General features: G+C 67.6%; 53 protein-coding genes and 1 tRNA gene (1 of these 54 cut by a window edge). 27 read left to right on the forward strand and 27 right to left on the reverse strand.

Annotation, left to right across the window (positions count from 1 at the left end; genetic code table 11):
* Positions 1–122, reverse strand: a 122-nt coding sequence (locus KVT39_RS38675) for a helix-turn-helix domain-containing protein (protein WP_217590072.1), incomplete at its 3' end; no start/stop codon positions are given.
* A gap of 101 nt (positions 123–223) precedes the next feature.
* Positions 224–1372 (reverse strand): galactonate dehydratase, encoded by a 1149-nt coding sequence (gene dgoD, locus KVT39_RS18925; protein WP_021160175.1) that lies wholly within the window; start codon positions 1370–1372, stop codon positions 224–226.
* 155 nt (positions 1373–1527) lie between these two features.
* Here dgoD and KVT39_RS18930 point away from each other — a divergent pair, with 155 nt between their 5' ends.
* A complete protein-coding gene (locus KVT39_RS18930; protein ID WP_034178948.1) occupies positions 1528–2211 on the forward strand; it encodes a FadR/GntR family transcriptional regulator in 684 nt (227 codons plus the stop codon).
* A gap of 18 nt (positions 2212–2229) precedes the next feature.
* Here KVT39_RS18930 and KVT39_RS18935 read toward each other — a convergent pair whose 3' ends face one another.
* Entirely contained in the window at positions 2230–2478 is a 249-nt protein-coding gene (locus KVT39_RS18935) for a DUF1272 domain-containing protein (protein WP_034178947.1), read from the reverse strand.
* A gap of 153 nt (positions 2479–2631) precedes the next feature.
* On the opposite strand from KVT39_RS18935, the gene KVT39_RS18940 reads away from it, so the two are divergent.
* The gene (locus KVT39_RS18940) at positions 2632–2979 is read left to right on the forward strand and encodes a GFA family protein (protein ID WP_034179419.1); all 348 of its coding nucleotides are present in this window, start codon (positions 2632–2634) and stop codon (positions 2977–2979) included.
* A 34-nt stretch (positions 2980–3013) separates the two neighbouring features.
* On the opposite strand, the gene KVT39_RS18945 is transcribed toward KVT39_RS18940, so the two are convergent.
* Together KVT39_RS18945 and KVT39_RS18950 are read right to left on the reverse strand one after the other, a co-directional pair.
* Positions 3014–6121: a transglycosylase domain-containing protein gene (locus KVT39_RS18945; RefSeq protein WP_034178946.1), complete on the reverse strand. Its 3108-nt coding sequence runs from the start codon at positions 6119–6121 to the stop codon at positions 3014–3016.
* A gap of 196 nt (positions 6122–6317) precedes the next feature.
* Positions 6318–7205, reverse strand: a complete 888-nt coding sequence (locus KVT39_RS18950) for a LysR family transcriptional regulator (protein ID WP_034178945.1) — start codon at positions 7203–7205, stop codon at positions 6318–6320.
* Between the two features lie 456 nt (positions 7206–7661).
* Here KVT39_RS18950 and KVT39_RS18955 point away from each other — a divergent pair, with 456 nt between their 5' ends.
* Positions 7662–7946 (forward strand): PAAR domain-containing protein, encoded by a 285-nt coding sequence (locus KVT39_RS18955; RefSeq protein ID WP_034179418.1) that lies wholly within the window; start codon positions 7662–7664, stop codon positions 7944–7946.
* 36 nt (positions 7947–7982) lie between these two features.
* On the opposite strand, the gene KVT39_RS18960 is transcribed toward KVT39_RS18955, so the two are convergent.
* Both KVT39_RS18960 and KVT39_RS18965 read right to left on the reverse strand, forming a co-directional pair.
* Positions 7983–8294 (reverse strand): cupin domain-containing protein, encoded by a 312-nt coding sequence (locus tag KVT39_RS18960; RefSeq protein ID WP_034178944.1) that lies wholly within the window; start codon positions 8292–8294, stop codon positions 7983–7985.
* Between the two features lie 59 nt (positions 8295–8353).
* Positions 8354–9037 carry a DJ-1/PfpI family protein gene (locus KVT39_RS18965; protein ID WP_034178943.1) on the reverse strand — a complete coding sequence of 228 codons (684 nt, stop codon included), beginning with the start codon at positions 9035–9037 and terminating at the stop codon, positions 8354–8356.
* Positions 9038–9154: 117 nt separating this feature from the next.
* Here KVT39_RS18965 and KVT39_RS18970 point away from each other — a divergent pair, with 117 nt between their 5' ends.
* Both KVT39_RS18970 and KVT39_RS18975 read left to right on the forward strand, forming a co-directional pair.
* Positions 9155–10126, forward strand: coding sequence for a GlxA family transcriptional regulator (locus tag KVT39_RS18970; protein ID WP_105390021.1), 972 nt, complete (start codon positions 9155–9157; stop codon positions 10124–10126).
* A 173-nt stretch (positions 10127–10299) separates the two neighbouring features.
* A complete protein-coding gene (locus tag KVT39_RS18975) occupies positions 10300–11274 on the forward strand; it encodes a LysR family transcriptional regulator (protein WP_217589981.1) in 975 nt (324 codons plus the stop codon).
* 184 nt (positions 11275–11458) lie between these two features.
* Here the strand turns inward: KVT39_RS18975 and KVT39_RS18980 are convergent.
* The 4 genes from KVT39_RS18980 to KVT39_RS18995 form a co-directional block, all read right to left on the reverse strand.
* Positions 11459–11535 (reverse strand) — tRNA-Met (locus tag KVT39_RS18980).
* Between the two features lie 156 nt (positions 11536–11691).
* Positions 11692–13350 carry an MFS transporter gene (locus KVT39_RS18985; RefSeq protein ID WP_034178940.1) on the reverse strand — a complete coding sequence of 553 codons (1659 nt, stop codon included), beginning with the start codon at positions 13348–13350 and terminating at the stop codon, positions 11692–11694.
* A gap of 226 nt (positions 13351–13576) precedes the next feature.
* Complete coding sequence (locus KVT39_RS18990) at positions 13577–15124, reverse strand: sensor histidine kinase (protein ID WP_034178939.1); 1548 nt, start codon at positions 15122–15124, stop codon at positions 13577–13579.
* A gap of 17 nt (positions 15125–15141) precedes the next feature.
* The gene (locus KVT39_RS18995; protein ID WP_034178938.1) at positions 15142–15870 is read right to left on the reverse strand and encodes a response regulator transcription factor; all 729 of its coding nucleotides are present in this window, start codon (positions 15868–15870) and stop codon (positions 15142–15144) included.
* 190 nt (positions 15871–16060) lie between these two features.
* On the opposite strand from KVT39_RS18995, the gene recA reads away from it, so the two are divergent.
* The 9 genes from recA (at position 16061) to KVT39_RS19040 (ending at position 25229) form a co-directional block, all read left to right on the forward strand.
* Complete coding sequence (recA, locus tag KVT39_RS19000) at positions 16061–17131, forward strand: recombinase RecA (protein WP_034178937.1); 1071 nt, start codon at positions 16061–16063, stop codon at positions 17129–17131.
* Positions 17131–18000 carry a recombination regulator RecX gene (gene recX / locus KVT39_RS19005; protein ID WP_034178936.1) on the forward strand — a complete coding sequence of 290 codons (870 nt, stop codon included), beginning with the start codon at positions 17131–17133 and terminating at the stop codon, positions 17998–18000. The genes recA and recX overlap by 1 nt, the downstream gene beginning before the upstream one ends.
* Positions 18001–18146: 146 nt before the next feature.
* Positions 18147–18755, forward strand: coding sequence for a DUF2889 domain-containing protein (locus KVT39_RS19010; RefSeq protein WP_034178935.1), 609 nt, complete (start codon positions 18147–18149; stop codon positions 18753–18755).
* Between the two features lie 68 nt (positions 18756–18823).
* Positions 18824–19990: an ADP-forming succinate--CoA ligase subunit beta gene (gene sucC / locus KVT39_RS19015; RefSeq protein WP_034178934.1), complete on the forward strand. Its 1167-nt coding sequence runs from the start codon at positions 18824–18826 to the stop codon at positions 19988–19990.
* 64 nt (positions 19991–20054) lie between these two features.
* Positions 20055–20936 carry a succinate--CoA ligase subunit alpha gene (sucD, locus tag KVT39_RS19020; protein ID WP_034178933.1) on the forward strand — a complete coding sequence of 294 codons (882 nt, stop codon included), beginning with the start codon at positions 20055–20057 and terminating at the stop codon, positions 20934–20936.
* 156 nt (positions 20937–21092) lie between these two features.
* Complete coding sequence (locus KVT39_RS19025) at positions 21093–21797, forward strand: TerC family protein (protein ID WP_105390024.1); 705 nt, start codon at positions 21093–21095, stop codon at positions 21795–21797.
* Positions 21798–21894: 97 nt separating this feature from the next.
* On the forward strand, positions 21895–22491 hold the full coding sequence (locus KVT39_RS19030) for a pilin (RefSeq protein ID WP_034178931.1): 597 nt from the start codon (positions 21895–21897) through the stop codon (positions 22489–22491).
* A gap of 156 nt (positions 22492–22647) precedes the next feature.
* The gene (locus KVT39_RS19035; RefSeq protein WP_217589982.1) at positions 22648–24426 is read left to right on the forward strand and encodes a Wzy polymerase domain-containing protein; all 1779 of its coding nucleotides are present in this window, start codon (positions 22648–22650) and stop codon (positions 24424–24426) included.
* A gap of 452 nt (positions 24427–24878) precedes the next feature.
* The gene (locus tag KVT39_RS19040; protein ID WP_034178929.1) at positions 24879–25229 is read left to right on the forward strand and encodes a TonB family protein; all 351 of its coding nucleotides are present in this window, start codon (positions 24879–24881) and stop codon (positions 25227–25229) included.
* 120 nt (positions 25230–25349) lie between these two features.
* Here the strand turns inward: KVT39_RS19040 and KVT39_RS19045 are convergent, their stop codons facing one another.
* The 6 genes from KVT39_RS19045 to moaC all read right to left on the reverse strand — a co-directional run bounded on the left by KVT39_RS19045 (position 25350) and on the right by moaC (position 32300).
* On the reverse strand, positions 25350–26564 hold the full coding sequence (locus tag KVT39_RS19045; protein ID WP_217589983.1) for a hypothetical protein: 1215 nt from the start codon (positions 26562–26564) through the stop codon (positions 25350–25352).
* Entirely contained in the window at positions 26561–26770 is a 210-nt protein-coding gene (locus KVT39_RS19050) for a hypothetical protein (RefSeq protein WP_217589984.1), read from the reverse strand. Before KVT39_RS19050 ends, KVT39_RS19045 begins: the two co-directional genes overlap by 4 nt.
* A 49-nt stretch (positions 26771–26819) precedes the next feature.
* Positions 26820–27995 (reverse strand): glycosyl hydrolase, encoded by a 1176-nt coding sequence (locus KVT39_RS19055; RefSeq protein WP_217590073.1) that lies wholly within the window; start codon positions 27993–27995, stop codon positions 26820–26822.
* A 79-nt stretch (positions 27996–28074) separates the two neighbouring features.
* Positions 28075–29019, reverse strand: coding sequence for a hypothetical protein (locus KVT39_RS19060; protein ID WP_131946666.1), 945 nt, complete (start codon positions 29017–29019; stop codon positions 28075–28077).
* Positions 29012–31699: a type VI secretion system Vgr family protein gene (locus KVT39_RS19065; RefSeq protein WP_217589985.1), complete on the reverse strand. Its 2688-nt coding sequence runs from the start codon at positions 31697–31699 to the stop codon at positions 29012–29014. The genes KVT39_RS19060 and KVT39_RS19065 overlap by 8 nt, the downstream gene beginning before the upstream one ends.
* A gap of 112 nt (positions 31700–31811) precedes the next feature.
* Complete coding sequence (gene moaC, locus KVT39_RS19070) at positions 31812–32300, reverse strand: cyclic pyranopterin monophosphate synthase MoaC (RefSeq protein WP_034178925.1); 489 nt, start codon at positions 32298–32300, stop codon at positions 31812–31814.
* A 177-nt stretch (positions 32301–32477) separates the two neighbouring features.
* Between moaC and KVT39_RS19075 the strand changes: the two genes are divergently transcribed.
* Positions 32478–34172 (forward strand): M48 family metalloprotease, encoded by a 1695-nt coding sequence (locus KVT39_RS19075; protein WP_105390031.1) that lies wholly within the window; start codon positions 32478–32480, stop codon positions 34170–34172.
* A gap of 39 nt (positions 34173–34211) precedes the next feature.
* Here the strand turns inward: KVT39_RS19075 and KVT39_RS19080 are convergent, their stop codons facing one another.
* The 6 genes from KVT39_RS19080 to KVT39_RS19105 form a co-directional block, all read right to left on the reverse strand.
* Positions 34212–34799 carry a DUF2946 family protein gene (locus KVT39_RS19080; protein ID WP_217589986.1) on the reverse strand — a complete coding sequence of 196 codons (588 nt, stop codon included), beginning with the start codon at positions 34797–34799 and terminating at the stop codon, positions 34212–34214.
* On the reverse strand, positions 34792–35766 hold the full coding sequence (locus tag KVT39_RS19085) for a hydrolase (RefSeq protein ID WP_306795592.1): 975 nt from the start codon (positions 35764–35766) through the stop codon (positions 34792–34794). The genes KVT39_RS19080 and KVT39_RS19085 overlap by 8 nt, the downstream gene beginning before the upstream one ends.
* Before the next feature lie 97 nt (positions 35767–35863).
* The gene (locus tag KVT39_RS19090; protein ID WP_034178922.1) at positions 35864–36310 is read right to left on the reverse strand and encodes a nuclear transport factor 2 family protein; all 447 of its coding nucleotides are present in this window, start codon (positions 36308–36310) and stop codon (positions 35864–35866) included.
* Between the two features lie 115 nt (positions 36311–36425).
* A complete protein-coding gene (gene waaF, locus KVT39_RS19095; RefSeq protein ID WP_027785312.1) occupies positions 36426–37463 on the reverse strand; it encodes a lipopolysaccharide heptosyltransferase II in 1038 nt (345 codons plus the stop codon).
* A gap of 139 nt (positions 37464–37602) precedes the next feature.
* Positions 37603–37797 (reverse strand): zinc-finger domain-containing protein, encoded by a 195-nt coding sequence (locus KVT39_RS19100; protein WP_006749970.1) that lies wholly within the window; start codon positions 37795–37797, stop codon positions 37603–37605.
* 51 nt (positions 37798–37848) lie between these two features.
* Positions 37849–38772, reverse strand: coding sequence for a branched-chain amino acid transaminase (locus KVT39_RS19105; protein WP_131946669.1), 924 nt, complete (start codon positions 38770–38772; stop codon positions 37849–37851).
* Positions 38773–38966: 194 nt separating this feature from the next.
* Between KVT39_RS19105 and KVT39_RS19110 the strand changes: the two genes are divergently transcribed.
* The 3 genes from KVT39_RS19110 to KVT39_RS19120 all read left to right on the forward strand — a co-directional run bounded on the left by KVT39_RS19110 (position 38967) and on the right by KVT39_RS19120 (position 41519).
* Positions 38967–39722, forward strand: a complete 756-nt coding sequence (locus KVT39_RS19110) for an AzlC family ABC transporter permease (protein ID WP_217589987.1) — start codon at positions 38967–38969, stop codon at positions 39720–39722.
* Positions 39719–40042 (forward strand): AzlD domain-containing protein, encoded by a 324-nt coding sequence (locus tag KVT39_RS19115; protein WP_217589988.1) that lies wholly within the window; start codon positions 39719–39721, stop codon positions 40040–40042. The genes KVT39_RS19110 and KVT39_RS19115 overlap by 4 nt, the downstream gene beginning before the upstream one ends.
* Positions 40043–40322: 280 nt before the next feature.
* Positions 40323–41519, forward strand: a complete 1197-nt coding sequence (locus KVT39_RS19120; RefSeq protein ID WP_072442751.1) for a phosphoglycerate kinase — start codon at positions 40323–40325, stop codon at positions 41517–41519.
* A gap of 157 nt (positions 41520–41676) precedes the next feature.
* Here KVT39_RS19120 and KVT39_RS38525 read toward each other — a convergent pair whose 3' ends face one another.
* Complete coding sequence (locus KVT39_RS38525; RefSeq protein ID WP_258170483.1) at positions 41677–41805, reverse strand: hypothetical protein; 129 nt, start codon at positions 41803–41805, stop codon at positions 41677–41679.
* On the opposite strand from KVT39_RS38525, the gene pyk reads away from it, so the two are divergent.
* The 6 genes from pyk to KVT39_RS19150 all read left to right on the forward strand — a co-directional run bounded on the left by pyk (position 41804) and on the right by KVT39_RS19150 (position 48590).
* Positions 41804–43240, forward strand: a complete 1437-nt coding sequence (gene pyk, locus KVT39_RS19125; RefSeq protein WP_105390034.1) for a pyruvate kinase — start codon at positions 41804–41806, stop codon at positions 43238–43240. The two genes, KVT39_RS38525 and pyk, sit on opposite strands and share 2 nt — an antisense overlap.
* A 306-nt stretch (positions 43241–43546) precedes the next feature.
* Positions 43547–44611 (forward strand): class II fructose-bisphosphate aldolase, encoded by a 1065-nt coding sequence (gene fba, locus KVT39_RS19130; protein ID WP_034178916.1) that lies wholly within the window; start codon positions 43547–43549, stop codon positions 44609–44611.
* Between the two features lie 229 nt (positions 44612–44840).
* On the forward strand, positions 44841–45731 hold the full coding sequence (locus tag KVT39_RS19135) for a phosphoribosylaminoimidazolesuccinocarboxamide synthase (protein WP_034178915.1): 891 nt from the start codon (positions 44841–44843) through the stop codon (positions 45729–45731).
* Positions 45732–45750: 19 nt separating this feature from the next.
* Positions 45751–46272 carry a 5-(carboxyamino)imidazole ribonucleotide mutase gene (purE, locus tag KVT39_RS19140; protein ID WP_006763511.1) on the forward strand — a complete coding sequence of 174 codons (522 nt, stop codon included), beginning with the start codon at positions 45751–45753 and terminating at the stop codon, positions 46270–46272.
* An 81-nt stretch (positions 46273–46353) separates the two neighbouring features.
* Positions 46354–47550: a 5-(carboxyamino)imidazole ribonucleotide synthase gene (locus KVT39_RS19145; RefSeq protein WP_217589989.1), complete on the forward strand. Its 1197-nt coding sequence runs from the start codon at positions 46354–46356 to the stop codon at positions 47548–47550.
* An 11-nt stretch (positions 47551–47561) separates the two neighbouring features.
* Positions 47562–48590 (forward strand): L-threonylcarbamoyladenylate synthase, encoded by a 1029-nt coding sequence (locus tag KVT39_RS19150; protein WP_105390035.1) that lies wholly within the window; start codon positions 47562–47564, stop codon positions 48588–48590.
* 130 nt (positions 48591–48720) lie between these two features.
* On the opposite strand, the gene KVT39_RS19155 is transcribed toward KVT39_RS19150, so the two are convergent.
* The 3 genes from KVT39_RS19155 to dacB all read right to left on the reverse strand — a co-directional run bounded on the left by KVT39_RS19155 (position 48721) and on the right by dacB (position 52785).
* Positions 48721–49860, reverse strand: a complete 1140-nt coding sequence (locus tag KVT39_RS19155) for an SGNH/GDSL hydrolase family protein (RefSeq protein WP_034178912.1) — start codon at positions 49858–49860, stop codon at positions 48721–48723.
* Between the two features lie 94 nt (positions 49861–49954).
* Complete coding sequence (locus KVT39_RS19160; RefSeq protein WP_034178911.1) at positions 49955–50869, reverse strand: sterol desaturase family protein; 915 nt, start codon at positions 50867–50869, stop codon at positions 49955–49957.
* A gap of 383 nt (positions 50870–51252) precedes the next feature.
* On the reverse strand, positions 51253–52785 hold the full coding sequence (dacB, locus tag KVT39_RS19165) for a D-alanyl-D-alanine carboxypeptidase/D-alanyl-D-alanine-endopeptidase (RefSeq protein WP_217589990.1): 1533 nt from the start codon (positions 52783–52785) through the stop codon (positions 51253–51255).
* Positions 52786–52986: 201 nt separating this feature from the next.
* Here dacB and KVT39_RS19170 point away from each other — a divergent pair, with 201 nt between their 5' ends.
* The 3 genes from KVT39_RS19170 to KVT39_RS19180 all read left to right on the forward strand — a co-directional run.
* The gene (locus KVT39_RS19170) at positions 52987–53649 is read left to right on the forward strand and encodes a response regulator (RefSeq protein ID WP_034178909.1); all 663 of its coding nucleotides are present in this window, start codon (positions 52987–52989) and stop codon (positions 53647–53649) included.
* Positions 53650–53652: 3 nt separating this feature from the next.
* Positions 53653–54999 (forward strand): ATP-binding protein, encoded by a 1347-nt coding sequence (locus KVT39_RS19175; protein WP_034178908.1) that lies wholly within the window; start codon positions 53653–53655, stop codon positions 54997–54999.
* A 112-nt stretch (positions 55000–55111) separates the two neighbouring features.
* On the forward strand, positions 55112–55801 hold the 5' end (the start) of the coding sequence (locus KVT39_RS19180) for a DegQ family serine endoprotease (protein WP_217589991.1). It continues 795 nt past the right edge of the window; the window shows 690 of its 1485 coding nt (coding positions 1–690); its start codon is at positions 55112–55114; its stop codon lies off the right edge, out of view.

Genomic DNA, 55801 nt, shown 5'->3' on the forward strand with positions numbered 1-55801 from the left:
ACCCAACGCCGCAGTGTTGAATACCCAACTCCGTACTTCCGGCCGAGCGACTCGCAACTGCCTTCGCCGCTCAGATATGCCTTGACCAATTGTTGCTTGAACGACGGGTCATACTTCGTCATGAAAAAACCCCCAAGGGTTGGAGTGATGTCCAACTCTTGGGGGTCAATTCAGTCGGGCGGCCGCTTCGAAGTCGATGCGTATCGCGCGATACGCAGCGTGCTCACCACTCGGCGACGCTGCCGTCCGCGTGGCGCCACACCGGGTTGCGCCAGCGGTGGCCCGTCTTGGCCATCTCGCGCACCTTTTCCTCGTTGACGTCGATGCCGAGCCCCGGGCCCTGCGGGATCGCGACGAAGCCGTCCTCGTAGCGGAACACCTCGGGGTTGCGCAGGTAGTCGAGCAGGTCGTTGCCCTGGTTGTAGTGGATGCCGAGGCTTTGTTCCTGGATGAACGCGTTGTAGCTGACCGCATCGAGCTGCAGGCACGCGGCGAGCGCGATCGGGCCGAGCGGGCAGTGCAGTGCGAGCGCGACGTCGTAGCTTTCCGCGAGCGTCGCGATCTTGCGGCACTCGGTGATGCCGCCCGCGTGCGACGCGTCGGGCTGGATGATGTCCACGTAGCCGCCCGCGAGGATGTGCTTGAAGTCCCAGCGCGAGTACAGCCGTTCGCCGAGCGCGATCGGCGTGTTGGTCTGGTTGACGATGTCGCGCAGCGCCTCGGCGTTCTCCGACAGCACGGGTTCCTCGATGAACATCAGCTTGTACGGGTCGAGCTCCTTCGCGAGCACCTTCGCCATCGGCTTGTGCACGCGGCCGTGGAAGTCGACGCCGATCCCGACGTGCGGGCCGACCGCGTCGCGCACGGCCGCGACGTTCGCGATCACCTGCTCGACCTTGTCGTAGGTGTCGACGATCTGCAGCTCCTCGGAGCCGTTCATCTTCACGGCCTTGAAGCCGCGCTCGACGACTGCGCGCGCATTGTTCGCGACGTCGCTCGGCCGGTCGCCGCCGATCCACGAATACACCTTGATGCGGTCGCGCACCTGGCCGCCCAGCAGCGCGTGCACCGGCACGCCGTGATGCTTGCCCTTGATGTCCCACAGCGCCTGGTCGACGCCCGCGATCGCGCTCATCATGATCGGGCCGCCGCGGTAGAAGCCCGCGCGGTACATCACCTGCCAGTGATCCTCGATCAGCAGCGGGTCGCGGCCGACGAGGTAGTCGGCCAGTTCCTGCACCGCGGCCTCGACCGTGTGCGCGCGGCCTTCGACGACCGGCTCGCCCCAGCCGACGATGCCTTCGTCGGTTTCGATCTTGAGGAACAGCCAGCGCGGCGGGACGACGAAAGTTTCGAGGCGGGTGATTTTCACGATACGAGTCTCCATGGTTGGCCGGCGCGGGCGCTCGGGCGCGGCGCACGGTCGCGTGCTTTCGCGATTATCCTAGCGTAGCCGGATAAAAAATAGTATTAATAGCATTATTGTGCAGATAGTGGGCAGCCTGCACGCGGGCCCAACGGAGAACGATCATTCAACACGACCTGCATGGACAGACGGCTTTCCGGCTTGCGACGGCGATCCTGCGCGGCGACTATCCGCCCGAATCGCTGCTGCCGAGGGAGCCCGACCTGATGGAGCTGTACGGCGTGAGCCGCACGGTGATGCGCGAGGCGCTGCGCACGCTGACGTCGAAGGGGCTGGTCGAATCGCGGCCGAAGGTCGGCACGCGCGTGCGGCCGCGCCATGCGTGGAACCTGCTCGACGCCGACCTGCTCGACTGGTACGCGCGCGTCGCGCCGCCGCTCGCGTTCGCGCTGAAGCTGCAGGAGATGCGCGAGATGATCGAGCCGTACGCGGCCGCGCTCGCCGCGCGCGCGCATACGCCGGAAGCCTTCGACGCGATCGACGACGCGGCGCGCGCGATGGCCGATGCACGCAACGTAGACGAATGGGTGCGCGCCGACCTGCGCTTTCACCTGAGCGTGCTCGCGGCGGGCGGCAACGAGTTGCTGGTGCCGCTCGGCGCGCTGATCGATCGCACGCTCGAGGCACAACTGCGTCTGAATGCGCGCCGCGCGGACGTGTACAACGCATCGCTTGCCGAGCACACGGCCGTCAGCGACGCGATCCGCGTGCGCGACGAGGACGGCGCGCGCCGCGCGATGGCGGCGCTGCTCGCGGTGACACGCGCGCGGATCGAGATGTCGTGACGGGGCGGGGCGGCGCCTTCAGGCGGCGTTTGCGCAGCCGCCCGGCTTGTGGATGCGCTCCGTCGACGCAGGATACTTCGCGAGCAGGCTTGCCGGACGCCGCGGGCGCACGACCAGGTCGCCGCCGCAGTTCGGGCAGCGGCCTTTCAGCACGTCGTCGGCGCAGGTCGCACAGAACGTGCACTCAAACGTGCAAATGCGCGCATCTGCCGAATCGGGCGGCAGGTCCTTGTCGCAGCATTCGCAGCCGGGGCGCAGTTCGAGCATGATGGTTTTCCTTGGTTGGGGAGGGTCAGGACGGGCGCCGCCGGACATTGCGCGCGGCGCATGTGCGCGCTACTGTACCCGCTTGAATCGGCCTGGCCAACGGTGTCCCGTCCGGGCGCCGCCGACGCGCACGGGCCGCACCGGGAGACGACCATGCTTTATCGCGGAAGCTGTCACTGTGGCGACGTGAAGTTCGAAGTGGAAGGCGACCTGCAGGGCGTGATGGCGTGCAACTGCTCGATCTGCCAGCGCAAGGGCGCGCTGATGTGGTTCGTGCCGCGCGACCACATGAAGCTCCTCACGCCCGACGAGAATCTCGCGACCTACCTGTTCAACAAGCACGTGATCAGCCATCGCTTCTGCAAGCGCTGCGGCATGCATCCGTTCGCCGAGGGCGTTCATCCGAACGGCACTGCGATGGCCGCGATCAACGTGCGCTGCCTCGAGGATGTCGACCTCGACACGCTGCCCGTCACGCACTACGACGGCCGCTCGCACTGAGCGGCGTGCCATCGCGTGAACGTACGTGCCGCGGTCAGGAAGGTTGCGCCGACGCGGCGCCCGGTGCGGGCATTTCCGCCTGCGGCGCGGGGGCCGCGGCGTGCGTGCCGGTGGCGGCCGGACGTTCGATCAGCGGCGCGAGCGCCGGCGCCATCGACTTCAGCAACTGCACGGCCATTGCGCTCGTGAAGTCGTAGCGCGCCGCGTACGGTTCGTGCGCGGTCGCCGTCAGCACCCCGAAGAACCGGTCGCCGAGTACGAACACGAACGTGCCGCTGCGGTTCACCTTGCGCGACTCGATCAGCCGCGCGCCGCGCGCGTAGACGTTGAAGCGCTGGTCGCCGGTCCCCGTCTTGCCGTATACCTCGAGCGTCTTGCCGTCGGGCAGCGTGAAGCCGCCCGCGAGGCGGCGCGCGGTGCCGCTGAGCACGACGTCGCGCAGCAGCGTGTGCGCCACGTTGACGATTTCCGGCGACAGCATCGGCTGCGGCTGCGCGGCCGCGCGCACGAAGCGCGTCTCGTACGGCGTGCCCTTCGCGAAGTCGAGCCGCGTGATCGTCTCGGTCGGCGCTTTCTGGCCGCCGTTCGCGATCAGGCCGATCAGTTTCGCGAGCGCGTCGGGCTGGTCGCCCGATGCGCCGATCGCGGCCGCGTAGGACGGCGTGACTTCCGCGAACGGGTAGCCGAGCGCGCGCCACGACTTCGTGATCTCCGCGTACGCGCGCAGCTCGACCATGCGGCGGATGCGGCGGTCCTGGGTCGCGTGGTAGCGCGTCTTGTACAGCCACGAATACGTGTAGAAACGCGCATCGCGGCTCTCGCGCTGGACCTCGCCGAGCGACGCGCTCGGGTGCGCGCGCAGGTAGTTGAGCGTCCACAGCGCGAGCGGGTGCACGCTCGCGATATAGCCGCGATCGTTGAGGTTGAAGCGGTCGATCGCGTATTTCGCGTAGAGCGCGGCGAGATCGTCGTCGGACAGCGTCGCGGCCGGCGTGCCCTTCAGTTGCGCGCGCATCTGCGCATCGAACCACGCGAGCGATTCGTTCGGCGCGACGCTGCGCAGCACCGTCGCGATCTTCGGCGGCGACTTGCGCACGTCCTTCAGCATCAGTGCCAGCGCATCATCGGGTGCCTTGCCCGCATAGCGCGTGTAGTAGCGCTTCACGTAGACCTGGCTTTCGCCGTCGACGAACTGCTGCAGGTAATGCCGGCGCTGTTCGGGATCGCCGAGCCACGACGACGACGGGCCGGCCGCCTGCAGCGTCTCGTAGTGGACGATGTCGCGCATCAGCCGCACGAACACGAGGTTGACCGAATGCTCGAACGCGGTGTGCAGCGTCAGGATACGGCCGTTGTCCGACTTCTCGAAGTTCGAGAACACCTGCGCGCCGCCGCCCGTGTAGAACACGTCGGGACTTGCCGAGTACTTGCGTTCGACGGCCGCGTCGAGCATCGCCTGCAGCGAGCGGTCGCGCGTATGCGACAGATAGTCGAGCGCCCAGCGCGACAGCCCGTCGACCGGGTCGGGTTTCACGCGCGCAAGCTGCGCGTTCGACAGGTTCGCATAGCGCGCGTGCAGGTCGGAGACGATCTGCAGGTACGTGATCAGCGTGCGCAGTTTCGCGGTCGAGCCGAGGTTGATGCGGCCGCCGCGATTCACGTCGAACGGCTCGTTCACGCTGTCGGTCTGCACGCGCAGCATGTTCGCGCCGTTGCGGCGTTCGTACAGCGTGAAGCTGTACGTGAGATGCGACGGGTCGTCCTTCGGCGCGAGCATCTCGTAGCCGTAGAGGCCGGCGGCCTGCGCGCCGTCGCGCGTCGATGCCTTCGCGAGCCGCTCGGCGACGGCCTGCTGCACGCCGTTGTCGAGCGTGCTGGTCGCCTCCAGGTCGAGCAGGTCGAGCTGGTACACGTCGCTGATGCCGAGGGCCGACAGCAGCGACGCGCGCGCGGACGTCACGGCCTTGCGCGACACGAACGACTGCACCAGCGCGGCGGCAGGCGGCGCACTGCGTTCGATCTGCGCGGACAGCGCGGCATCGCGCAATGCAGGCGAGATCACGCCGCCGTTCGACAGCAGCCGCAGGTAGCTGTCGGTCAGCCGCTGCAGCGCCGGATAGCCGCGGTTGAGGAAGTACGACGGCGCGCGCTGCGCGATGATCAGCGACAGCACCTCGCGGAACGTCTTGCCCTGTTCGTCGACGTTGTCGCCGGTCGTCGGCGCGGACAGGATCCGGTTCACTTCGTTGAAGTCGCGGCCGTACCAGGCGGCGAGACCGTCGCCGATGCCGGTGATTTCGCCGATATGCGGCCGCGCGGCGAGCGGCACCGAGTTCAGGTAGCGCACGACGATCGTGCGGCGCGCGAGCATCGTCTGCGGGCCGTTCAGATACGCGCGGACCGACGCCGACGCGATCTGCCGCAGCTTCTCGGGCGGCGTCGCGGTGCGGCCTTCGGGCGAATGGCGGAACTTCTCGATCTGGGTCGCGAGCGTGCTGCCGCCCGGGCGTGCCTGGTGACGGTTGACGACGTGCAGCGCCTGGTCGGCGAGCGCGCGGCTGAAGCGCCCCCAGTCGATCGCCGGGTTGCGGTTCGGTTCGTTCGCGTCGAGCAGGTAGCGATCCTCGATGAACAGCAGCGAATCGACGACCACGCGCGGCACCGTGTCGAAGTCGGCATAGACGCGCTGCGGGAACACGGTCGCGAACAGCGGCGCGCCGGTCGAGTCGAACAGCATCAGGCCCGTCTGGTCCTTTTCTTCGTAAGGGAGGAACAATCCGCGCTCGCCGAGCGACAGCATCCGTTGCGAATCGCGCGCCTGCTTGCCGACGACGAAGCCGCGCGCGAGCAGCCGCTCCTGGAACGACGGAATCATCGCGTAGCCGAGGCGCTGGTCGTAGGGGCCGTTCGCGGGGAAGCGGATGTGATCGCTCGGGCCCGTTTCGACCGTGTAGCCGACATCACGGGTGAGCTCGGACAGGTAGCGCGCCTGCAGCCGGGACGTTTCGATCTCGGTCTGCACGAGCCGCGCGACGATCGCGAGCGCGATCAGCAGCGCGGCCAGCAAAGACCATTTGACCCACGTCCAGACCGATGCGAGACCGGTCACGCGCGGCAGGATACGATTCAGCGGCCGATTCATGGCGGCATCTCCCTGAGGGGAGGGCTCCGGCCGCACCCCATTAAGGATTAGTTTAGTCGTCCGCCGCGTGCTGCCAAGGCGGTTCACTACCGAGATGCGCCGACGCAACGCACGTGCCTGAACCGGGCGGAGCGCCCGGCCGCCGCCCCGATTTGGGGCAGCGCCGGAAGGGGGAAATAGTGCGCGATGACTTCATTCAACCGACGAAATGCTCGACCAGGTGATCGACGAACAGGCGCGCCTTGCGCGGAAAGTGCCGGCGGCTCGGGTACGCGATGTTCATCTGAAGTTCCTCGAGCCGGTAGTCGGGCAGCAGCGCCAGCAGCCGGCCGTCGCCGAGCTCCGCTTCGACCAGGAAGTCCGGCAGCACCGCGACGCCCACGCCCGCGAGCGCCCAGCTTCGGATCAGCCCGAGATTGTTCGACGACGCGGATTTATTGGGGTGCACGGTGAGATGCGCATGACCGTGATCGAACGACAGGTATTCGCCCGCGAAGTCGGAGTGGAATGCCAGGCACGCATGGGCGGCCAGGTCATGCGGATGAGCCGGCGCGCCATGTCGTTCGAGATACTGAGCAGATGCGCATACGACGAGTTTCAGCCGCGTGAGCAGGCGTTTCACCAGCGTGCTGTTGCTGATGTGCTGCGACAGCAGCAGGCCGACATCGAAGCCCTCCGAGACGAGATCGACGTGACGGTCGACGAGCGTGACTTCCGGCACGATGTTCGGATGGCATGCCTTGAAGGAATCGATCGCGGGCCCGAGCACATGCATGCCGAACATGACCGGCGCGACGATTTTCAGCGAGCCGACCGGCTCGTGGTGCGTCGACGCGATCGCTTCCTCGACGCGGTCGATTTCGTCGACGACGTGGCGCATCTGCGCCAGATACAGGTGGCCGGCGTCGGTCAGCGACAGGCTGCGGGTCGTGCGATTCAGCAGGCGTACGCCGAGCCGCTCCTCGATGTCCATGACCAGGCGGGTGGCCGATGAATTGGAGATGTTCAGTTCGGCGGCTGCACGCGCGAAGCTCTGTAGTTCGGCCACCTTGACGAATAATCGTATCGATAGAAATTCATCCATTTTTTTCGGAAAACTTAATTTGTTAACTGAATTCTATCTGTCGGCGGCTGGACTTTGAGCGATTTTGATGTGAGATAAAGTTTTATGAAATCGTGCATCAATCCGATGCGGATGGCGTTGGAGTATGTAGGGTTGGGTCGAGGCGGCCTGCGATTCCATCGCTTTGCCTGGGGATTGAAAAATATTGGTTGATGATTTTGTTTTTTGTAAAAGTACTAAAAATCTGGCTTATTGTCCTAAAAGGGCGGTGTCATATTCGCAGTGCGGTGCAATACGAGTCGGATGCGTCGTTTTCGTCGCGGCGGCGTCCCGGCACCAGATGGCGGCATTCGGCGTGCGGCGGCGCGTGGCGGTGATATCCTCGCGGGACGCCCGCAATCGACGGGCGGTGTCCGATTGCCCGTGCGCAGCCTCGCTGCCGCGTGGCGCGGCGTTTCCGAGGGAAGAACCGACATCATGAGCCGCAAATTCATTCTGAAGGGCGACACGACCGACCACGGCGGCGTGGTGCTCGAAGGGATCGCCAACTCGTCGTTCGACGGACGCGAACTCGCCTATCTCGGCGCGCCCGTGTTCTGCGCCGCGTGCAAGACGACGGGCGTGATCGTGTCGGACGGCGGCGAGCGGACGATGACCGTGATGGGCAAGGTCGTCGCGCTCGAACACGACCTGTGCCAGTGCGTGTGCACGCCGCAGCCGAAACTGATCCCGTCGCAGGGCACGGGGACGATCTCGGGGTAAAACCCGCCGCGCGGCACGGCGCACGGCGGCCCGACTTCAGACGCTGCCTTCCGTCTCGATCACGAGGATGCGCGCTTCGCCGAGCGGATGCGCGACGTGCTCGGTGCCGGCCGTCGCGTGGAAGACGTCGCCGGTTTCGAGCACCGTTGCGTGCTCGTTGCCCGCTACGCGGTAGCGCATCTCGACGCGACCGTCGAGCACCGCGAACACTTCGTCGCCGTCGTTTACATGCCATCGATACGGCTGGTCGGTCCAGTGCAGCCGGACCGTGATGCCGTTCAGGTTCGCGACGTCGAGCGCGCCCCACGGGCGGTTCGCGGTGAATGCCGCGCTGCGGATGATGTTCATCGATATGTTCTCCGGCGCGAATGCGCGTCGTCTTCCAGTCAATTCCTCCGCACCCGAATTCAACGCGACATCGCGCGCAGCGCCTGCTCGATTATCTGCTTGCGTTTCGCGAAACCGGCCGCCGAACGCTCGGTGACGCGCTTCACGACCGATGCCGGCGCGGTGTCGGGCGAGCCGGCGTCGAACGGCGGCGCCGGCGCGTATTCGAGCTGAAGCTGGATCGCCTGCGCCTCTTCATCGCCGGCCAGTTCCGCGGCGATCGTCAGCGCGAAGTCGATGCCGGCCGTCACGCCGCCGCCCGTGATCAGGTTGCCGTCGCGCACGACACGCTCGCGCACGGGCACCGCACCCAGCGGTTCGAGCAGCGCGTGGAACGCCCAGTGGGTCGTCGCACGCCGCCCGCGCAGCAGGCCGGCCACGCCGAGCAGCAGCGCGCCCGTGCAGACCGACGTCACGTAGCGCGCGGTGGCCGCGCGCTGCTGCACGAACGCGATCGTTTCGGCATCGAGCAGCAGGTCGTTGATCCCGATGCCGCCCGGGACGCAGATCACGTCGAGCGGCGGGCAGTCGTCGAACGTGCAGGTCGGCGCGAGCGCGAGGCCGCTGCTCGACGCGACGGCATCGCGCGACTTCCAGACCAGGTGGACGGCTGCGTCGGGCAGCGACGCGAGCACGTCGTGCGGGCCGGTGAGATCGAGTTGCTGGACGCCGGGAAACACGAGAAGGCCGATATGCAGGGTCATGCGAAGACTCCGGGTGAAAGAGGAGCGCGCCGTTGCCGGCACACGATGGACAGATCGATTCTAGGCGCGTAGTGTTTGGCGAAATTGCCATATCGCCCACGTTTTAAGCCAATCGCCATGCCTGCCGCCCCGCGTTCGATCCTGATCCTCGCGTTCCCCCGCGCGCAATTGCTCGATGTGTCGGGGCCGCTGCAGGTGTTCGCGTCCGTCAACGAACTCGCGCTGGAGCGCGGGCAGCCGGCGCCGTATGCGCCGCGTGTCGTCGCGGCGGACGCCGGGCCCGTCGAGACGTCGTCGGGCCTCGTCGTGATGGCCGAGTCGCTGCGCTCGGCCGCGCGCCGTCCCGATACGGTGATCGTCGCCGGCGGCAAGGGCGTGCACGCGGCATCGCAGGATGTCCGGCTGGTGCGCTGGGTGCGGCAGCAGGCGGAGCGCGCGCGGCGCGTTGCGTCGGTCTGCACCGGCGCGTTCCTGCTCGCCGAGGCCGGCCTGCTCGACGGGCGGCGCGCGGTCACGCACTGGGCGCGCTGCGACGAATTCGCGGCGCGCTACCCGAACGTACGCGTCGAAGCCGATCCGATCTTCATCCGCGAAGGCGCGCTGTGGACGTCGGCCGGCGTGACGGCCGGCATCGATCTTGCGCTAGCGCTGGTCGAGGAGGATCTCGGCCGCGCGACCGCGCTCGACGCAGCGCGCGAACTCGTCGTGTTCCTGAAGCGTCCGGGCGGACAGGCGCAGTTCAGCGCGATGCTGTCGATGCAGCGCACCGACGACCGCTTCGGCGAACTGCATGCATGGATGGCCGAGCACCTGGCGGCTGACCTGTCGGTGCCCGCGCTGGCCGAGCGCGTGCGCATGAGCGAGCGCAGCTTCGTGCGCCACTATCGCGCGGGAACCGGCCGCACGCCCGCGCGCGCGGTCGAGCAGATCCGCGTCGAGGCCGCGCAGCGCCTGCTCGGCGAAACGACATGGCCCGTCAAGCGGATCGCCGCGCGGTGCGGATTCGGTTCGGAGGAGACGTTGCGGCGCAGCTTCGTGCGTGTGCTGGGCGTGTCGCCGCAGGCGTATCGGGAGCGGTTCGTGCGGTAACGCGCGGCGCGCGATCGGGGCCGGAGCGGTTGTCGTCTGGAACTGAACGGAAATCGATCGCTTTCCAGTGCGAAATGCCGAAACTATTCAGGATGGTAGAACAATAGGCGGGGGCTTGTGCCGCGCCCGCCGCGGGCTCTATTCTGTTCCGTTGGCGATTCGAAGGGGGCAGCATGGACCGAATCCAGGCAATGGAAGTTTTTACCCGTGTGGTCGACGCGAACAGCTTTACGCGCGCGGCCGACACGCTCGCGATGCCGCGCGCGTCGGTGACGACCATCATCCAGAATCTCGAGGCGCTGCTCGGCGTGCGCCTGATGCACCGGACGACGCGCCGGCTGTCGCTGACGCCGGAAGGTGCCGCGTACTACGAGCATTGCATGAAGATCATCGCGGAGATCGCGGAAGCCGACGCGAGCTTCCAGACCGGCAATCGCAAGCCGAGCGGCGTGCTGCGCGTCCACATGCCGAGTTCGCTCGGGCGGCGCATCGTGCTGCCGTCGCTGTCGATTTTCCGGCAGCGTTATCCGGACATCACGCTCGAGCTGGGGCTTTCCGACCGCTACGTGGATCCGGTCGAGGAGGGGATCGACTGCATGATCCGGGTCGGGCCGCTCGAGGATTCGTCGATGGTCGCGCGGCGCATCGGGATGCTGAAACGCGTGACCTGTGCGTCGCCCGATTACGTCGCGCGTCACGGCGAGCCGCACGAGATTGCCGATCTTGCCGAACATCATGCGGTGAATTTCCGTTCGAGCCACGGCGCGCGTGCGATTCCGTGGGTGTTCATGATCGACGGCAAGCCGGTCGAGGTGCGGATGAGCGGGGAGGTCACGGTCAACGATTCGGATGCCTACGTGACGTGCGGGCTCGAAGGATTCGGGATGATCCAGCCGACGCTGTTCATGGTGCTGCCGAACCTGCTCGACGGATCGCTGGTCGAGGTGCTGCCGGACTGCAATCCGAAGCCGAAGCCGATTTCGATCGTCTATCCGCACAACCGGCATTTGTCGCAGAAGGTGCGTGTGTTCGCCGACTGGATCGCGGAGGTGTTCGAGTCGACACCGGCGCTGGAAGGTGGGGAGAACTGGCGCGGGAAGGTGCTTGCGCACGCGGCGAAGCTGGAGAGGGGATCGGTGGCGGCGTGATGGAAGCGGTGCGGCCTGGTCGTCGGCTGCGCCGGTTTCATCGGCATCGTTAACGCGCTGTCTGTTGGTTTGCCTTACGGCATCGTCGTGGCTGCAAAGCTGATGACGTTGATGCCGACCGCGACCGGAGCGTTTTTTCCGAGCAAAGAAAAAGGGCCCAGCTTGCGCTGGGCCCTTTTGCATTTGGTGGCGAATCAGGGACTCGAACCCCGGACCTGCGGATTATGATTCCGTCGCTCTAACCGACTGAGCTAATTCGCCGAAGAAATGAATTATGGAGATCAACCGTCGGGCTGTCAACACCTTTTTTCGTCTTAGGTGAAAAAAGGTGCCGGCGGCCCGAGCCGGCGTCGGCGCGGAGCCGGTTGCCGGTCACCGGAGCAAACCCGGCAACCGCCGCCAGCCCGCGCTTCGACATCAATCCTGCGCGTAGATGTTCGAGTCCTTCGTCTCCTTGACGAACAGCAGGCCGATCACGAACGTGCCCAGCGCGATAATGATCGGATACCAGAGCCCCGAGTAGATGTTGCCCTTCGCCGCGACGATCGCGAACGCGGTTGCCGGCAGGAAGCCGCCGAACCAGCCGTTGCCGATGTGGTAGGGCAGCGACATCGACGTATAGCGGATCCGCGTCGGGAACATCTCGACCAGCATCGCGGCGATCGGCCCGTAGACCATCGTCACGTAGATCACGAGAATCGTCAGGATCACGATCGTCATCGGCCAGTTGAGCTGCGCCGGGTCGGCCTTCGCCGGGTAGCCGGCTCCCTTCAGCGTCGATGCGAGCGTCTTGTCGAACGCCGCGCCCTGCGCCTTCGCGTCGGCCGCCTTGCCGTCGTACGCCGGGATCACCGTATCGCCGACCTTGATTTCGGCCATCGTGCCGGCCGGTGCCGCGACGTTCTCGTAGTTCAGGCCGGCCTTCGCGAGCGCGCTCTTCGCGATGTCGCACGAGTTCGTGAACTTCGACGTGCCGACCGGGTTGAACTGGAACGAGCAGGTGGCCGGATCGGCGACGACGGTGATCGGTGCCTTCTGCGTGGCGATCTCGAGCTGCGGGTTCGCGTAGTGCGTGAGCGCCTTGAACAGCGGGAAGTAGGTCAGCGCCGCGATCAGGCAGCCCGCGAGGATGATCGGCTTGCGGCCGATCTTGTCCGACAGCGACCCGAAGAACAGGAAGAACGGCGTGCCGATCAGGAGCGCGATCGCGATCAGGATGTTCGCGCTCGCGCCGTCGACCTTCAGCGTCTGCGTGAGGAAGAACAGCGCGTAGAACTGGCCCGTGTACCACACGACGGCCTGGCCGGCGGTCAGGCCGACGAGCGCGAGGATCACGATCTTCAGGTTCTTCCACTGGCCGAACGCTTCGGTCAGCGGCGCCTTCGACGTCTTGCCTTCCGACTTGATGCGCAGGAACACCGGCGATTCGTTCAGCTGCAGCCGGATCCACACCGACACCGCAAGCAGCGCGATCGATGCGACGAACGGCACGCGCCAGCCCCAGTTGCCGAACGCTTCCTCGCCGATGAACGTGCGCACGCCGAGGATCACGAGCAGCGACAGGAACAGGCCGAGCGTCGCGGTCGTCTGGATCCACGCGGTGTAGAAGCCGCGCCGGTTCGACGGCGCATGCTCGGCGACGTAGGTCGCCGCACCGCCGTACTCGCCGCCGAGCGCGAGGCCCTGCAGCAGCCGCATCGCGATGAAGATCACGGGCGCGGCGATGCCGATCGACGAGTAGCCGGGCAGGAAGCCGACCACGAACGTCGAGAGGCCCATGATCACGATCGTCACGAGGAACGTGTGCTTGCGTCCGACCATGTCGCCGAGCCGGCCGAACACGATCGCGCCGAACGGCCGCACCGCGAAGCCGGCCGCGAAGCCGAGCAGCGTGAAGATGAACGCGGCGGTCGGATTGACGCCGGAGAAGAAGCTCTTGCTGATGTAGGCCGCGAGTGAGCCGGCCAGATAAAAGTCGTACCACTCGAACACGGTCCCGAGCGACGACGCGAAGATCACCTTTTTCTCTTCGCCCGTCATCGGCGCGTGCGAAATTTGCCCGCCTAACGTTGCCATGAATCGTCTCCAAGTCCCTTGATATAGATATGCGGCCGCCTTGGGTGGGCGGGCCTGTCGACGATTATTGGCACGGAAACTTACGGCGCACTGACTCGCGCGCACAAAACGACTGCGCGTTAACCCGTGCCGAACCGGATGCTTCGCGCGCCGATCATGGTGCGAACGTCCGGCAAACCGCCGGTTTCGGCGCGATCGCGTCGCATTGCTGCCGTGCGCGTCAGGGTTAATCCGGAGCGGTTTCCGCCAGCGGCAGGCTGACGCGCACGAGCGTGCCGGCGAGGCGGGGCGCCTGCTGGTAGACGTGATCGTCGAGCGTCAGCGTGCCGCCGTGCTGCGTGGCGATCTCGCGCACGATCGCGAGCCCGAGGCCGCTGCCGTCGCCTTCGCGGCCGAGGATCCGGTAGAAGCGCTCGACGACGCGCTCGCGTTCGGCGGCCGGGATGCCGGGCCCCGTATCCTCGACTTCGAGATGCGCGAGTCGCGCCGCGCGATCGGCGCGCACGCGCACCGTGATGCGGCCGCCTTCCGGCGTGTAGCGGATCGCGTTGTCGATCAGGTTGCCGAGCATCTCGCGCAGCATCACCGGGTTGCCGTCGACGTCGAGCGGCGCGTCGTCCGGCGGGCCTTCGTAGCCGAGATCCATTCGCTTCGCGAGCGCGGCCTGCACCCAGTCGCGCACCGCGCGCCGCGCGAGCGCGGCGATCTCGACCGGCTCGAACGTGAGCCCGCTCGCGCGGTTCTCGGCGCGCGCGAGCGCAAGCAGTTGCGTGACGAGCCGCGCGGCCTGCTCGGAGCTCGTCGCGATCTGCTCGAGCGAGCGCTGCACGTCGGGCGGCACGGGGTGGCGCAGCGCGAATTCGGCCTGCGTGCGCAAGCCCGCGAGCGGCGTCTTCATCTGGTGCGCGGCGTCGGCGATGAAGCGCTTTTGCAGCGCCATGTTCTGTTCGAGACGCGCGAGCAGGTCGTTGAACGACGTGACGAGCGGCTCGATCTCGGGCGGCGCGCGCTGCGCCTCGACGGGCGACAGGTCGTCGGGCCGCCGCGCGCGGATGTGCGCCTGCAGCGCATTGAGCGGCGCGAGCCCGCGCGACAGCCCGAACCAGACGAGCAGGATCGCGAGCGGCAGGATCACGAACTGCGGCAGGATCACGCCCTTGATGATGTCGTTCGCGAGCGCGTTGCGCTTGTCGAGCGTCTCGCCGACCTGCACGAGCACCGGCTGCGTGCCGCTCGCCTGCGGCAGCGCGACCGTCGTATACGCGACGCGCACGTCGTTGCCGCGCAGCAGGTCGTCGCGAAACACGACGACGCCCGGCGGCGGGCGGTCCTCGTCGCGCGGCAGCGGCATGTCGGCTTCGCCCGCGACCAGCTCGCCGCGCGCGCCGAGCACCTGGAAGTAGACGCTGTCGACGTTGTCCGCGCGCAGGAAGTCGCGCGTCTGCTCCGGCAGCGTCAGCTCGGCGACGCCGTTCACCGGGTGGATCTGGCGCGCGAGCACGTATGCGTTGGTCTCGAGCGCGCGGTCGAACGGGCCGTTCGCGATCGTCTTCGCGACGAGATAGGTGACGGCGATGCTCATCGGCCACAGCAGCAGCAGCGGCGCGAGCATCCAGTCGAGGATTTCGCCGAACAGCGAGCGCGGGCGCGGCGCCTCGGGCGCATCGGTTTCGTCGGGCGGCGCGAACGGGTTCTCGTAGCGCGCGTCGCGCGCATCGTCGGCGGCCGACGACGGCGCGCCGGTCGGGTGGCGGGAATGGGCCGGCGTGGCCATCGCGGCGACGCCCGGCTTCAGCGCAGCGGCGTGCCGGCCGTCGCGGGCTGGGGCGCTGTGGTGTCGGCCGGCGCGGCGGGCGCGACCTTTTCGAGGCAATAGCCGAGGCCGCGCACGGTCGAGATCCGGACGCCGCTCGGTTCGATCTTCTTGCGCAGCCGGTGCACGTAGACTTCGATCGCGTTGTTGCTGACTTCCTCGCCCCATTCGCACAGATGGTCGACGAGCTGCTCCTTCGATACGAGCCGGCCGATCCGCTGCAGCAGCACCTCGAGCAGGCCGAGTTCGCGCGCGGACAGATCGAGCACGTGATCGTTCGCGTACGCGATGCGGCCGACCTGGTCGAACGCGAGCGAGCCGTGCCGCACGACGGTCGGGCCGCCGCCCGCGCCGCGCCGGGTCAGTGCGCGCACGCGCGCCTCGAGTTCGTTGAGTGCGAACGGCTTGGCCATGTAATCGTCCGCGCCGAGATCGAGGCCCTTCACGCGCTCGTCGACGCTGTCGGCGGCGGTCAGGATCAGCACGGGGAGGTTGGAATTGCGGGCGCGCAGGCGCTTGAGCACGTCGAGCCCGGACATTTTCGGCAGCCCGAGATCGAGGATCAGCAGGTCGAATGTCTGCATCGACAGCGCCGTATCGGCATCGACGCCGTTCTTCACGTGGTCGACCGCATAGCCCGATTGGCGGAGTGACCGGGTGAGGCCGTCCGCGAGTATGCTGTCGTCTTCGGCGATGAGAATTCGCATGTTGCTGACCGATGGCCGGCAGGGTGTTCGCGCCGGCGCGGCTGTCTCCGAAGTTATTCGTGTACAACGCAGCCCGCATTGCGGGCTTGCATAAAACACTGTTTTTTTATACAGTGTCTGCATTCGTGGGCGGCGCTTGAAAGCGGGCGCGCCTTTAACAGACGCTGCTCATCATAGCAAAGGACGATTCATGGAAGAAAGCAAGAAGGGCTCCGGGATGACCGCCGAGAAGAGCAAGGCGCTGGCGGCCGCACTCGCGCAGATCGAAAAGCAGTTCGGCAAAGGGTCGATCATGCGGATGGGCGACGGCGAGGTGGCCGAGGACATCCAGGTCGTCTCCACGGGTTCGCTGGGGCTCGACATCGCGCTCGGCGTCGGCGGCCTGCCGCGCGGCCGGGTGGTCGAGATCTACGGTCCGGAATCGTCCGGTAAAACCACGCTCACGCTGCAGGTGATCGCCGAACTGCAGAAGATCGGCGGCACGGCCGCGTTCATCGACGCCGAGCACGCGCTCGACGTCCAGTACGCGGCGAAGCTCGGCGTGAACGTGCCGGAACTGCTGATCTCGCAGCCGGACACCGGCGAGCAGGCGCTGGAAATCACCGATGCGCTGGTGCGCTCGGGCTCGATCGACATGATCGTCATCGACTCGGTCGCGGCGCTCGTGCCGAAGGCCGAAATCGAAGGCGAGATGGGCGATTCGCTGCCGGGCCTGCAGGCCCGCCTGATGTCGCAGGCGCTGCGCAAGCTGACCGGCACGATCAAGCGCACGAACTGCCTCGTGATCTTCATCAACCAGATTCGTATGAAGATCGGCGTGATGTTCGGCAACCCGGAAACCACGACGGGCGGCAACGCGCTGAAGTTCTATGCGTCGGTGCGTCTCGACATCCGCCGGATCGGCTCGATCAAGAAGAACGACGAGGTGATCGGCAACGAAACCCGCGTGAAGGTCGTCAAGAACAAGGTATCGCCGCCGTTCCGCGAAGCGATCTTCGACATCCTGTACGGCGAGGGCATCTCGCGCCAGGGCGAGATCATCGACCTCGGCGTGCAGGCGAAGATCGTCGACAAGGCAGGCGCCTGGTACAGCTACAACGGCGAGAAGATCGGCCAGGGCAAGGACAACGCGCGTGAGTTCCTGCGCGAGAATCCGGAAATCGCCCGCGAGATCGAGAACCGCATCCGCGAATCGCTCGGCGTCGTCGCAATGCCCGATGGCGTAGACAACGAAGCCGAGGCGATGGACGAAGAAGAGTGATGGTCGGGCGCCGAGGTCAGGCTGGTGAGCCGGAGGAGAGCGACGCGCCCGAAACGGCGGGTCGCTCCGGCCGGCGAGCCGGACCCTCGGGCGCCGACCGGCGGGTCGCTGGCAGCAACGCCGCGAACCGCACCGCGACGAGGGCATCTGACGATGCCCTCGTTTCGTTTGAGATTGCCGCACCGGACGATCCGTTCGATGACGATGAATCGTTCGACGCGCACGACCGGTCCCGCCGTCGTGTGTCCGGCGTCAGCTTCCCGGGCGATCGCGCATCCGATGCGTCGGCACCTGCCAGGGAAGATGTCTATACGCGCAGCAGCCAGCATCCGCGCCGCACGCGCCGTGCGTCCGGCGCTGCTTCAAGCGCTGCTTCCGGCGACGATCCGGATGCCGGCAAACGCAAGTCGTCGAAGCCGCAACGTTCGTTGAAGGGCCGCGCGCTCGGCTATCTGTCCAGGCGCGAATACAGCCGCACGGAACTCGCGCGCAAGCTCGCGCCGTATGTCGGCGAAGACGAGTCCGTCGAACCGGTGCTCGATGCGCTGGAGAAGGAAGGCTGGCTGTCCGACGCGCGTTTCGCCGAGAGCCTCGTGCATCGTCGTGCGTCGCGCGTCGGGGTCGCGCGCATCGTCAGCGAGCTGAAGCGCCATGCGGTCGGCGACACGCTCGTCGAGGAAGTGAACGCGCAGCTGCGCGAGACCGAATGGGCCCGCGCGCAGGCGGTCTGGCGCAAGAAATTCGGTGCATTGCCGCAAACGCCGGCCGAGCGTGCGAAGCAGGCGCGCTTTCTCGCTGCGCGCGGCTTCTCGAGCGCGACCATCGTGAAGTTGCTGAAGGTCGGCGACGATTTCCCGATCGACGATTGAGCGCGCCGGTCGCGCGCGTGGCGCGCGATTTTGCTGCAACGCAACTGCTCCCGGACAGGCGGGAATACCCGCCGTCGCGTCAAACTGTCTCAAATACCCAATATGCTAAAATCCGTGGGTTTTCCTCTTCGGCCTCAACCTCCAGCATGCCGCTATCCGAGCCCGTGCCCCGTCAGTTGCGACATCGACGCGCAATCCGAGCGGAAGCTTACGAGCGCGGCGACGGCTTGTGGGACATCGAAGCCTGCCTGACCGACCACAAGCCGCGCGATGTCGCGCTTGCGTCGGGCATCCGGCCCCAGGGCCTGCCGATCCACGAACTCTGGCTGCGCGTGACTATCGATCGTGAACTCAATGTCGTCGACGCCGAAGCGTCTTCGGAATGGGTGCCCTATCCCGGTCAGTGTCAATCCGCCCCTCCCGCCTATCGGGCCCTCATCGGGCTCAATCTCTTCCGCCACTTCCGCCGCGATGCGAACCGACTGCTGTCCGGTGTCGCAGGCTGCTCCCATCTCACCGAACTGTGCGCCGTGCTGCCGACGGCAGCGATCCAGGCGTTCGCCGGTGACGTGTGGAACGTGCGCGAGGAGGGTGGCGAAGGGCCGGATCACGACGGCGTGCGCGACGAACCGCCTTTCCAGCTCGGCCGCTGCCGTGCGCTGCGGTTCGACGGCGAGGTCGTGCGGCAGTACTACCCGCGCTGGTATGGCGCGAGTCGGCCGGATGTGCCCGTTGACGGCAGCACGAAGGAATGAACGGAAATCATTCGAAGAAGCGTCTTAAGCGACTTTTCATCCAACTCTCAGACTGAAGGGAATCACGCATGAAGATTCACGAGTACCAGGGTAAGGAAATCCTGCGGAAATTCGGAGTCGCGGTACCGCGCGGCAAGCCGGCGTTCTCGGTTGACGAGGCCGTCAAGGTGGCGGAAGAACTCGGCGGCCCGGTGTGGGTCGTCAAGGCTCAGATCCACGCGGGTGGTCGCGGCAAGGGCGGCGGCGTGAAGGTGGCGAAGTCGATCGAGCAGGTGCGCGAATACGCGAACCAGATCCTCGGCATGCAGCTCGTCACGCACCAGACCGGTCCGGAAGGCCAGAAGGTCAACCGTCTGATGATCGAAGAAGGCGCCGACATCAAGCAGGAACTGTATGTCAGCCTCGTCGTCGATCGCGTGTCGCAAAAGATCGTTCTGATGGGTTCGAGCGAAGGCGGCATGGACATCGAAGAAGTTGCCGAAAAGCACCCGGAACTGATCCACAAGGTCATCGTCGAGCCGTCGACGGGCCTGCTCGATGCTCAAGCCGACGACCTCGCCGCGAAGATCGGCGTGCCGGCTGCTTCGATTCCGCAAGCGCGTGCGATCCTGCAAGGCCTGTACAAGGCATTCTGGGAAACCGACGCGTCGCTGGCTGAAATCAACCCGCTGAACGTCTCCGGCGACGGCAAGGTCATCGCACTCGACGCGAAGTTCAACTTCGACTCGAACGCGCTGTTCCGCCACCCGGAAATCGTCGCGTACCGCGATCTGGACGAAGAAGATCCGGCTGAAATCGAAGCGTCGAAGTTCGACCTCGCGTACATCTCGCTCGACGGCAACATCGGCTGTCTCGTGAACGGCGCAGGCCTGGCAATGGCGACGATGGATACCATCAAGCTGTTTGGCGGCGAGCCGGCGAACTTCCTGGACGTCGGCGGTGGCGCGACGACCGAGAAGGTCACGGAAGCGTTCAAGCTGATGCTGAAGAACCCGGACCTGAAGGCGATTCTCGTGAACATCTTCGGCGGCATCATGCGCTGCGACGTGATCGCGGAAGGCGTGATCGCCGGTTCGAAGGCCGTGAACCTGAAGGTGCCGCTCGTCGTGCGCATGAAGGGCACGAACGAGGACCTCGGCAAGAAGATGCTGGCCGACTCGGGCCTGCCGATCATCTCGGCGGACAGCATGGAAGAAGCCGCGCAGAAGGTCGTCACGGCTGCCGAAGGCAAGTAACGCTATCGAATACGCATGGCGGCGCGGCAGATACGCGACGCCAATCGAACAGAGGTCAAAATACATGTCGATTCTGATCAACAAGGACACGAAGGTCATCACGCAGGGCATCACCGGCAAAACCGGTCAGTTCCATACGCGCGCCTGCCGTGAATATGCAAACGGCCGCGAAGCATTCGTCGCGGGCGTGAACCCGAAGAAGGCCGGCGAAGATTTCGAAGGCATTCCGATCTACGCAAGCGTCAAGGAAGCGAAGGAAGAAACCGGCGCGACCGTGTCGGTCATCTACGTTCCGCCGGCAGGCGCAGCCGCTGCGATCTGGGAAGCGGTCGAAGCCGATCTGGATCTCGCGATCTGCATCACGGAAGGCATCCCCGTGCGCGACATGATCGAAGTGAAGGACCGCATGCGCCGCGAAGGCCGCAAGACGCTGCTGCTCGGGCCGAACTGCCCGGGCACGATCACGCCGGACGAACTGAAGATCGGCATCATGCCGGGTCACATCCACCGCAAGGGCCGCATCGGCGTCGTGTCGCGTTCGGGCACGCTGACGTATGAAGCCGTTGCACAGCTGACGGCACTCGGCCTCGGCCAGTCGTCGGCAGTCGGCATCGGCGGCGACCCGATCAACGGTCTGAAGCACATCGACGTGATGAAGATGTTCAACGACGATCCGGATACGGACGCGGTCGTGATGATCGGCGAAATCGGCGGTCCGGACGAAGCCAATGCGGCCGAGTGGATCAAGGCCAACATGAAGAAGCCGGTCGTCGGCTTCATCGCGGGTGTCACGGCGCCTCCGGGCAAGCGCATGGGCCACGCCGGCGCGCTGATCTCGGGCGGTGCGGATACGGCCGAAGCGAAGCTGGAAATCATGGAAGCGTGCGGCATCACCGTCACGCGCAACCCGTCGGAAATGGGCCGCCTGCTGAAGGCAGCGCTGTAATATTTCCGCCTGGGTTCGTCCTGCAGAAAACGCCGGCTTTGCCGGCGTTTTTTGTTATGCTCGCGCAATGAATTCGTAAGCACCGGGCATGCATCGCGCATGTGCCGGCGATGAACCGGGCCGCCCGCCGGGTGGCCATATTCTGCACATCCCCCCATGCTCGAATTCCTGACGTCGCTGCACTGGGGCGCCGTTCTCCAGATCGTCATCATCGACATCCTGCTCGGCGGCGACAACGCGGTCGTGATCGCGCTCGCGTGCCGCAACCTGCCGGCGAACCAGCGGCTGCGCGGCGTCGTCTGGGGCACCGCGGGGGCGATCCTGCTGCGCGTCGCGCTGATCACGTTCGCGGTCGCGCTGCTCGACGTGCCGTTCCTGAAGATCGGCGGCGGGCTGCTGCTGCTGTGGATCGGCGTCAAGCTGATGGCGCCGGCCGCCGATGCACACGACCACATCAAGCCGGCCGACCGGCTGTGGGACGCCGTGAAGACGATCGTCATCGCCGATGCGGTGATGAGCCTCGACAACGTGATCGCGATCGCCGGCGCGGCCGAGCAGGCCGACCCGTCGCACCGGATCGCGCTCGTGATCTTCGGGCTCGTCGTCAGCGTGCCGATCATCGTGTGGGGCAGCACGCTGGTGCTGAAAATGCTCGACCGCTTCCCCGTCATCGTCACGCTCGGCGCCGCGCTGCTCGGCTGGATCGCGGGCGGGCTGATCGTGAACGACCCGGTTGGCGACCGCTGGCCGGTGCTCGATACGCCACCCGCGATCTACGGCGCAAGCATGGCCGGCGCACTGCTCGTCGTGGCGGCCGGTTACGCGCTCAGGCGCCGCCGCGGCGCACCAGGCGCGCACTGACGTTGGCCGTCCGGCCGACTGCCGGGTTCGCAGCCCGCTGGCTACGATCGAGACGCCTGCCTTTACCGGCAGGCGTTTTTCGTTTCCGGAGCCTGCCATGTTCGAAGCCTTTTCCGTTTCACTGTTCCGTCGCGTTGCCGCCGATCTGCGGCGCGCGAACCGGCCGTCGCCGCGCTGGCGGCCGGCCGGCTTCACGCTGATCGAGTTGATGATCGTGCTGGCGATCGTCGGCGTCGTCGCCGCCTATGCGATTCCCGCGTACCAGGATTACCTCGCGCGTTCGCGCGTCGGCGAGGGGCTCGCGCTCGCGTCGTCCGCGCGGCTTGCGGTTGCCGACAACGCGGCGAGCGGTGCGAGCCTCGACGGCGGCTACAGCCCGCCGGCCGGGACCCGCAACGTCGAATCGGTTGCCATCGACGGCGAGACCGGCCAGATCACGGTCGCGTTCACGACCCGCGTCGCCGCGGCCGGCACGAATACGCTGGTACTCGTGCCGTCCGCGCCCGACAAGGCCGATGCGCCCACCGCGCGCGTGGCGCTCAAAAAGGGCGCGATGCAGGCCGGTGCGATTGCGTGGGAGTGCTTCGCCGCCGGCAAGGATGCGTCGTCGCTGCCGGCGCCGGGGGCCGGGCCGCTGCCGGGAACGGCCGCGACGCTGCCTGCGAAATATGCGCCCGCGGAGTGCCGCGCGTAGCGCCTGCGGAGGAGGAGGGCGGCGGCGCGCGCGGCACGCCGGCCGTCGCTTCGGCCGGCCGGGCCGGTCGTGCCGAGTCGGGTGGCCGCGCGACGGCCCCGCACAGAGGGGGGAAAGTTTTGTATAGTGCGCCGGTTGCTGACATCCGGTTCGCTCATGCCTTCTACTTTTTCCCGTTCGTTGTCGCTCGTTGCGCTGGCTGTCGCCCTGATCGTGCCGTACGCGATCACGAATCACACGTATCCGATTCCGACCTTCTATTCCGAATTTTCCGCGCTGGTGCTGTATCTGCTGGTGGGGCTGTCGGTCGTCCTGCTCGTACGGACGAACCGTGCGGCCGAGCCATTTGCCGCGCCGGCCGCGTTCGTCGTGCCGCTCGGGTTCGCCGCGGTGCTGATCGCGCAGGTCGCGCTGATGTCGCTCAAGGTGCCGTCGATGAACTGGCTGGCGCTCGGCTATCTCGCCGCCGCGCTGGTCGCGATGCAGGCCGGCTACGCACTCGCACGCGACGGGTTGGCCGAAGTCGTCTCGCGGATGATGGCCGGTGCGCTGCTCGTCGGCGGCGTGTTCGCGGTCGGAACGCAGATCGTGCAGTTGTTTCACCTCGAGTCGGCCGTATCGCCGTTCGTCGTGATGTACAACATCGCGGTCGATCGCCGCCCGTACGGCAACATGGCGCAGGCGAACCATCTGGCCACTTACATCGCGTTCGCGCTCGCGGGCGCGCTGTATCTCGTGCAGACGCGCCGGCTCGCGGTGTGGGCGTGGTTCGTGCTGTCGATCGTGTTGTCGGTCGGTCTCGCGCTGACGGTGTCGCGCGGGCCCTGGCTGCAGGTCGCGGTGATGGTCGTCGCGGGTTTCTGGATGGCGTGGCTCGAATCGCGCCGTGCGCCGGGCAATACGCGTGCGTGGCTGATACCGGTCGTGCTCGCGGTTGCGTTCATCGCGGTGAATGTCGCGGTGCGCTGGGCCAACGTGCACTATCACCTGAATCTCGCGGAATCGGCGGCCGACCGGATGCGCGATGCGGGGCAGATCGCGCCGCGCCTCGCACTGTGGAAGTACGGGCTCGCGATGTTCCGCGAGCATCCGCTGCTCGGTGTCGGCTGGGGCGAATTCCCGTCGCACCAGTTTGCGCTCGTGCGCACGCTCGGCGGCGTCGAGATTGCGAACAACTCGCACGACATCTTCATCGACCTGCTCGCGAAGTCGGGTCTCGCCGGCCTTGGCGTGCTCGCCGTCACGCTCGTGATGTGGTTCGTGCGTGCGCTGCGCGCGCCGCAATCGAGCACGCGCGTGTTCGGCTTCGCGCTGATCGGCATCCTGCTGATGCATGCGCTCGTCGAGTATCCGCAGCAGTACATGTTCTTCCTGCTGCCGGCGATGTTCGTGATCGGGCTGCTCGACGTGAAGCCGCTGCGCATCCTGCCGGGCCGCACGGCGTTCGGGCTGTTCGCGGTGCTGTCGTTCGGCGGCGTGCTGGCGGCGGTGCCCGTGCTGCGCGACTACCAGCGCGCGGAAGTGCTGTATTACGGCAGCGACCCGGCCGCGCAGTATCGCGATGCGCCGTCGCTGCTGTTCGGCGCGTGGGGCGATTACGGCGCGGCGACGCTGCTGACTATTTCGCCGGAAGACCTGCCGGCCAAACTCGCCGCCCATGAGCGCGCGATTGCGCTGCTGCCCGGCGAGACGGTGCTGCGCCGCTATGCGGCGCTGCAGGCGCTGGCAGGCCGCGAGGCCGACGCGCTCGATACTGTCGCGCGCCTGCATGTGTTTGCGAAGGAGCTGAAGGACTGGCCGCAGCAACTGGCCCTGCTGTACAAGCTGTGCGACCAGCAGCCGGCGCTGAAGACGTTCAAGGCGGCCGTTGTCGCGAAGTACGGGGAAGTGCCGGCCGATGCGGCCGACGACTCGGACGACGACGACTCGGATTAACACGCGCAGCGGCCGCCGGAACGGGGAATTCCGGCGTTTGCCGCGTCGTGGCGCCCGACATGGGCAGCGGTCGGGCAGATAGGCCCTGCATGAACCGCGTGAATTCGGCCAGGTATTCGATTACCTCGCGAATGGCGCGGATTCCGGCCGAAGCGCGTCGATTCGCGTCAATCATTGTCAAATCGGCGCCGCTGGCCGCGTGGCGCGTGCACAATGCGCGCAAGCGCTCGCGAGCCGGTCCGCATGTGGCACGGGCCCGGCGTGAGCGCGGGCCACCCCGGCTATCCGGGCATCCCGCCAGGCAGGATCGCGGCCGAGCATCGATCGGCCTTGCGGCCGTAACGGCGCGCCGGTCCGATGGCCGCGGCGCAGTGCGACGCACGTGATGCGGGAGCGATGTCTTCCGGTGCGCGGCGTTCGTCCAGAACAGTGATGAAGAACGATATTCGACCATGGCCATTCGCTCGACCTACCTGATCCTGCCCGCCGTCGCGATGCTGTTTTCCGGCTGCGCGATGCTGTCGTCGTCGCAGGAAAGCAAGCTGACCTGCCACATTCCGCGTGCCGTCTATCCGGACACCGCGAAGCCGCTCACGCGTCCGGCGACCGTGCTCGTGCGCGCGCTGATGACGACGTCAGGCGAAGCGCAGAACGTCACCGTGACGACGAGCAGCCGCAATGCGGCCGCCGATCGTGCGGCCGTCGACGCGATGACGCATGCGACCTGCGCGCAGACGGGCGCGACCGCGAATCCGTTCCTGCTGACCCAGCCGTTCGTGTTCGAGCCGCGACGCGGCGAGTGATGTCGGACGGCGTACCCTGCGCGTCGTTTTCCGTCCGTTTTTGCCGCTGGCCGACCGCGCCGTTGCGCACGGCCGTCGAAAGCCGATACGCGCGGCCGTTGCGCCGAGCGCGCCCGATGTTCAGTGCTGCGGCATCAGGTTCGCGCCGCGGCAGGCCGGTTCGGCCGAATTGCGCAGCCCGAGCATCGTGAATCCGTTGCGCTCCTGGCGAATCAGCGCATAGCGCCGCGCGACCGTTTCCCCGCTCTTGCCCGTCAGATCCAGTTCGACCTGAAAGCGCTCCTTGCTGTCCGAGCAGCCGCGCACGGGGCCGTACGCGAAGCCGGTATCGGGCGCTTTGCTTGCCGCGTTGAACGCCTGCCGGGCTTTCAGCGCAGCCGCGGCGGCGGCGGGCTCGCTCCATTCGCGCGCAAGCGCATCGTCCACCTTCAGCCATTCGTCGATGAAATCGCGGCCGTTGAGCGCCGCGGGCTGCACGCGTTGCACGGTGTCGCCGTCGACGCGGTAGCGGAAGATGCCCGGCCGCGTCATGACTTCGCTGTCGAGCGAGCCGACCGTCGTGCGCAGCTCGAAGCCGTCGGGGCGCATCTTGAAGCGGATCGCGTCGTCGTCGATCACGTAGCCGTGTTCGGTATGGAACAGCGTCCGTTGCGCGGTCGAGCCGTTTGCGGGTGCGACCACGTCCGCGCCGAACCGGCTCCAGCGCGACGAGCACCACGGCGTGCCGTGCACGACCGCGACCTGCCCGCCGGGCAGCGCCGAGAACCAGAAGCCGCCGCCGTAGGCGCCGCCGATGTCCTTGTAATCGTCGGCCTGCCAGCGCAGCACGCGCCGCCAGCCGCCGTTTTCCCATGCGTACGCGGTGAGCAGGTTGTCGTCGCCGCACGCGATGTCGAAGCCGGCGCGCACGAAGAGGAGCGGGCGGGACGTGCCGCCGCGTTCGACGTCGACGTCCGGATTGCGGCCGAACGCCGATTCGCCGTTTTTCGGTGCGGCCGACTGGGCCGATTGGGCCGGCACACCGAGCGCTGCCGCGAGCGTGCGTTTCAGTGCAACCGGTTCGACGTGTTCGTCGCTGCACGCGAGCCGTGCGTCGATCGCGCCGACGAGCGCCTGCTTGTACGCGCGAAGCGCGTCGCGCAGCGGCGGCGAGATATCGACGTTGCCGCCACCGTCGCCTTGCGGATTGCGGACCTGCTGGACGCGGTGCTGCGCGTCGATTGCCGCGCGCGCGGTGGTGTCGGCGGTGGGGCAGGTGCCGGCGGCGAAGGTGGCGGCCGGTGCGGCGCAGACGATGGAGAGCGCGAGTGTCGCGCGGGTCAGCATTTTTTTCATCGACGTTTTTCTTCGTTTTTTTCGTTCAGGACGGAAAGCGGCTGGCCGGATACCGAACCGGAATCGAGGCCCGGCGCGGTATTGCATGAATCCCGAGCAATCCGGCCGGACGCGATGAACGAAGCATTCGACCCGGGCCGCTCCGCCGGCCGGCGCGTGCGTTGTCGTGCGCAGCGCGATATCTCGCCGCGGTTGCGGATCGCCATGATCGCGCTGCCGCAGCGAGGGCCGGTTGCCGAGGCTCCCGGCGCGTGGTCAGAAGGTCCGCTTCTTCAGCGTGAATGCGTGCAGCCAGTACAACGTGTTGGTCTGCGCGTCGAAGTAGCCGCCTTGTGCGGTCTTGTCGGTCGTTTGATCCCACGACTTGCCGGCGTCGGTGCTGCTGAACGTCAGGTCGATCGGTGCGCCGCCGCCGCGGCCATCGCTCCCCGTGTTCGGGTCGGTTGCATAGACGAGCAGAAGACCGTCGCGACCGACGCTCAGGCTGTCGAGCCTGAGCTTTTCGTCGAACGTGCGCAGTTGCTGCACCGACTCGGGATGATCGCTCGTCCACGTGGAAATGGCACCCGTGCGGCGGCCATTGTCGCGAACCTCGCCGTTCTGCGGCTTGTCGAGGCGCGACAGCGCGTACAGCGAATAGCGTGATGTCGGCCCCGGCGTGGTGTCGAGGGCGGTGACGACCTGGCCCGGCAACACGGTATCCGTCACGAAGGCGTGCTGCTCCCAGTCGAGCCGGTCGATCACGCTGTGCGCCGGCGCGTCGGCAGTCTGAGCGACGTAGTACGCAATGCGCAGCACGCCGTCAGGACCAAGACTGATTGCGTTGAAATTCTTGCGCGTCTTGCCGGCGATATGCGCGCCCGCCGGCACGTCGATCGCCTGCCACGTGTTTCCGCCGTCCGAAGTCCGCCATACGCGGGGTCCCCAGCCGGTCGCGTAGCCGCGCTGCGGGTCGAGGAAGAGCAGGCGACCGATGTTCTGGCTTTCGGGCCATTGAAGCTGCGACCATGTCTGGCCGCCATTGGTCGACTTCCACAGTTTCGTGGTTTGCGGCGCATCGCCGCCTTGCGCCTCGGGGGCTTTGTAGTTCATCCACGACGTGCTGATGAACTGAACCGACCAGTCCGGCGAGTACCACCAAGCGGCGCTTTGGCCGACCTGCTGGAAATGGCGTTGCATCCCGCCGTCGACGGTTCCCCGGAAGAAGCTTATCGTCATGCGGTTCAGCAATTCGCCGGTGTCGTTCATCCACGCCTCGGTCGGCTCGGCCCGCTGCGGTTCGTTCGATTCGGCGGTGGGCTTGAACGTCACCTCGGGATTGGCGAGCTTGACGCTCATGACGTCATTGTCCTTGATGCGGAAGTTGCCGCCGCCGTACGGCGTGTCGTCCCGCATGAAGCTTGTCGAAATCGTCTCCCAGCCCGTCGTCATATTCACGTACCCGTATGTTGCAATGGCCAGGGCAACGAGGCCCCCGGCGATCCATTTCCAGCGCTTGTGTTTTTGCATGTTACTTTTTCAGCAAACGATCCAGCGCGCGGCTGACTTCTTCGGATGTGTCAGAGCCCCACTCGCGCGCCTTGTCGACCGCGTCGTTGCCCCATTCGCGTGCCTTGTCGACCGCATCGGAGCTCCAATCGCGTGCCTTCTGTTTGGCGACGGGGATCCCGGCGTCCCATGCCTGCTTGAGCGTGCGCCCATCACCCCATTCCTGCATGTTGGGCCGCATGCCAATCTTCACCAGATCCTCGACCGGCAGGCCGGCCAGCCCGCCGTCCAGATAAGCCAATGGGTGCGTGACGAAGGCGAAGGTCTTGAATGTTTCCCCGCCCTGGTCCACTTCCAGCTCGTATTGTTCCACCTGCATCGAGAGCTCGCCGTTGCCCGGCTTCGCACTCTGGAATGCGATCAGGTCTCCCTGCATGTTCCGCTGCAGCCCGATCTCGATGTATCTCTGAAGCCACCACCGGGCGTTTTCAAGCCATTTCTTTCCTTTTGGCGTGAGGGTGGGATAGAGATTGGCGCCGTAATCCGAGCAATAGTAGTAGCCGTAACTCACATAGTAGTCGGGCGGTTTGTGGCCGCACCCGATATGCCGCATCATGAAATTGCCGTGGCGCGACCAGTCGGAATCCTTGCTGCGCACTTCGATCAGCTTCTCTCGCCGATGCAGCAGGCGGCGGGCGACTTCCTTGTCTTTCCACGGATCCCATGAGGTGGCGAATTTCTTGACGGTCTCCCATGCACTTGACTTGCTGACCTTCTCGACCGTTTGCCAGTACTCGCCGTGCAGCGGCTGGTAGTAGAACGGGCAGGTGCCGACGATGGAATCCGCAGCCGGCGTTACATGCTTGTCGCAAATGTTGATATCGACCTTCGGCCGATCCTTGTATCCCGTCGGCGTCAGCATCCCCGAGCCGGTGCCGAGCACCTTTTCCTGTTGTCCGTCAGCCATTCGATTTCCCTAGAAACTTGACGACGACGTCATGCGGCACGTGGCTCTGTGTGAGCCCCGTCTCTCCCGCCGCGTTGGTGACGCCTTCCGAAAGCAGCTTGCCGTTCGAGAACATCTGGTACCGCGTGTTTGCGACCGGAATGTCGGTGCCGGCCCAGTGCGCGATGAACGCCTGATCGTAGTTGCCGGTCGAGTTAGGCAGCGTCGGCATGGTTTGCGACAGGTGCGTGGGGCCGCTGAACGCATGCTGCGCACCCTTGATGTCGATCTTGCCGGGCGCGTGCACTTCGATGTTGCCGTTCGCGATGCGGATGTAGGCGCCGCCGGACGTCAGCAGGATTTCCTTCGCCGCGGCGCCTTCGATCGACTCGGTGACCGCCATCAGCTTCAGCGCCTTCTGCGCGGTCAGCTCGATGTTGTCCGCGTGCGCCTGGACTTCGACCTTGCCCTTGCCGGCGAACAGTTTCATCCCCGCGTTCTGCGCGAACAGGCTGATCCGGTCGAGGACGCTCGCGATCAGCGACTTTCCGGCGGCGACGTGCGTGCTTTGCCCGCTGACGAGGTTGATGTGACGGTCCGCGGCAAGCTGCGTGGACTGCTGCGTGGACATCCCGATGCCGGCCGGGCTGCCGAACAGCATCACGGGCTCCTTGAACGCATTGGCGCTGCCGGTTCCGCCGCCGGCGGTTCGGCCGCCCGATGCACTGCCGCTCACGCTGTTCTGCGTCGCGTCGGTGAACTGCTTCAGCGCCGCGTGGCCGGGGTCGAGCGACTCGCCCTGATGCTGTGCGCTGACATCCGACATCGCCTCCATCAGGCCTTCCGCGCGAACGAGTTGCTGTTGCGTCTCCTCGACGTCGAGCGGTTGGCTTGCCGGCCGTTTCGGATGCGTCGTGACGTACAGGCCGCGGTTCGCGCGCACGGCGCCGTATGCGTCGGACCGCAGGTCGAAGCCGCTGCCGAGATAGCTGCCGCGGTTGTTGCCCGAATGGTCGATCAGGTAGCCGAGATGCAGGTGCGCGTTGGTCTGGCTGCTGTACAGGTGCACGCGGTTCTGCGAGGTCGCGTCGTCGAGCACCAGCTGGTTGTAGCCGGCGCCCGCGTATTCCTTGGACCGGTATCCGGACAGGATCCCGTTGGTGTGCCACTGCGGGCTCGTCGCGCCGTTGTACAGCTTGCCGACGATGAGCGGGCGATCGCAGTCGCCGCCGAGGAAATCGACCAGCACCTCCTCGCCGCTGCGGTGCGGGTGCACGGCGCCGTAGCCGTTGCCCGAATCCGACGTCGCGGCACGCAGCCAGCACGATGCTTTCTCGTCGCCGTCGTTGAAGCGGTCCCAATGGAAGCGCACCTTGACCCGGTTGAGTTCGTCGGTATGGACTTCCTCGCCTTGCGGTGCGACGACGATCGCCGATTGCAGGTGCATCGGCGGTTTCGCGTGTTCGAGCGGGCTGCGGAACGGCACGGTCGTGCGCTGCGCTTCGATGCTGATCCGGAAAAAGCCCTCGCTGCCGTCAGGATGGCGAACGCGCGACGAGTCGGCGCCACCGGCCTGCACGATGCTGCCGACCTCGGCCTTCAGGCTGTGCGGGAAGGCGGCCTGCCCGTCGCCGACGGGCAGGTTGTTGACGATGATCCATGCGGTCTCGATCACGGCGAATTCGCGCTGGCCGGCATCGTCCTTGTCGTGTTCGGGGTGATCCGCGAACTCGAACGTGCGTCCCGCGTCCATGCGCCGCACGCCGCCGACGCCGTGAAAGCGCTTCGCGTGCGACTCCTGCTCCTCCATCCAGATCTTCGACAGATGGTCGCCGCGGGACTGCTCGGGATACGTGTAGGCGCCCGTGTATTCGTAGACTTCGAGCTGCGGCGGCAGGTCGCCCTGGTTCGCGATCGTCGGCGTATGGGTCGCTTTCGGATTCGACGCGGTGGGCGGCTGCTTGTAGTCGAACGTGCGCGTGGTGCGCTCGACGCTTCGCAGCGTACGCGTACCGGAGAACTGGACGAGCGTGTCGGCTTCGTCGCCCGTGCCTGCGTGATGAAAGCGCACGGTTCGCGGCGACAGCGCGGGCAACGCGTCGATGCGGTCGACGATGACGAGCCGATGCGACTTGCCGTCCTTGTCCTGTTCCCAGAAGCCGTACAGGCCTTCCGATTCCATCAGGCGATGCACGAAATTCCAGTCGTCTTCGTATTGCATGCAGAACGAGCGGGACGGCAGCGGCTGGTAGAGCCTGAAGGTGAAGCGCCCCTTGGCCTGCGGATGCTGGTTCAGCACGTCGGCGATGATGTCGTCCGCGGACTGGTCCTGCCAGATGCGCTGATCGCGGCGGAACTTCAGGAAGTGCAGGAACGACGCAAACACGATCTGATAGTGCGTGACGCCGCTGTCCGATCCGAGCCGGCGGGCGGCATGCACGTAACCGTGGTGAGGCGCGTACGACCGGTCGGCCTGCTGGATCCACAGCGTCACCGGCTGCGCGATCAGTTTCTTGAGTTCGAGGCTGTCGGACACCGAGACGGTATCGACGGTGAACTCGAAATGGCGCCCGAGCCGCGATCGTCCGTTGACGCGATGCGGCAGCAGGACGTCGGGGCCGAGCGGCGTATCCAGTTTGACAAGCCGCTCGTGCTGAACCGGTCCGGCCAGCAAGGCGCTTCTTGACGCTTGCGAATTCATCACCAGTGCTCGCTTTTTTTGTGTGGGTTCGCACGCTCTCCCGTGCGGAGTCCGGTAATTGTATGAGAAAACCGGTTTTATCTCGAATTTGCAGGCGGGCGGTGCGCTGGCTTCAACCCGCCGCGTCTTCCGCCTTCCAGTCCCCAGACTTCCCGCCGCGCTTCTCCCGCACGCTCACATCGGTGATCACCATCCCGCGATCGACTGCCTTGCACATGTCGTAGACGGTCAGCAGCCCGACCTGCACGGCGGTCAGCGCTTCCATCTCGACGCCGGTCCGGCCGAACGTCTCGACCTGCACGCCGCAGTGGACGCCGGGCAGCGCATCGTCGAGCTCGAAGTCGACGGCCACGCGCGTCAGCGCGAGCGGGTGGCACAGCGGAATGAGGTCGGCCGTGCGCTTTGCGCCCTGGATGGCCGCGATGCGCGCGACGCCGAGCACGTCGCCTTTTTTCGCCTTGCCGTCGCGGATCAGCGCGAACGTGGCCGGCAGCATCCGGATCGTGCCGCGCGCGATCGCGATGCGCCGGGTTTCCTGCTTGCCGCCGACGTCGACCATGTGCGCATGGCCGGCGGCATCGAAATGGGTGAGTCCTGACATGTCTTGCTCCGTCTCAACGGGCGCTTATCATAGCAGCGGCATTCGCGTCGCCGGGGCGCAGATGACGCATGCGCGGCACGAGACAGTCGCGCATGCGCCGGTACAATGACCCGAATATTCAGACCAAACGCCGCGATGCGCGCCCGGCGCGCGGGACGGCGTCGTTTTCATCCTGCCATGCGTGTCAAACAGTTGCTTGCCGTGTCGCTGTCGGCGGCGCTCGCGTTGCCGCCGAGCGGCCATGCGCAGAGCGCGTCCGCGCCGCCGCTCGAGCCGGCGGCCGGCGGCTCCTCGTCGATTTCCACCGTGCCGCCCGGCATCGCGACCGGCGTGTTCGGCACGTACGGCGGTGCGGAGAGCCGGTTTTCGGGCGCGGGCGGCGCGTCGGCGCCGGCCGCGAGCCTGCGCGCGCCGCTGCGCGCACTCGAGCTGCCCGACCTCGGCGACGGCTCCGGCGGTTCGCTGACGCCGCGGGCCGAGCGCCGGCTCGGCGAGCGCGTGATGCGCGAAGTGCGGCGCGATCCCGATTATCTCGACGACTGGCTCGTGCGCGACTACCTGAACGCGATGGCGGCGCGCCTCGCAGCCGCGGCGGCCGCGCGCTACATCGGCGGCTACACGCCGGACTTCGACCTGTTCCCGGTGCGCGATCCGCAGATCAACGCGTTCTCGATGCCGGGCGGCTTCATCGGGATCAACAGCGGGCTCGTGGTCACGACGCAGACGGAATCGGAGCTCGCGTCGGTGGTCGGCCACGAGATGGGCCACGTGCTGCAGCGGCACATCGCGCGGATGATCGGCGCGAGCGAGAAGAGCGGCTACACGGCGCTCGCGACGATGCTGCTCGGCGTGCTGGCCGGCGTGCTCGCGAGAAGCGGCGATCTCGGCAGCGCGATCGCGATGGGCGGGCAGGCGTATGCGGTGGACAACCAGCTGCGCTTCTCGCGTTCGGCCGAGCGCGAGGCCGATCGCGTCGGCTTCCAGCTGCTCGCGGGCGCGGGCTACGACCCGTACGGGATGCCGGGTTTCTTCGAGCGGCTCGAACGCGCGTCGATGGGCGATGCGGGCGTGCCGGCCTATGCACGCACGCACCCGCTGACCGGCGAGCGGATCGCCGACATGGAGGATCGCGCGCGTCGCGCGCCGTACCGGCAGCCGCGTCAGTCGACCGAGTACGGATTCGTGCGCGCGCGGCTGCGCGTCCTGCAGAACCGCGCGCCGACCGACATCTCGGCCGAGGCGCGCCGGATGCAGCTCGAGATCGACGATCGCACGGCGCCGAACGTCGCGGCGAACTGGTACGGCATCGCGCTCGCGAACACGCTGCTCGGCCAGTACGATGCGGCGGACAAGGCGCTCGCTTCGGCGCGCGGCGCATTCGATGCGCGCGAGCGGCGCGAGGACGACCCGGCAACGAGTTCGCCGAGCCTCGACGTGCTGGCCGCCGACATCGCGCGCCGTGCGGGCCGGACCGACGACGCGGTGCGGCTCGCGGCGCTCGCGCAGCGGCGCTGGCCGGCGTCGCACGCGGCGATCGTCGCGCACCTGCAGGCGCTGATCGCCGCCCACCGCTTTGCCGAAGCGCAGGCGCTCGCACGCGCGCAGGCGCAGGCCGATCCCGAGCAGCCGGACTGGTGGGACTACCTCGCGAAGGCGAGCGACGGCAAGGGCGACGTGCTCGCGCGGCGCCGCGCGCTCGCGGAGAAACTTGCACTCGACGGCGCATGGCCGTCGGCGATCCGCCAGTTGAAGGACGCGCGCGATGCGAAGGACGTGTCGTTCTACGAGCAGTCGATCATCGGCGCGCGGCTGCTGGAATTCGAGGCGCGCTACAAGGAAGAGCGCGACGACGAGAAGAACGGCCGCGGGTAGCGGCCGGCGCGCGGCGAACGCGGGAAGGGCGGGTGCGGGTCAGTTGCCGTTGTCGGCCGCGTCGTGTGCCTGTCGTGCCGGACTCGCGACGTAGCCGAACCGCGCGGGCACGTCCGCGCAGACGATGGTGCCGAGCGGCAGCGCGCGGCCGTCACGCCAGCGCAGCACGGGCGGCGCGGCGTCGAAATCCGCGTGATCGGCGAACAGCCCGAGATCGTGGTCGTGCAGCGCCGCGATGCGCGGCGGCGCGCCTGCATCGCGAAACAGCACGCCGCCCCCATCGTCGAGCCATGCTTCGTCCGGTTCGAACGCGGCGCCCGTCTGGTCGGTGAGCGTGAGCTGTCCGTCGCGTTCGGCGAGCCGCACGACCCACGGCGTATAGGCGAGCTCGACGTACACGCGCTGCGGCCCGTTCTGGAAGAACCACCGGCCCCGCGCGTCGCATTCGTAGTTGCGGCCGATGAACGCGTTCAGTGCCGCATGCCGGATCGGCGAGCCGAGTTCGCCGGCCGCCTGCGCCGCGTCGTCGCGCAGCCGCCATTCGCCGCGCCGGTCGAGCAGCAGCCAGCCGGTGCAGTGCGGCACGTTCGGCCATTTTGCGAGCGCCTGCCTGACGATGTCATCCATGGTCGACGAATTTCGAGCAATAGCCGAACACCCGCGCCGACAGCCAGTCGAGGCGGCCGGGGAACGGCCCGGTCATGAATCCCGCGTGCCCGCCGGTCTCGGGCTGGTCGAGCTCGACGGCCGGCGATACGTCGGCCGGGCCCGGCAGTGCCGATTCGGGCAGGAACGGGTCGTTGCGGGCGTTGAGGATCAGCGTCGGCACGTCGATCGCGGGCAGCAGCGGCCGCGTCGTCGCCTTCGTCCAGTAGTCGTCGGCGTTTGCGAAACCGTGCAGCGGCGCGGTCACGGCCTCGTCGAAGTCGCGCATCGTCACGGCCTGCAGCATCGCGTCGCGGTCGAACAGCCCCGGGTACTGGTCGAGCTTCGCGAGCGCCTTGCGCTTGAGCGTCTTCAGGAAGCTGCGCGTATAGACCATCGCGAACCCCTGCGACAGCGCGCGGCCGCCCGCATGCACGTCGATCGGCGTCGAGATCGCTGCGGCCGCCCGCAGGATCGACGTGTCGCTGCGATGCTCGCCGAGCCAGTGCAGCAGCACGTTGCCGCCGAGCGACACGCCGGCCGCGATCAGCGGCCCGCGATGCTGCGCGGCGAGCCGGCGCAGGATCCAGTCGACCTCGGCGCTATCGGCGAGATGGTAGAAGCGCGGCTGGCGGTTGATCTCGCCGCTGCAACTGCGAAAGTGCGGCACGACGGCGTGCCAGCCCTTCGCGCGTGCGGCGGCCATCATCTCGAGCGCGTAGTGCGAGCCGGAACTGCCTTCGAGGCCGTGGAACAGCACGAACAGCGGCGCATCGGGCGGCGGCGCCGCACTGTCGAGATGGGCGACCCAGTCGAGATCGATGAAGTCGTGATCGGGGGTTTCCCATCGCTCTCGTCGGTAGGCGACGGCCGGTCGTCGCGCGAACAGCGCGGGCACGATGGTTTGCGCATGGCTGTTCGGCAGCCAGCGTGGTGCGCGATAGCGCAGTGTGTCGTCGTCCGGGACCGGAGCCCCGGCGAGCGGCGAGGTGGGCGGAGAAGCCGTACTCATGATCGCCCCGCGTATGCGTTGCTTCGTCTTTTCGTCAGTGCAGCGGGCCCTGCCCATGACGGATCTTCGCGGCGAACTGCCCGGCCGCTTGTTCGGGAATCGGGCTCGCGTGGATGTGCGCGATGCGCCACTCGCCGCGTTCGTGGATCATCACGTACGTGGCGAAAACCATGTCGGGTTCGGCCGTCAGGTCGGCCTGCTGATGCGCTTCGGCGATCGTGTAGACGACCGTGCCGAGGCTGTCGTAGACGCGGATGTCGAGCGGTTCGATCGTCACCGGGCGCGTCGCGAGCCGGTTGGCGAGCCCGCTGCGGATCTGGTCGAGGCCGTGCAGATGCTCGCCGTCCGCCCACACGCAGCTGGCGAAATCCTCGTCGATCCACAACGCCAGCAGCGCGTCGAGATTGGCATCGGCGACGGCCTGGTAGTAGGCGTTCAGCGTATCGGCAGCGGCTTCGAAGAGGCGGGCAAAACGTGGCATCGGGGTTGTCTCTCGCGCGCGTCGCGCGCCGTATTCAGCACGGCGGCCCGGATGGGGCCGCCGCACACCGGTGAATCGGATTGCCCGGCGCGTCGTGCGACGCTGCCGGCCAGGGTCAGCGCTGCCCGACGAGCATGCCGCGCAAATCGCCGAATACCTGCTCGGGACCGAGTTCGCGCAGGCACTTCAGGTGGCCGAGCGGGCACTCGCGTTCGAAGCAGGGACTGCATTCGAGATGCAGCCATTGTACCTTCGCCAGGTCCGACAGCGGAGGGGTGTGGCGCGGATCGGTCGATCCGTACAGCGCGACGAGCGGCCGGCGCAGCGCGGCGGCGACGTGCATCAGCCCCGAATCGTTGGTGACGACCGCGTTCGCGCGCGCGATCAGCGCGCATGCCTCGGACAGCGACGTCTGCCCGCACAGGTTGCGCACGTTCGGCGCGTGGTCGGCGATCGCCTGCGCGGCCGCGGCGTCCTTCTGCGAGCCGAGCGCGACGATCTGCGTGTACGGGAACGACTGGTGCACGATCGTCGCGAGCGACGCGAAGTGCTCGGGCGGCCAGCGCTTGGCCGGGCCGTATTCGGCGCCCGGGCAGAACACGACGAGCGGCTTGCGTGTATCGAGATTGAAACGCGCGGAAACCCGCGCCGTCTCGTTCAGGTCGGCGTCGAGGCGCGGCGCGGGCAGCGTCTTCATCGATTCGGGCAGCTTCGCGCCCGGCGCGTACGCGAGCGCCGCGTAGTGGGTCGTCATCGGCGGCCGCTCGCCCGACTTGGTCGGATTCGCGTGCCGCACGTTCAACAGCCCGTAGCGGTGCTCGCCCGTGTAGCCGATCCGCAGCGGGATGTTCGCGAGCCACGGGATCACCGCGGACTTCAGCGAATTCGGCAGCACGTACGCCGCGTCGTAGCCGACGTCGCGCAGGTCGCTCGCGAGCTGCCAGCGGCGCAGCAGCTGCAGCTTGCCGTGCGCGAGATCGGTCGCGTAGACATCGTGGATCTCGGGCATCCGCTCAAGCACGGGCGCGACCCACGAGGGCGCGACCGCATCGATCGCGATGCGGGGATGGAGCTTCTTCAGCAGCGCAAAAAGCGGCTGCGCCATCAATGCGTCACCGATCCAGTTCGGTGCGATAACCAGCGCTCGACGCATCAGGTGGACTTCCGATGTCGTAATGAAGCACGGCGCGCGGGCGCCGCGTTCGGGTTGCCAGAATGGAGAACGGCGGCGCGCCGGGCATCCGGCTGCGCCGCCTCGCGAGCGGCGGGCCCGCGGGCCCGGCCGCCCGGGCTCAGTGGCCCTTGACGACCTCGCCGTCGCGCAGCTTGTAGCGCGTGCCGCAGTACGGGCAGCGCGCCTCGCCGTGCGAGACGTCGATGAACACGCGCGGGTGCGCGCTCCAGCGCGCCATGGCCGGGTTCGGGCAGTAGGCGGGAAGATCCTTGGCCGTCAGCTCGACCAGCGGCATTTCCTTGATTTCACTCATGAGACTTTCTCTTATCACTCTTTTGTGGGGGCGGTCGGTGGCGCGGCGCGCTCAGACCTTCGTCAGCCAGTGCGCGTACTTCGCGTTCTTGCCCGACACGATATCGAAAAACGCCGACTGGAGCTTTTCCGTGACGGGGCCGCGCGCGCCGCTGCCGATCGTGCGGTTGTCGAGCTCGCGGATCGGCGTGACTTCGGCGGCCGTGCCGGTGAAGAACGCTTCGTCGGCCGTATAGACCTCGTCGCGCGTGATGCGCTTCTCGATCACCTCGATGCCGGCGTCCTTCGCGAGCGTGATGACCGTGTCGCGCGTGATGCCGTCGAGGCACGACGCCAGGTCGGGCGTGTACAGCTTGCCGTTGTTCACGAGGAAGAAGTTCTCGCCGGAGCCTTCCGACACGTAGCCGTCGACGTCGAGCAGCAGCGCTTCGTCGTAGCCGTCGGCCGTCGCTTCCTGGTTCGCCAGGATCGAGTTCACGTACCAGCCCGACGCCTTCGCGCGCACCATCGACACGTTCACGTGGTGGCGCGTGAACGACGACGTCTTCACGCGGATACCCTTCGCGAGGCCTTCCTCGCCGAGGTACGCGCCCCACGGCCACGCGGCGATCGCGACGTGGATCGTGTTGCCCTTCGCCGACACGCCGAGCTTTTCCGAGCCGACCCAGATGATCGGGCGCAGGTAGCACGATTCGAGCTTGTTCTCGCGCACGACTTCGAGTTGCGCGGCTTCGAGCGTTTCCCGGTCGAACGGCACGTCCATCTGGAAGATCTTCGCGGAATTCAGCAGACGTTTCGTGTGCTCGCGCAGGCGGAAGATCGCGGTGCTGCCGTCGGCCGTCTTGTACGCGCGCACGCCCTCGAAGACGCCCATGCCGTAGTGCAGCGTATGGGTCAGGACGTGGATCTTGGCGTCGCGCCAGTCGATCAGCTTGCCGTCCATCCAGATCTTGCCGTCGCGGTCGGCCATTGACATAGGATTCTCCTGGGATGCGGTTGTGTGCAGCGTTGAGCCGGAAAGACGCTTATTTTAGCGTCATTTGGCGACGATCCGGTCGGTCGGCTCGGGGCCGGCGCTATAATCGCCCGGTACCGATTCCAATAACGACGGGTCGTGCCGGCAGGAGGCGCCGGCGTCCCGACGAACCGCCCGCTACGGCCCGCTTTCCCATGCTCGCTCGATTGTCCGCCACCGACCGTTTCGCGCTGATCCAGGGCGCGCGCGACTATTCCCCGACACTGATGGCGATCCTGTCCTGGGGGCTCGTCACCGGCATCGCGATGAGCAAGTCGGTGATGACGCTCGGGCAGGCGAGCGCGATGTCGCTGCTCGTCTATGCAGGCTCGTCGCAGCTCGCGGTGCTGCCGCTCCTCGCCGCGAAGCTGCCGATCTGGACCGTGCTGCTCACGGCCGCAATGGTCAACACGCGCTTCGTGATCTTCAGCGCCGGGCTTGCTCCCCATTTTTCCTACCTGCCGCTGTGGCGGCGCCTCGCGATCGGCTATTTCAACGGCGACGTGATCTACCTGCTGTTCCAGAAACAGGGCTTCGCAAACGGCCACGTGCCGGGCAAGGAGGCGTATTTCTGGGGGATGGCGCTCGCGAGCTGGGCGTCGTGGCAGGTGTCGTCGCTCGCCGGCATCCTGCTCGCGAGTTTCTTTCCCGCGAGCTGGGGGTTGGAACTGGCCGGCACGCTCGCGCTGATCCCGATCATGGTGTCGGCGGTCGCGAACCGCTCGACGCTCGCGGCCGTCGCGGTCGCGGGCATCGTGTCGCTGGTCGCGTTCGACCTGCCGTACCGGCTCGCGCTGCCGCTCGCGGTGCTCGCCGCGCTCGCGGCCGGCAGCACGGCCGATTTCTTCGTCGAACGGGCCGACTGGCGGCGCATCCGCACCGAAACCGTGCGCGAGAAGGAGATCGAATGAGCGCGACCGAGATCTGGATCGTCATCATCGGAATGACGATCGTCACGGCCGTCACGCGCGCGCTGTTCCTGATCGGCGGCGAGCGCACCGTGCTGCCCGAACGCGCGCAGCGCGCGCTGCGCTACGCACCGGCGGCCGCGCTGGTCGCCGTCGTGCTGCCCGACGTGCTCGAAACGCCGGCCGGGCTGTCGTTCGCGCTGTCCAACCATCCGTTCTACGCGGCGCTCGCCGGCCTCGGCTGGTTCTTGTGGCGGCGCAGCATGCTCGGCACGATCGTCGTCGGGATGCTCGTATTCACCGCGATGCGCATGATTTTCTGATGGGCCGCCGTTCCGGCCCGCGGGGCGTCGGCCGCTCGTGCGCGTGGATTGCTGCGCTGCGGCAATGGAGCCGTTGCCGCGCGCGATCCCAAATAGGCGGAATTCGCCGCCGCACGGGTCAGTCTGCCGGGTGGATCGGCTAGAATGCCCGTTCGAGATTTTTTACCCGTGCGCGTCATGCGAACCGCCAGCCACGGCCGCATCCGGCGCCCTTTCGCGGCAGCCCGCGCACGTCCAGCGTGAACCCCCTTTCCCCATCCACTACTTCAATCTGTCCAACATGAGCCAAGTCAAGCGTCTTACCGACCTGATCGCCGCCGGCCAGCTCGCCGGCAAGCGGGTGTTCATCCGCGCCGACCTGAACGTCCCGCAGGACGATCACGGCAACATCACCGAAGACACGCGCGTGCGCGCGTCCGTGCCGGCCATCCAGGCCGCGCTCGACGCCGGCGCGGCCGTGATGGTCACGTCGCACCTCGGCCGTCCGACCGAAGGCGAATTCAAGCCGGAAGATTCGCTCGCGCCGGTCGCGAAGCGCCTCGCCGAGCTGCTCGGCCGCGACGTGCCGCTCGTGTCGAACTGGGTCGAGAACGGCGTGAACGTCGCACCGGGCCAGGTCGTGCTGCTCGAGAACTGCCGCGTGAACAAGGGCGAGAAGAAGAATTCGGACGAGCTCGCGCAAAAGATGGCGAAGCTCTGCGACGTGTACGTGAACGACGCGTTCGGCACCGCGCACCGCGCGGAAGCGACCACGCACGGGATCGCGAAGTATGCGCCGGTCGCGTGCGCGGGCCCGCTGCTGGCCGCCGAACTCGACGCGCTCGGCAAGGCGCTCGGCAACCCGGCGCGCCCGCTGGTGGCGATCGTCGCCGGCTCGAAGGTGTCGACCAAGCTGACGATCCTGAAGTCGCTGGCCGGCAAGGTCGACCAGCTGATCGTCGGCGGCGGCATCGCGAACACGTTCATGCTCGCGGCCGGTCTGCCGATCGGCAAGTCGCTCGCGGAAGCCGACCTCGTCAACGAGGCGAAGGCGATCATCGACGAAGCGCGCGAGCGCGGCGCATCGGTGCCGATCCCGACCGACGTCGTGACGGCCAAGGAATTCTCGCCGACGGCCGCGGCCACGGTGAAGCAGGTCGCCGACATCGAAGCGGACGACATGATCCTCGACATCGGCCCCGATACGGCCAAGGCGCTCGCGAGCCAGCTCGAGAAGGCAGGCACGATCGTGTGGAACGGCCCGGTCGGCGTGTTCGAGTTCGACCAGTTCGGCAACGGCACCAAGACACTCGCCGAAGCGATCGCCAAATCGTCCGCGTTCTCGATCGCGGGCGGCGGCGACACGCTCGCGGCCATCGCGAAGTACGGCATCCACGACCAGGTCAGCTACATCTCGACGGGCGGCGGCGCCTTCCTCGAGTTCCTCGAGGGGAAGAAGCTGCCGGCGGTGGAAGTGCTCGAAACGCGGGCGGCCTGAGCGTGGCGGCGCGCGCAGGGGTGACGAAGGCCGCGCGCTCCGCGAAAGCGGAGCAGCCGGCCGGCGCGGGCAAGCGCAAACGCGCGCCCGCGCGGGCGAACTCCACCCCGCGCGCACCGGCGGCCGCTGGCGACGCGGCCATGCAGCACCACGAGATTCAGAACAAAGCGATGCCGGGCGCAAGCACTGGCACGCCCTCCGGAACGGCCGCCGCTGGGCCCGCCGTGTCCGGCTCTCGCAGCGTTTCACCCAGCGCATCCACCTTGATCCAGATGAGGAGTTTCATGCAGCGCGCCACCAAGATAGTCGCCACGATCGGCCCGGCTTCCAGTTCGCCGGAGATTCTGCTGCAGATGATGCAGGCGGGCCTCGACGTCGTGCGGCTCAATTTTTCGCACGGCACGGCCGACGATCACCGCCAGCGCGCCGAGATGGTGCGCGAGGCCGCCCGCAAGGTCGGCCGCGAGATTGCGATCATGGCCGATCTCCAGGGTCCGAAGATCCGCGTCGGCAAGTTCGAGAACGGCAAGACGACGCTCTCGCCCGGTCAGCCGTTCATCCTCGACGCGGCCTGCGAGCTCGGCAACGACGAGCGGGTCGGCCTCGACTACAAGGAACTGCCGCGCGACCTGAAGCCGGGCGACCTGCTGCTGCTGAACGACGGCCTGATCGTGCTGACCGTCGAGCGCGTGCTCGGCGACGAGATCCACACGATCGTCAAGGTGGGCGGCGAGCTGTCGAACAACAAGGGGATCAACCGCCAGGGCGGCGGCCTGTCGGCGCCCGCGCTGACCGCGAAGGACATGGAAGACATCCGCACCGCGATGTCGCTCGGCGCGGACCTGGTGGCGGTGTCGTTCCCGAAGAACGCGACCGACATGGAAATGGCGCGCCAGCTCGCGAACATCGCGGGCGCGCCGTACGGCATCAAGCCGAAGATGATTGCGAAGATCGAGCGCGCGGAAGCGATTCCGGCGCTGCAGAGCATTCTCGACGCGTCCGACGGCATCATGGTCGCGCGCGGCGACCTCGCGGTGGAAGTGGGCAACGCGGCCGTGCCGGCGCTGCAGAAGCGGATGATCCGGATGGCGCGCGAGTCGAACAAGCTCGTGATCACCGCGACGCAGATGATGGAATCGATGATCTACGCGCCGGTGCCGACCCGCGCGGAAGTGTCGGACGTCGCGAACGCGGTGCTCGACGGCACCGACGCGGTGATGCTGTCGGCCGAGACGGCCGCCGGCAAGTACCCGGTCGTCACGATCGAGACGATGGCGGCCGTGTGCGTCGAGGCGGAAAAGTCGGAACACGTGGAGCTGGACAAGGATTTCCTCGACCGCACGTTCACGCGGATCGATCAGTCGATCGCGATGGGCGCGCTGTTCACCGCGTACCACCTGGGCGCGAAGGCGATCATCGCGCTGACCGAATCGGGCGCGACCGCGCTGTGGATGTCGCGTCACTACACGCACGTGCCGATCTTCGCGCTGACGCCGCGCGTCGGCAGCGAGCGCACGATGGCGCTGTACCGCAACGTCACGCCGCTGCACGTCGACTTCAACAGCGACCGCGACTCGGCGCTGCAGGCGGCGCTCGAGCTCGTCGTCAAGCAGGGCTACGTGCAGCACGGCGACATGGTCGTGCTGACCGTCGGCGAACCGATGGGGCAGGCGGGCGGCACCAACACGCTGAAGATCGTGCGCGTCGGCGAGCACTATTGAGTCGAGCGTTCGCCGGGCACCTGGCCGGCGACCCGGGTCGATCGAATTCGATCCGGCACCGTTTTTTACGCGAAAGCCGCGCGGGGTCCGAAGCCCCGCGCGGCTTTTTTTCTCTTTTTTGCCCGCATTGTGCCGTGCGAACGTAACAAATTGCGAGCGGGCGCCAACGGGCGGTCGGAATCGGAGGCGCTTCGCGATAAAATGCGGCTATTCGACGCTCAGCCGCGCCGCGCCGCCCCGGTTCGAACGAGGGCGGGTGCCGCGCCGGCGTCAGGGCGCACCGGTTTTCATTCAAGGAGTTCCACAATGCCTCTCGTATCAATGCGTCAATTGCTGGATCACGCGGCAGAGCACGGTTACGGCCTGCCGGCCTTCAACGTGAACAACCTGGAGCAGGTCCAGGCGATCATGGCGGCAGCGGACCAGGTCGGCGCGCCCGTGATCATGCAGGCATCGGCCGGCGCGCGTAAGTACGCGGGCGAGCCGTTCCTGCGCCACCTGATCGAAGCGGCGGTCGAGTCGTATCCGCACATCCCGGTCGTGATGCACCAGGATCACGGCCAGTCGCCGGCGGTCTGCATGGGTGCGATCCGCAGCGGCTTCACGAGCGTGATGATGGACGGTTCGCTCGAAGCCGACGGCAAGACGGTCGCGTCGTACGAGTACAACGTCGACGTGTCGCGCAAGGTCGTCGAGATGGCGCACTCGATCGGCGTGACGGTCGAAGCCGAACTCGGCGTGCTCGGCTCGCTCGAGACGATGAAGGGCGACAAGGAAGACGGCCACGGCGCGGAAGGCACGATGACCCGCGAGCAGCTGCTGACCGATCCGGAGCAGGCGGCCGATTTCGTGAAGCTCACGCAGTGCGATGCGCTCGCGATCGCGATCGGTACGTCGCACGGCGCCTACAAGTTCTCGAAGAAGCCGACGGGCGACATCCTGTCGATCCAGCGCATCAAGGAAATCCACGCGCGCATCCCGAACACGCACCTCGTGATGCATGGTTCGTCGTCGGTGCCGCAAGAGCTGCTGGAAGAAATCCGCCAGTTCGGCGGCGACATGAAGGAAACCTACGGCGTGCCGGTCGAGGAAATCCAGGAAGGCATCAAGCACGGCGTGCGCAAGATCAACATCGACACCGACCTGCGTCTCGCGATCACCGGCGCGATCCGCCGCTACCTGTTCGAGAACCCGGGCAAGTTCGATCCGCGCGACTACCTGAAGCCCGCGCGCGAAGCGGCGAAGCAGGTCTGCGTCGACCGCTACCTCGCATTCGGCTGCGAAGGCCAGGCCGCGAAGATCAAGCCGGTGTCGCTCGACAAGATCGCCGAGCAGTACAAGTCCGGCGCGCTCGCGCAGGTCGTGCGCTGAGACTGTAGTACGATTGCCCCGCCCGATTCTTCCGCAAGGCAGGGGCGGGCAGCCAGGCCGGATGTGATCCGGCCCCAGGCAGCCGTTCCGTCCGGCCGAACGAGGGCCGGCCGGCAACCGCCCGGGCACCGCCCGGCCGGTTCGCCGACGTATTGCAAGACCGCCGTTCCCGCCTGCCGCGGGGAACGGCGTTTCCCTTTTTGTTTGGCTCCTTATCTGCGAAAAGACGATGTCTACCCTTTACGAATCCACGCTCCGCTCGCTGCCGCTCCTCGGTCGCGGCAAGGTCCGCGATAACTACGCGGTCGGCAACGACAAGCTCCTGATCGTCACGACCGACCGCCTGTCGGCATTCGACGTGGTGATGGGCGAGCCGATTCCGAACAAGGGCCGCGTGCTGAACCAGATGGCGAACTTCTGGTTCGACAAGCTCGCGCACATCGTGCCGAACCACCTGACGGGCGACGCGCCGGAAGCGGTCGTCGCGGCCGACGAGGTCGAGCAGGTGACGGGCCGCGGCGTGGTCGTCAAGCGCCTCGAGCCGATCATGATCGAAGCGGTCGTGCGCGGCTACCTGGCCGGCAGCGGCTGGAAGGAATACCAGGCGTCGGGCGCCGTGTGCGGCGTGCAGCTGCCGGAAGGCCTGCAGAACGCGCAGAAGCTGCCCGAGCCGATCTTCACGCCGGCCGCGAAGGCCGAGATGGGCGAGCACGACGAGAACATCACGTTCGAGGAAACCGAGCGCCGCATCGGCACCGAGCTGGCCGCGACGATCCGCGACATCTCGATCCGCCTGTACAAGGAAGCGGCCGACTATGCGGCGACGCGCGGCATCATCATCGCCGATACGAAGTTCGAATTCGGCCTCGACAACCACGGCAAGCTGTACCTGATGGATGAAGTGCTGACGGCCGATTCGTCGCGCTTCTGGCCGGCCGACCAGTACCAGGTCGGCACGAACCCGCCGTCGTTCGACAAGCAGTTCGTGCGCGACTGGCTCGAGGCGCAGCCGTGGGGCAAGACGGCGCCGGCGCCGGCGCTGCCGGCCGACGTCGTCGAGAAAACGGCCGCGAAGTACCAGGAAGCGCTCGAGCGCATCACCGGCCAGTCGCTCGCCTGAGCAGCAAGGAAATGACGAAATGAGCGAAGTCCAGACTGCCCACACGCACAGCGCGCCGCTCGTCGGCGTGCTGATGGGTTCGAGTTCCGACTGGGACGTGATGAAGCACGCGGTAGCGATCCTGCAGGAATTCGGCGTGCCGTACGAAGCGAAGGTGGTGTCCGCGCACCGGATGCCCGACGAGATGTTCGATTATGCGGAGAAGGCGCGCGAGCGCGGGCTACGCGCGATCATCGCGGGCGCCGGCGGCGCCGCGCACCTGCCCGGCATGCTGGCCGCGAAAACCACGGTGCCGGTGCTCGGCGTGCCGGTCGCGAGCAAGTACCTGAAGGGTGTCGATTCGCTGCACTCGATCGTGCAGATGCCGAAGGGCGTGCCCGTTGCGACGTTCGCGATCGGCGAGGCCGGTGCCGCGAATGCCGCGCTGTTCGCGGTGTCGATCCTGTCCGGCACGTCGGCCGATTACGCGAACCGGCTCGCCGCGTTCCGCGTGCGCCAGAACGAAGCCGCGCACGCGATGGTGCTGCCGCCGCTGGAATGACGGCGCACCGGCGGCCGCGCGTCGCGGCTGCCTGACCCTCCCCACTGCGGCGGGCAGCGCCCGCCGCGACCGACCACTGACATGACCGCAACTCCTGATTCCGTTTCCCCGATCCTGCCCGGCGCGTGGCTGGGCATGGTCGGCGGTGGCCAGCTCGGCCGCATGTTCTGCTTTGCCGCCCAGGCGATGGGCTATCGCGTCGCCGTGCTCGATCCCGATCCGACGAGCCCCGCCGGCGCGGTCGCCGACCGCCACCTGCGCGCGGCCTACGACGACGAAGCCGCGCTCGCCGAGCTGGCCGACCTGTGCGACGCGGTGTCGACGGAGTTCGAGAACGTGCCGGCCGCGAGCCTCGATTTCCTCGCGCGCACGACCTTTGTCGCGCCGGCCGGCCGCTGCGTCGCGATCGCGCAGGACCGGATCGCGGAGAAGCGCTTCATCGAGGCGTCGGGCGTACCGGTCGCGCCGCACGTCGTGATCGAATCGTCGGCGGCGCTCGCCGCGCTCGACGATGCCGTGCTCGACGCGGTGCTGCCGGGCATCCTGAAGACGGCACGCCTCGGCTACGACGGCAAGGGCCAGGTGCGCGTGCGTACCGCGCAGGAAGCGCGCGACGCCCATGCGGCGCTCGGCGGCGTGCCGTGCGTGCTCGAGAAGCGCCTGCCGCTGAAATACGAAGTGTCGGCGCTGATCGCGCGCGGCGCGGACGGCCGCTCGGCCGCGTTCCCGCTCGCGCAGAACGCGCACCACAACGGCATCCTCGCGCTGACGGTGGTGCCCGCGCCGGCCGCCGATGCCGCGCGCGTCGAAGAGGCGCAGCAGGCGGCCGTGCGGATCGCCGATACGCTCGGCTACGTCGGCGTGCTGTGCGTCGAGTTCTTCGTGCTGGAAGACGGTTCGTTCGTCGCGAACGAGATGGCGCCGCGCCCGCACAACTCCGGCCACTACACGGTCGATGCGTGCGCAACGAGCCAGTTCGAGCAGCAGGTGCGCGCGATGACGCGCATGCCGCTCGGCAACCCGCGCCAGCATTCGCCGGCCGCGATGCTGAACATCCTCGGCGACGTGTGGTTCCCGAACGGTGCAGCGGCCGATGCCGTCACGCCGCCGTGGGACACGGTCGCGGCGATGCCGGCTGCGCACCTGCACCTGTACGGCAAGGAAGACGCGCGCGTCGGTCGCAAGATGGGGCACGTGAACTTCACGGCCCCGACGCGCGACGAAGCCGTCGCCGCGGCTACCGCGTGCGCGCAGCTGCTGCGCGTGCCGCTCGACTGAGGCGCCAGCCGATGTCCATCGATCTCCCGAACTCCGTGACGCCCGCGCAGATCGACGCGGCCGCCGCGCTGCTCGACGCGGGGCAACTCGTCGCGTTCCCGACCGAAACCGTCTACGGGCTCGGCGGCGACGCGGCGAATCCCGAAGCCGTCGCGCGCATCTATGCGGCGAAAGGGCGGCCGGCGAACCATCCGGTGATCGTGCACCTGCCGCCCGGCGGCGATCCGGGTTACTGGGCCGACGACCTGCCGGCCGATGCGCGGAAGCTGATCGATGCGTTCTGGCCCGGCCCGCTGACGCTGATCCTGAAGCGCCATGCGCGCATTCCGGACGCCGTGAGCGGCGGCCAGGATTCGGTCGGGCTGCGCTGCCCGTCGCATCCGGTCGCGCAGGCGCTGCTGGCGGCGTTCAGCGCGCGGCGCGGCGGCCACGGCGGCGTGGCCGCGCCGTCCGCGAACCGGTTCGGCCATGTGAGCCCGACGACCGCGCAGCACGTACGCGACGAATTCGGCGACACCGTGCATGTGCTCGACGGCGGCGCGTCCGAAGTCGGCATCGAATCGACGATCCTCGATCTGTCGCGCGGCTTCCCGGCGCTGCTGCGCCCGGGCCACGTGACGCCGCAGCAGATCGCCGACGTGCTCGGCCGCGCGCCGCGGCTGCCGGACGGCAGCGACGCGACCGCGCCGCGCGCGTCGGGCACGCTGAAGGCCCATTACGCGCCGCGCACGCCGCTCGCGCTGCTGCCGTTCGATGCGCTCGAGCCGCTGCTCGCGGCCGCGCAAACCGACGGCGAGCGCGTCGCGCTCGTCGCGCGCGCGTCGCGCGCGGGGCGCTGGGCGCAGGCCGACGGCGTGCATTTCATCGCCGCGCCGGAAGATCCGCAGGCCTACGCGCGCGACCTGTACGGGATGCTGCGTGCGCTCGACCGCGCGCAGGTCGCGCGCATTCTCGTCGAGAAGCTGCCCGACACCGTCGAATGGATTGCCGTCAACGATCGTCTCGGCCGTGCCGCGGCCGCGTTCGAAGCGCGCGACTGACGACCGGCGCAAGCCTCGGCCCATGAATGACAAACGCCCGACCGGCGAACCGGTCGGGCGTTTTTTTTGGGGAGATCGCGCCGGCTGCGCGTTGCGCGTGCCGGCCGGCGGCGGTCCGTTTATATGCCGCTTACTTGCCGACGCCCGAAGCCGCGATCTGCTTTTCCACGAACTGCGCGAACAGCGCGTGCAGGCGCGTCGTCGGGTGGACCGTGTCGGCGAACATGTAAGTCTGGTCCGCGTTCGGGACCGTGTAGGTCTGCGGCGAGCAGAACAGCGACGAGCCGAATGCGGTCGCGTTCGCGACGCCGTACTGCGTCGCGGCCTGGACCATCGCCTTCAGGTTGCACGCGGTGTCGGTGTTCGACACGTTGAAGCCGTTCGCCTGGTAGTTGGCCGCGATGCCGTCCTGCCACGTGAACGTGTCGAGCAGCGCGACCTTCGTCGTGTCGACCTTCAGCGCGGCCAGCGTGCCGGCGAGCGTCTTGTTGAACAGCCCCGACAGTTGCGTGAACGCGGCCTGCGTGCCGCCCTGCAGCGCGAGCGGCGTGCCGCCGATGTCCGGCACGTTCGACACGAACACGTGCGTTGCGCCTGCCGCGACGATCTGCTGGACGATCCCGCCGAGCTGCTGCGCGGCCAGGCCGATCGCCTGCGCCGCCGCGAGTTGCGCGGCCGGCGTGTTGCCTTGCGCCTGCGCGACCTGCGCCTGGTAGAAGATGTCGTTCGCGCCGCCGTTGACCAGCACGATCTGGCCTGCGTTGAAGCTGCCGTGCTGCGTCAGGTACTGCTTGACCTGGTCGGCGATCGGCGTCGTGGTCGCTTGCGCGAAGTCGGCGTTCGGCACGCTCGCGTCAGCATGGCCGATGCCCGGCTGCAGCGTCACGCGCGAGCCGCCCTGCGCGTAGCCGAGGCCGCCGGTGGCCTGCAGCGGAATGCCGAAGCCGCCCTGGTTCGCGGGCTGCAGCGTGTCGCCGTAGTACTGCGCGACGTTCTGCGTCCACACCTGGCCGGGGTTGGTCGTGAAGCGGCCGCCGCCGAAGCCGAGCTTGATCTGCGAATAGGTGCCGGCGTCGGACAGGCTGTCGCCGAACGACACGATCTGCATCTTCACGCCGGAAGGCGGCGTGTTCGACGCGCTGCTGCTGTTGTTGTCGTCACCGCCGCCGCACGCGGCGAGCAGCGCGAGCGCGGCGCCCGCGATCGCGACCTGCGCGGTGCGCAGCAGGCGTTGCCGGATATGCGACGGGAATTGTTGTTGTGACTGCATCGTTCGATCTCCTCGTAGATATGGCCTGATGTGTTTCTCATCTGCCGCGTGCCTGCTCGGAACCGGGCTGCGCGGCGGCCGTTGGCTGAAACGGTTATTGGTCGCGCGCAGCCGCAAGCGGCACGGTGCGCGGGTCCTGGTTCGCGGCCTCGACAACCTGCGCATGATAAGCGCTCGCCCATTCGGGCGGGCCGAAAATCGCGCGCAGCTTGTTGCGCCATCCGTCGACGCGCAACGCGTCGGCCGCCATCGACACCCACTCGTGGAACGTCGCGACGAGCGGGTTGTTCGAGCCGAGCCGCTCGACGATCCCGTACTGCGGCGGGTCGTCCGGCGTTTCCTCGACATAGCTGCCGAACAGGCGATCCCAGATCACCAGGACGCCTGCGTAATTGCGGTCGATGTAGCGCGGGTTGCGCGCATGGTGCGCGCGGTGGATCGACGGCGTGTTGAACACGTACTCGAGCCAGCCGAGCTTGCCGATCGCCTGCGTGTGCACGAAGAACTGGAACGCGAGGTTGATCAGCACGATGCCGACGACCTGTTGCGGCGGAAAGCCGGCGAACGCGAGCGGCAGCCAGAACACCCACATGCCCGCGACGGGGTACATCAGGCTCTGGCGGAACGCGGTCGAGAAATTCATCCGCTCGGACGAGTGGTGCACGACGTGCGCGGCCCACAGCCAGCGCACGCGATGGCTCGCGCGATGGAACACGTAGTAGAGGAAGTCCTGCGCGACGAACAGCACCGCGAACGACAGCCAGCCGTCGTGCCACGTGAACAGGCGATAGTGCCGGTAGCAGTACGCATAGACGGGGATCACGAAGAGCCACGCGATCTTGTCCGCGCCCTGGTGCATCAGCGCGAGCGCCGCATTGCACAGCGTGTCGCGCCACGCATAGACATGGTCCTGCGCACGTGTGCGGGCGAGGTGCCAGGCTTCCCACGCGATGCAGAGCAGGAAGACGGGCGCCAGCGCGAGCAGAAGCAATTCGACGTCGAATCGCATGGGCGTGTCTCCTCCTTTCCCCTGCAAGCCGTGAGGCCGGGCGCGTGGCCCGTTGTAGATATCGGTCAGGCCAACAGCCTACGCAATCGCCACGCGCTAGGCGAGGGGGCAGCGTAGAGGGTTCCCTCTGAGGACAGGGTTTCTACGGAAACCGCGCGGCGCGAGGCCGGGCGGTGCGGCCCCGTTTTACGGGCACGGCTGGCGTGCGATGCGTCGCGCATCGGTGGCGGTGGCCGTTTCAAACCGCGAACGGCGGGACTCCGTATGCGAGGCGGCGGGCCGCACGGGCTGCCCGCCAAGGCTGCCCGATGCGCGGTGCCGCCCCGTGGCCGTCGTACGTCGACCGAGGGGCGGGGATGCGCCGCGTCGCGGCGCGCGAGCCGTCAGTGCGCGCCCGCGTAGATCCATTCGAGCAGCGTGTCGTGCGCGGCGCGCGCGCCTTCCGCCTGGTCGTTGTTGATGAAGCTGACGACGACGTAGCTCTGGCCGTCGGCGCCGGCGACGTAGCCGGCGATCGCGCGCACGTCGCGCAGCGTGCCGGTCTTGATGTGCGCGTTGCCGAGCACGCCGGCGTTGGTGAGGCGGTTCTTCATCGTGCCGTCGATGCCGGCGATCGGCAGCGAATCGACGAACGCCTGCGCGACCGGGCTCGCGTTCGCTGCCTGCAGCAGCGCGGCGAGCGACAGCGCGCTCACGTGCTCTTCGCGCGACAGCCCCGAGCCGTTTTCGAGCGCGAGGTCCGGCATCGCGATGCCGTTCTTCTGCAGGAACGCCTGGATCGCGCGGCTCGACTGCTCGGGCGTCGCGGGCGGCTTGCCGCTGACCGCGCCGATCGTCAGGAACAGGTTGCGCGCCATCACGTTGTTGCTGAACTTGTTGATGTCGTAGACGATGCTGCCGAGCACCGGGCTGTGATGCACGGCGACCGGCCGCGCGGTGGTCGGCACCTTGCCTTCGCTCACGGGCCCCGCGATCGTGCCGCCGTCCTGCCGCCACAGCGCGAGGAAGCCGCGCGCGAAGAACGTCGTGTGATCGAGGATCGCGAGGTTGGTGGTGCGCGCGCCGCAGCGCAGCGGATAGTCGCCGGCGAACGACGCCGTCATCATCCCGGCGCCGGCCGTCAGCGTCGGGCGCGCGGCCGCGGCGGCCGCGCTGCACGAGCCCGTGCCTTCGACCAGCTGGTTGTCGATCGACAGGTCCGCGAGCGGCGGCAGCACGTCGACGGCCACCTTGCCGTCGTCGCCCGGCGTGACCGTGAACGACACGGCCTTGAACGCGTACAGCAGCGGATCGGGGCCGACGTTGTACGGCGCGCTCACGTCGTCGTCGAACGACGGCAGGTCGCGCGTCGACGCCGCGAAATAGCTCTTGTCGAGAACGAGGCCGCCGGCCACGCGCTTGATGCCGGCCTTGCGGATCTTGTCGACGAGGTCGATCAGTTCTTCGGGCACGAGCTTCGGATCGCCGGTGCCCTTGATGTACAGGTTGCCCTGCAGCGTGCCGTCGGGGTCGACCGTGCCGTCCGTGTAGGCGGTCGTGCGCCAGCGGAAGTCGGGGCCGAGGATCGACAGGCCCGAGAAGGTCGTGACGAGCTTCATCGTCGACGCCGGCAGCATCGGCCGGCTCGCATTCCACGCGATCAGCGGTTCCGGGTCGCCGACGCGTTCGACGACGACGCTCATCGCCGACGCCGGCACCTTCGCGCGCTGCAGCGCGACGAGCACGGATGCCGGCAGGCCGGCCGCACGCGCGGCGGGCGACACGACGGCGGTCTTGCGCGCTTCCTTGTGGAATTTCTTGCGGGCTTGCGCGGGCGGCGCGAAGGCCAGCGCGGTGCAGGTGGCGATGACGGCGGCTGCGCGCAGGCAGGCTTGAGCGCGGGGGGCGAACCGGGCGGAAAGGGCGGAAATCGGCATGGACGAATACGGGTAAGCAGGGGCTCGGGCGGCGCGTGCGTCGCGCGCAAGCGCACATTGTAGAGACAAGTGGGCAAATGCCCGCCGAAATCGCGTGTCGTGCCGCATTGAGGCATCACTTTGCGGCGCGCATGCCGCGCACGCGATTCGCGGCGCTACAATGATCGGCGTGTTTCACCCGACCCATGGATGCCTGTCCCGATGCGGATTCTGCTTGTCGAAGACGACCGAATGATTGCCGAGGGCGTGCGCAAGGCGCTGCGCTCGGACGGCTTTGCGGTCGACTGGGTGCAGGACGGCGACGCGGCGCTCACGGCGCTCGGCGGCGAGACGTACGACCTGCTGCTGCTCGACCTCGGCCTGCCGAAGCGCGACGGCACCGACGTGCTGCGCACGCTGCGTGCACGCGGGTTGTCGCTGCCGGTGCTGATCGTCACCGCGCGCGACGCCATCGCCGATCGCGTGAAGGGCCTCGACGCGGGCGCCGACGATTACCTCGTCAAGCCGTTCGACCTCGACGAACTCGGTGCGCGGATGCGCGCGCTGATCCGCCGCCAGGCCGGGCGCAGCGAGTCGCTGATCCGCCACGGCGCGCTGACGCTCGATCCCGCGTCGCACCAGGTCACGCTCGACGGCGCGCCCGTCGCACTGTCCGCGCGCGAGTTCGCGTTGCTCGAGGCGCTGCTCGCGCGGCCCGGCGCGGTGCTGTCGAAGAGCCAGCTCGAGGAAAAGATGTACGGCTGGGGCGAGGAGATCGGCAGCAACACGGTCGAGGTCTACATCCACGCACTGCGCAAGAAGCTCGGCTCGGACCTGATCCGCAACGTGCGCGGGCTCGGCTACATGGTCGTCAAGGAAAGCTGACGCGTGAGGTCGATTCGTCATCAATTGCTGATCTGGCTGCTCGCGATCGTCGTCGCCGGCGTCGGCCTCGCAGGCTGGCTGATCTACCGGCAGGCGCTCGCCGAGGCGAACGAGCTGTTCGACTACCAGTTGCAGGAAATCGCCGCGGCGCTGCCGTCCGAGCCGTTCTCGCAGGTGTTCGGCTCGCGGACCAACGGCGACGAAGGCATCGTGATCCAGATCTGGAACCGCAACGGCGTGCTGATGTACTTCTCGCATCCGCGCGCGCCGATCGCGCCGCGCGCGGAGCTCGGCTTCTCGACCGAGCGCACCGATCGCGGCGAATGGCGCGTGTACGGCGCGATCGTCGGCGACAACGTCGTGCAGCTCGCGCAGCCGCTGTCGGTGCGCAACCGGCTCGCGGCGAACGTCGCGCTGCGCACGCTGTGGCCGCTGATCGTGCTGCTGCCGTTCCTCGGCGCGGCCGTGTGGGTGATCGTCGGGCGCGGGCTGGCGCCGCTCGGCCGCGTGACGCGCGCGGTCGAGGCGCGCCGGCCGGAAGCGCTCGATCCGCTGCCCGACGAGCGTCTGCCGCTCGAGGTGCAGCCGCTCGTGCGCGCGCTGAACGGGCTGCTCGCGCGGCTGTCGGCCGCGCTCGACACGCAGAAGGCGTTCGTGGCCGACGCCGCGCACGAACTGCGCACGCCGCTCGCGGCCGTGCAGATCCAGGCGCAGCTCGTCGCCCGCGCGAAGGACGACGCGTCGCGCCGCGAGGCGGTCGCGGATCTCCAGGACGGCGTCACGCGCGCGACGCGCCTCGCGGAGCAGTTGCTCGCGCTTGCCCGCGCCGAGCCGGACGGTGCGACGATGCGCGAGCCGGTCGACCTGCAGGCGCTGCTGGCCGAATGCGTGGCCGCGCATGCGCCGCTCGCGCAGCGGCGCGACATCGATCTCGGCTTCGAGGAGACGCGCGCGGCGAGCGTCGTCGCGGATGTCGGCGCGCTGCGCGTGATGTTCGGCAACCTGCTCGACAACGCGGTGAAGTACACGCCGGACGGCGGCCGCATCGACGTGTCGCTGACCTCCGACGCGGCCGGCCGCGCGTGCGTCCAGATCGGCGACAGCGGGCCCGGCATCCCGGCCGACGAGCGCGAGCGGGTGTTCGACCGCTTCTACCGCGACAGCTCCGCGCGGGCGCGTGCCGACTTGTCGGGCAGCGGGCTCGGGCTCGCGATCGTCAAGCGCGTGGCGGCGCAGCAGGGCGCGACGGTGTCGCTCGGCGACGCGGCCGCGGGCGGCCTGCTCGTCAGCGTCGTGTTCCGCGACGCCGAGATGCCGGCCGAGGCGCCGCCGCAGTCCGAATCCGTGTGAAGAACGCTGTCGGACGGGCCTTGCCGGCCCGCTTAAGCGCCGCTTAAGGCTGATTAAGCCTCCTTTAAGTCAGGGTCGTTACGCTGCGTCCTAACAAAGAGGAGGTCCTACGATGAACACCCGATTCCTTGCGCGCGGCGCCGTCGCAGTCGCCGTGGCGGCCGCCCTGTCGGCCGGTTACGTTGCCGGCACCCGCCGCGCCGATCCGCAGATCATCACGCCCGCGCGGGCGGCCGCGCTGATGCCGGCCGAGGCGGCCGCGAAGACCGGCATCCCCGATTTCTCCGGGCTCGTCGAGACCTACGGCCCGGCGGTCGTGAACATCAGCGCGAAGCACGTCGTGAAGCAGGTGGCGCGGCGCGTGCCGCAGCCGCAGCTGCCGATCGATCCGAGCGACCCGTTCTACCAGTTCTTCAAGCACTTCTACGGCCAGGTGCCGGGCATGGGCGGCGACGCGCAGCCGGACGACCAGCCGAGCGCGAGCCTCGGTTCCGGGTTCGTCATCAGCTCCGACGGGTACATCCTCACCAATGCGCACGTGATCGACGGCGCGAACGTCGTCACGGTCAGGCTGACCGACAAGCGCGAATACAAGGCGAAGGTCGTCGGCTCGGACAAGCAGTCCGACGTCGCGGTGCTGAAGATCGACGCGAGCGGGCTGCCGACCGTGAAGATCGGCGATCCGGCGCAGAGCAAGGTCGGCCAGTGGGTCGTCGCGATCGGTTCGCCGTACGGCTTCGACAACACGGTCACGTCGGGCATCATCAGCGCGAAGTCGCGCGCGCTGCCGGACGAGAACTAC

The organism is Burkholderia sp. GbtcB21, assembly GCF_019091065.1.
Classification (GTDB): Bacteria; Pseudomonadota; Gammaproteobacteria; order Burkholderiales; family Burkholderiaceae; genus Burkholderia; species Burkholderia pyrrocinia_C.

Excerpts from the sequence above, each read along its gene's own strand:
- sucD (WP_034178933.1), top strand. The coding sequence starts at position 20,055 with ATGTCGATTCTGATCAACAAGGACACGAAGGTCATCACGCAGGGCATC.
- KVT39_RS19120 (WP_072442751.1), top strand. The coding sequence starts at position 40,323 with ATGAGCCAAGTCAAGCGTCTTACCGACCTGATCGCCGCCGGCCAGCTC.
- pyk (WP_105390034.1), top strand. The coding sequence starts at position 41,804 with ATGCAGCGCGCCACCAAGATAGTCGCCACGATCGGCCCGGCTTCCAGT.
- KVT39_RS18940 (WP_034179419.1), top strand. The coding sequence starts at position 2,632 with ATGCTTTATCGCGGAAGCTGTCACTGTGGCGACGTGAAGTTCGAAGTG.
- KVT39_RS19145 (WP_217589989.1), top strand. The coding sequence starts at position 46,354 with ATGACCGCAACTCCTGATTCCGTTTCCCCGATCCTGCCCGGCGCGTGG.
- KVT39_RS18995 (WP_034178938.1), bottom strand. The coding sequence starts at position 15,870 with ATGCGAATTCTCATCGCCGAAGACGACAGCATACTCGCGGACGGCCTC.
- KVT39_RS18990 (WP_034178939.1), bottom strand. The coding sequence starts at position 15,124 with ATGGCCACGCCGGCCCATTCCCGCCACCCGACCGGCGCGCCGTCGTCG.
- recA (WP_034178937.1), top strand. The coding sequence starts at position 16,061 with ATGGAAGAAAGCAAGAAGGGCTCCGGGATGACCGCCGAGAAGAGCAAG.
- KVT39_RS19160 (WP_034178911.1), bottom strand. The coding sequence starts at position 50,869 with ATGCGATTCGACGTCGAATTGCTTCTGCTCGCGCTGGCGCCCGTCTTC.
- KVT39_RS19080 (WP_217589986.1), bottom strand. The coding sequence starts at position 34,799 with ATGGATGACATCGTCAGGCAGGCGCTCGCAAAATGGCCGAACGTGCCG.
- purE (WP_006763511.1), top strand. The coding sequence starts at position 45,751 with ATGAGCGAAGTCCAGACTGCCCACACGCACAGCGCGCCGCTCGTCGGC.
- KVT39_RS19170 (WP_034178909.1), top strand. The coding sequence starts at position 52,987 with ATGCGGATTCTGCTTGTCGAAGACGACCGAATGATTGCCGAGGGCGTG.
- KVT39_RS18950 (WP_034178945.1), bottom strand. The coding sequence starts at position 7,205 with ATGGATGAATTTCTATCGATACGATTATTCGTCAAGGTGGCCGAACTA.
- KVT39_RS18965 (WP_034178943.1), bottom strand. The coding sequence starts at position 9,037 with ATGACCCTGCATATCGGCCTTCTCGTGTTTCCCGGCGTCCAGCAACTC.
- KVT39_RS19075 (WP_105390031.1), top strand. The coding sequence starts at position 32,478 with ATGCGTGTCAAACAGTTGCTTGCCGTGTCGCTGTCGGCGGCGCTCGCG.
- KVT39_RS18960 (WP_034178944.1), bottom strand. The coding sequence starts at position 8,294 with ATGAACATCATCCGCAGCGCGGCATTCACCGCGAACCGCCCGTGGGGC.
- KVT39_RS18975 (WP_217589981.1), top strand. The coding sequence starts at position 10,300 with ATGGACCGAATCCAGGCAATGGAAGTTTTTACCCGTGTGGTCGACGCG.
- KVT39_RS18970 (WP_105390021.1), top strand. The coding sequence starts at position 9,155 with ATGCCTGCCGCCCCGCGTTCGATCCTGATCCTCGCGTTCCCCCGCGCG.
- KVT39_RS19060 (WP_131946666.1), bottom strand. The coding sequence starts at position 29,019 with ATGGCTGACGGACAACAGGAAAAGGTGCTCGGCACCGGCTCGGGGATG.
- KVT39_RS19135 (WP_034178915.1), top strand. The coding sequence starts at position 44,841 with ATGTCTACCCTTTACGAATCCACGCTCCGCTCGCTGCCGCTCCTCGGT.
- KVT39_RS19045 (WP_217589983.1), bottom strand. The coding sequence starts at position 26,564 with ATGAAAAAAATGCTGACCCGCGCGACACTCGCGCTCTCCATCGTCTGC.
- KVT39_RS18945 (WP_034178946.1), bottom strand. The coding sequence starts at position 6,121 with ATGAATCGGCCGCTGAATCGTATCCTGCCGCGCGTGACCGGTCTCGCA.
- recX (WP_034178936.1), top strand. The coding sequence starts at position 17,131 with ATGGTCGGGCGCCGAGGTCAGGCTGGTGAGCCGGAGGAGAGCGACGCG.
- KVT39_RS19065 (WP_217589985.1), bottom strand. The coding sequence starts at position 31,699 with ATGAATTCGCAAGCGTCAAGAAGCGCCTTGCTGGCCGGACCGGTTCAG.
- KVT39_RS19030 (WP_034178931.1), top strand. The coding sequence starts at position 21,895 with ATGTTCGAAGCCTTTTCCGTTTCACTGTTCCGTCGCGTTGCCGCCGAT.
- KVT39_RS18985 (WP_034178940.1), bottom strand. The coding sequence starts at position 13,350 with ATGGCAACGTTAGGCGGGCAAATTTCGCACGCGCCGATGACGGGCGAA.
- dacB (WP_217589990.1), bottom strand. The coding sequence starts at position 52,785 with ATGCCGATTTCCGCCCTTTCCGCCCGGTTCGCCCCCCGCGCTCAAGCC.
- KVT39_RS19040 (WP_034178929.1), top strand. The coding sequence starts at position 24,879 with ATGGCCATTCGCTCGACCTACCTGATCCTGCCCGCCGTCGCGATGCTG.
- fba (WP_034178916.1), top strand. The coding sequence starts at position 43,547 with ATGCCTCTCGTATCAATGCGTCAATTGCTGGATCACGCGGCAGAGCAC.
- sucC (WP_034178934.1), top strand. The coding sequence starts at position 18,824 with ATGAAGATTCACGAGTACCAGGGTAAGGAAATCCTGCGGAAATTCGGA.
- KVT39_RS19115 (WP_217589988.1), top strand. The coding sequence starts at position 39,719 with ATGAGCGCGACCGAGATCTGGATCGTCATCATCGGAATGACGATCGTC.
- KVT39_RS18935 (WP_034178947.1), bottom strand. The coding sequence starts at position 2,478 with ATGCTCGAACTGCGCCCCGGCTGCGAATGCTGCGACAAGGACCTGCCG.
- KVT39_RS19150 (WP_105390035.1), top strand. The coding sequence starts at position 47,562 with ATGTCCATCGATCTCCCGAACTCCGTGACGCCCGCGCAGATCGACGCG.
- KVT39_RS19110 (WP_217589987.1), top strand. The coding sequence starts at position 38,967 with ATGCTCGCTCGATTGTCCGCCACCGACCGTTTCGCGCTGATCCAGGGC.
- KVT39_RS19025 (WP_105390024.1), top strand. The coding sequence starts at position 21,093 with ATGCTCGAATTCCTGACGTCGCTGCACTGGGGCGCCGTTCTCCAGATC.
- KVT39_RS19100 (WP_006749970.1), bottom strand. The coding sequence starts at position 37,797 with ATGAGTGAAATCAAGGAAATGCCGCTGGTCGAGCTGACGGCCAAGGAT.
- moaC (WP_034178925.1), bottom strand. The coding sequence starts at position 32,300 with ATGTCAGGACTCACCCATTTCGATGCCGCCGGCCATGCGCACATGGTC.
- KVT39_RS19155 (WP_034178912.1), bottom strand. The coding sequence starts at position 49,860 with ATGCAGTCACAACAACAATTCCCGTCGCATATCCGGCAACGCCTGCTG.
- KVT39_RS19090 (WP_034178922.1), bottom strand. The coding sequence starts at position 36,310 with ATGCCACGTTTTGCCCGCCTCTTCGAAGCCGCTGCCGATACGCTGAAC.
- waaF (WP_027785312.1), bottom strand. The coding sequence starts at position 37,463 with ATGCGTCGAGCGCTGGTTATCGCACCGAACTGGATCGGTGACGCATTG.
- KVT39_RS18955 (WP_034179418.1), top strand. The coding sequence starts at position 7,662 with ATGAGCCGCAAATTCATTCTGAAGGGCGACACGACCGACCACGGCGGC.
- KVT39_RS38525 (WP_258170483.1), bottom strand. The coding sequence starts at position 41,805 with ATGAAACTCCTCATCTGGATCAAGGTGGATGCGCTGGGTGAAACGCTG.
- KVT39_RS19055 (WP_217590073.1), bottom strand. The coding sequence starts at position 27,995 with ATGACGACGGGCTGGGAGACGATTTCGACAAGCTTCATGCGGGACGAC.
- KVT39_RS19105 (WP_131946669.1), bottom strand. The coding sequence starts at position 38,772 with ATGTCAATGGCCGACCGCGACGGCAAGATCTGGATGGACGGCAAGCTG.
- KVT39_RS19035 (WP_217589982.1), top strand. The coding sequence starts at position 22,648 with ATGCCTTCTACTTTTTCCCGTTCGTTGTCGCTCGTTGCGCTGGCTGTC.
- KVT39_RS19010 (WP_034178935.1), top strand. The coding sequence starts at position 18,147 with ATGCCGCTATCCGAGCCCGTGCCCCGTCAGTTGCGACATCGACGCGCA.
- KVT39_RS19050 (WP_217589984.1), bottom strand. The coding sequence starts at position 26,770 with ATGGCGATCCGCAACCGCGGCGAGATATCGCGCTGCGCACGACAACGC.